Genomic DNA, 57,122 nt, shown 5'->3' with positions numbered 1-57,122 from the left:
AGCCACACCCCGTCGGGGAACCTCCGCCGCACCTGCGCGGCCACGCGCAGGCCCACGCGCGACTTGCCGACCCCCGGAGGCCCGGTGACGGTCAGCAACCTCGCCTGCGACAGCGTCCGCTTGCCCAAGGTCACCTCGTCGCCGCGCCCCACGAAGCTGCTGTCCTCTTCCGGAAGGTTCCCCGCCTGCCGCCGCGGACCTCCTGCGCTGGTCATCTCCGGCTCACCCACTCCTGTCGTCGCGGGCGTTCTGCTGCGCCATCCAGGCCGCGACCTGGATCCGGGAGTTGAGCCCGAGCTTGGTGAAGATGTGCTCCACGTGGGCGTCGACGGTGCGCTTGGCGATGACCAGCCGGGAGGCGATCTCCTTGTTGGACAGGCCCTGGGTGACCAGTTCGGCGATCTCCCGTTCCCGCCGCGTCAGCGGTGAGCTCGACCGCGCCGCGCCGGCGCGGCCGGCCCTGGGTTTCTCCTCCAGGGCGTAGGCCGTCGCCGCGGGGAGGTCAAGTCCGCGCCCGTGCCGGAAGGCGTTGTCGAACCCGCTGTCACCGAGGGCCTGCCGCGCCCGCGCCTCGGCCTGGTCGTGCCAGTCGAGGTAGTAGGCGAACCCGAAGAGGAACTCGCTGAGCGGTTCGAAGAGCCTGCGGCTGATCCCGAACAGCGTGGCGGCCCGTCTCGGCTTGCCCTCGGCCGCCGCGATCCAGCCCAGGACCTCCACGCACAGGGCGATGCTGATCGGGTCCTGGAGGACGCGTTCGATCCTCAGCGACCCGCGCACGTTGTCGTCGGCCTGCCGCGGCTCGCCCCGCGCCCACTGGGCGAGGCCGAGGATCCACAAGGTGCGCGACAGGCTCCAGCGCTCGCCGCAGGACTCGCACATCTGCCTGCACTCCTGGCACAGTGCGACGGCGCGGTCCAGGTCGCCGCGCGTGCACACGGCCAGGGCCAGGTAGAACACCGTGAGGGCGAGGTTGGCGTTGGGTTCGCCGGCGGCCCGGTGGTGGACCAGCGCTTCCTCGAGCAGCTTGACCCCGCGGGCGTGGTCACCGTGCATCAGCTCGGCCAGGCCGGTCATCTGGAGCCCGCGCACGAGCGCGGCGTCGTCGCCGAGGAGCTGGGCGAGGTCCTGGCACTCCTCCAGCATGGCCAGAGCCGCGCTGTTGTCGCCCTGCCTGGTGGCGATGTAGCCGTTGACCCACAACGCCTTGACCCGCTCGGCACCGGGCTCCTGGCCGAGGGCCAGCGCCTGGTCCAGCCAGTGCCGCCCCTCGGTGAGCAGGCCGTGCGCGATCCAGTAGAACCACAGCGCCCCCGCGAGGCGCTGCGCGGCCCGCGTGCCACCGGGCTCGGCGAGGCAGAACTCCAGCGCCGCCTGGATGTTCGGGTGCTCGGCGTGCAGGATCTCCAGCCAGTCGAGCTGTCGCGGACCGAACCAGTCGGCTTCGGCCTGTTCCGCCAGGCGCAGGTAGTAGTCGCGGTGCCGCAGCCGGAGCGCGGCTTCGTCGTCGGATTCGCGCAGCCGCTGGTGTCCGTACTGGCGCACCGTCTCGAGCAGGCGGTAGCGGACCGCGGAGCCGGTTTCCTCGCGCGCCAGCAAGGACTGGTCCACCAGCCCCGCCACGCAGCCGAGGATCTCGTGCGGCGACAGGTGCTCGTCCGCGCAGACCGCTTCGGCGGCATCCAGGCTGAAGCCTCCGGCGAACACCGACATCCGCCGCCACAGCGCCTGCTGCTGCTCGGAGCACAGGTCGTAGCTCCAGTCGAAGGTCGCGCGCAGCGTCCGGTGGTGCGGAGGCTCGATGCGGCTGCCTCCGGTGAGCAGGCGGAAGCGGTCGTCCAGGCGCGACAGGATCTGCTCCATGGACAGCGCACGCATCCGCACGGCGGCCAGCTCGATCGCCAGCGGCAGCCCTTCCAGCCGCTGGCACAGCCGGGCCGCCGTCGCGAGGTTGTCCGAGTCGACCGCGAACCCGGGGAGCACCGCGGCCGTCCGCAGCTCGAAGAGCGACAGCGCTTCGTAGCGGAGGTCGCCCGGTGCGGAACTCCCGTGGGCGTCCTCGGCGTCCAGCACCGACAGCGGGGGAACCTGCCAGACGTGTTCGCCCGCCGCGCCGAGCGGCTCCCTGCTGGTGGCGAGGATGCGCAGGCCGGGAGACACCGCCAGCAGAGCGGTCACCAGCCGGGCGCACTCGTCGACCAGGTGCTCGCAGTTGTCCAGGAGCAGCAGCAACTGCTTGTCGGCCAGGTGGTCGGCGAGCACGGTTTCGGCGTCGCGCGTGGACACCTCGCGCAGGCCCAGCGCCCCGGCGACCGCGGTGCCGAGCACCGAGGGGGCCTGGATCCGGGCCAGCTCGACCAGCCACGCCCCGTCGCGGAAGCCCCGCTGCGCGCCCCTGGCCACGCGCAACGCGAGCCGGGACTTGCCCACTCCGCCCACCCCGGTCAACGTCGTCAGCCGCGACGACGACAGCATGGCCCTGACCTCGGTCATCTCCCGCCGACGCCCCACGAAGCTGGTGGCATCGGCAGGAAGACCTCCGGACCTCCCGCGCAGCGATGGGTCCACCGCCCAACTGTACGACCGTCCGGGTCCGCGGGCCTGACCTCGACGAGAGCCCGCGGCTGTGGCCCGCGCCGGACCGTGCTCCAGTCCGGGCCCGCGTGCTGGCGTGGAGGGAGTCCGCAGGTATACGCTCCGCCAGAGCTGCCCCAGGCAGCAGGGCCGGGGTCAACAGCCGCAAGACGGGTACCAGTGGTGCCGTTGCCGACGGTCGGGAACCTTCCCCTTGATCTGACCAGCTTCGTCGGGAGACGACGGGAGCTGGCCGATGCGAGAGCGCTGCTGGCGCGTTCGCGCCTGCTCACCCTCACCGGTGTCGGCGGCGTGGGCAAGACCCGGCTGGCGCTCCAGCTCGCAGGCAGCGTCCGCAGGGCGTTCCCGGACGGGGTGTGGTGGGTCGACCTGACCCGGCTCTCCGGTCCGCGCCTGCTGGCCCGGGCCGTCGCCGAGGCGGTCGAGATCCGGGAGCACTCCCGCCGGGACCCGCTGGTCGTGCTCTGCGAGCACTTCGCCGACCGCCGCGCCCTGCTCGTGCTGGACAACTGCGAGACGATGTCGCACGAGTGCGGCAGCGTGGCCGACGCGCTGCTCAAGCAGGCTCCGGAGCTGCGCGTGCTGGCGACGAGCCGGGAGCGGCTGAACATCTCCGCCGAAGTGCTCATGGTGGTTCCGCCGCTGTCGCTGTCGGCGGAGCCCGGCGGGTCGGGCCAGGAGCACTCCGAAGGTCTCGAGCTGTTCGTCAGGCGCGCCCGGTCGGTGCAGGCCGACTTCCGGACCGACAACCACAATTGTGCGGTGGTGGAGGACATCTGCCGCCGGCTCGACGGCCTGCCGCTGGCGATCGAGCTCGCGGCCGCCCGCGTGCGGGCGCTCTCGCCGGAGCAGATCCTCGCGCGGCTCGACGACCCGTACCGGCTGCTCAGCAGCGGGCCGGCGGGCTCGGAGCCCCGGCACCGGACCCTGCGTGCGCTGATCGACTGGAGCTTCCAGCTGTGCACCGAGCCCGAGCAACTGCTGTGGATGCGCTCGTCGGTGTTCGCGGGCAACTTCGATCTGGAGGCGGCCGAGTCGGTGTGCCGGGGCGAAGGCATCCCGCCCGGGAGCGTCGTGGACTTGGTCGCCGGGCTGATCGACAAGTCCATCCTGCACCGCGAGCAGCACGGGAGCGTCTCGCGGTACCGGCAGATCGAGACGATCCGCCAGTTCGGCCGTGAGCGGCTGGCCGACAGCGGGGAAGAGCAGTTCGTGCGGCTCCGCCACCGGCAGCACTACCAGCGCATCGCCACCCGCACCTGGTCTGCCCAGTTCGGGCCGCACCAGGTCGACTGGTTCGCCCGGCTGCGGCTGGACCACGCCGACCTGCGGGTCGCGCTCGAGAACTGCGCGTCGGACCCCGGCGCCGCCTCCGACGGGCTGCGCATGGCCGCGGACCTGCTCTACCACTGGATCAGCAGCTTCTATCTCAACGAGGGCCGCGGCTGGCTGGACGACTTCCTCACGCTGGCCCCCGCACCGTCCACGGACCGGGCCGACGCGCTGTGGGTCAACGGCTGGCTGGCGCTCATCCAGTCCGATCTCAGCGCCGCGGAATCGATGCTGGCCGAGGCCCGCGCCCTGGCGACGCGCCTCGGTGCCGCGAAGGCGCTGGCCTACACCGCGCTGTTCTCCGGAATGGCGGCGAGCTTCCGCCAGGATTCCGAGACCGCTCTGCAGCTGTACCGGGAAGCCCTCGACGGGCATCGAACCGCGGACAACCCGCACGGGATCGCCTCGACGCTGATCCGGTCGGCGATGGCCTACTCCCACCTGGGTGACTCCGAGCGAGCGATCGCCCTCGCCGAGGAATGCCTCGCGGTCTGCGACGCGGCAGGCGACGTCTGGCACAAGGCCTACGCGCTGACCGCGCTCGGCATCGAGGTGTGGCGGCAGGGCGACACCCGGCGGGCGGAGGTGCTGGAGCGGGAAAGCCTCGGGCTCAACCACGAGCTGGACGACCGCCTGGGAATCGTGCTGAACCTCGAGATCCTCGCGCTCATCGCCGAGACCGACGGCCGCGGCGAACACGCGGCCCGGCTCTTCGGCGTCCTGCGGTCGTTGAGCCGCTCGCTCGGTGTGTCGCTGCGCGCGTACACCCACCTTGCCGACCACTACGACGAATGCGTGCGACGGCTTCGAAACGCACTGGGGGAGCGGGACTACCAGGCGCTCCTCGACGAGGGCGCATCCCTCACCCTCGAAGACGCGCTGCACCTCGCCGCGGAGGAGGACCTGAGACCGGACGTGCGTTCGGCCGCCGACGACGCACCGCGGCTGACCCGGCGTGAACGGGAGGTCGCCGAACTGGTCGCCCAGGGCATGAGCAACAAGGAGATCGCGGCCAAGCTCATGATCGCCTCGCGCACCGCCGAGAGCCACATCGAGCACATCCTGGTCAAGCTCGGGTTCACCACGCGCACCCAGATCGCCACCTGGGTCGCCGACCACTCGAGGCCGGTGGCCGAGTGACCGGGCGGCGGCGGTCCGCCGATGTGCCGACCACGGGATCGGCACATCGGGCGAGCTCACCGGCTGGTGGACGCGCTCAGCTCACCCGCGTCGTGGTGGGGCCAGCGGGGCGGTTCGCCGACGGGCTTGTCGCCGAGCACGGTGACGCGGCGGCCGACGCGGCGGCCGGTGTAGTCGTTGACCGCGTAGTGCTGGGTGACGCGGTTGTCCCAGACGGCGACCGCGCCGGGGACCCAGCGGTAGCGGCAGACCCGTTGCGGGCTCTCGGAAACCTCGAACAGCTGCCGCAGCAACGCGTCGCTCTCGCCGGGGGTCAGCTGCGGGATGCGGTGGGTGAACATGCGGTTGACGTACAGCGAGCGGCGGCCGGTTTCCGGGTGCGCTCGCACCACCGGATGCTCGGCCTCGCTGCGGAACGAGCCGTTGGGGTGCTTGAAGACGTGCACGGCGGTGAGCCCGTCGAGCAGCTCGCGCACCGGTGCCGACAGCGCCTCGTAGGCCAGGTACTGGTTGCTCCACATCGTGTCGCCGCCCGACGGCGGGCACTCCACGAGCTGCAGCACCGACGCGATCGGCGGTGAGGGGCTGAACGTGACGTCGGTGTGCCAGACATCGGCGCGCGCCCCCTGCTCGGAGTCCAGCACCACCAGTTCGTCGTGGCCGGGCAGCTTCGGCAGGAACGGGTGCACCTCCAGCTCGCCGAACCGGCGGCCGAACGCCTTGTGCGCACCGGGTTCGAGCCCGGCGGCGTCGGGGAAGAACAGCACGAGGTGTTCCAGCAGCAGTTCCCGCACGGCGGTGAAATCGGAGTCGGTCAGCGCGTCGAGCGGCACGCCGCGCACTTCCGCGCCCAGCGCCCCGGACACCGGGCGCACGTCGAAACGGTTCTCGTTCATTGTCTTTCCGCCTTTCTCGGACGTTTTCAGGCAGCGCGAAATGGCCCTTCGGCAACCGCCCGGAATGCTCCGGGAAATGGTTGACGGGAATTGTTCGCGACTGACACGCTGGCCGTGCCGGACCTTTCTCCGGCGGTCCCCGGACTCCCTCGTCGAAAGGACGCCCATGCCGCACGACTCCGCCGCCGAGCTCGCCCGCCTCGTCGACCTGGCGACCCCGTTCGCGATCCGCACCGCGGTCGCGCTGCGGCTGCCCGAACTGGTCGAGGCGGGCACCACCGGCCTGGCGGAGCTGGCCGCGGCGAGCGAATGCGACGAGGACTCGCTGGCGCGGCTGCTGCGGCACCTGGTGTCCGTCGGCCTGTTCGACGAAACCTCGCCGGGGACCTACGGGCTCACCGCGCTCTCGCGCGAACTGCTCGGCGAGGACCAGCGCTGGCAGCGCGGCTGGCTCGACATCGACGGCCCGGGCGCGAAGATGGACCTCGCCTACACCGGGATGCTGCATTCGGTGCGCACCGGCGAATCCGCCTACGGCCGGGTGCACGGCGTCGGCTTCTGGGAGGACTACCAGCGCGACGAACGGCTGCGGCTGTTCTTCGGCGCGATCATGGCCGCGCACGCCTGGCAGACCGGCCCGGCCGTGGCCGCGGAGTACGACTGGTCCGGGGCCCGGCGGGTGCTCGACGTCGGCGGCGGGACCGGTGCGCTGCTCTCGGAGGTGCTGCTCAAGCACTCGCACCTGACCGGCGCCGTGCTGGACCTGCCGCCGGTGCGCCCCGAGGCCGAGCAGGCGCTGGCCGACGCGGGGCTCTCCGGACGCGCGGAGTTCGTCGGCGGCAGCTTCTTCGACCCGCTGCCCACCGGCTACGACGTGGTGATGGTCTCGCGGGTGCTGACCGACTGGAACGACGAGGACGCCGCGAAGATCCTGCGCCGCTGCGGCGAGGCCGCCGGGCCGCAGGGGCGCGTGCTGGTCGTCGAGGTGCTCGCGGGCGACGAGCACGCGAAGAACAACTCCTCGTTCGACCTGCAGTCGCTCACGCTGCTGGGCGGCCGCGAGCGCACCGTCACCGGCTTCCACGCGCTCGCCGCCGCCGCGGGTCTGCAGGTGCGCACCACGCACCGCCTGCCGGGCGGGCTGGTCGTGGTGGAGTGCGCGGGCTGACACCGCGCTCACGCCCAGGCCGGGAGCCGCCGGGCCCGCGGGTCCGGCAGCACCCCGAGCTGGTGCAGCCGGTCCAGCGGCGTCAGCGGGTGCACGCCGAGCCCGGACATCGTGTGCATCACGGTGTAGCGGATCCGGTCGTTGCCGCCGGTGCCGCGCAGCGCCCGGCGGCCGGCGAACCGGCCCACCCACGACAGGTCCGTGATCATCCTCGCCGCGTTGTGGCTCGTCCGGCCGATGTGCGCCAGGTTCTCCCGGCGTGCGGCCCAATACCGGGACAGCGCGTGGTCGACGGCGGCGGGGGAGAGCGACCCGCCCTGCCGTAGCACGGTGGCGAGCTCGTGGGCGTCGGCGATGGCGCTGTTCATGCCCTGCGCGGCCATCGGGTGCACGGCGTGCCCGCTCTCGCCGACCAGTGCCAGGCCCGGTGCGGCGAGCGCCGGCGCGAGGAAGCGGGACACCGGCAGCACCTGCCGCCCGGCGAGGCTCGCGCGGATCGACGCCTCCAGCGGTGCGAGTGCGGGCGTCTCCCGGACCAGGTCGCCGACCCAGCGGTCCAGGCCGTCGGCGTCCAGACCGCGCAGCTCGTGAGCACCGGCCTGCGCGTAGAGCCGGATCCGGCCGTCCGGCAACGGGTAGCGCAGACGCAGCCCGCGCGGCGTGACGTAGGCGGAGAAGTCGGGCTCGACCTCCGGTGCGTCGTGCAACTCCAGCGCGACCAGCCGGTGCGGGTACTCGTCGCGGCGGACCTCGATGCCGGCCTCGCGGCGCAGGCGGGACGACATGCCGTCGGCGGCGACCACGAGCGCCGCCTCGACGGCGTCGTCGGCGATCCGGACGCCGGTGACCCGGCCGCCGTCGGAGACCAGGCCCGTCACCAGTTCCCCGCGGCGGAGCTCGACGGTGTCGGGCAGGGATCTCGCCAGCGCATCGAGGATCACCGGGTAGTCGTGGGCGAGCAGCCAGTTGTTCCGCGCGGGCAGCCGCGCGTAGTCGAGGACCATCCGCGCGCCGCCGTCGGCGTCGCGCGCGACCAGTTTCTCCAGCCGCAGCGCCCCGGCCGCCTCCAGCCGCGGCGCGACGCCCCACCCGTGCAGGATCGCCAGCGCCCCCGGCTGGAAGACCTCGCCCTTGGCGACCGGCCGGATCCGCTCCTGCTTGTCCAGCAGCAGCACGCGCCTGCCCAGCCGGCCCAGGGCGCACGCGGCCGCCAGCCCGGCGACGCCGGCGCCGCACACCACGACGTCGTAGGTCATCGCGCCACCGCCTTCCGGTAGCGGGCGAGGGCCCGGAGCGCCAGACCGTGCGCCAGCGCGGGATTCGGGTACCGGGAGACGTGCCGCACGTACTCGTTGACGTTGGCGGCCGGCCAGCCGCCGGTGGGCAGCCGGTGCTCCAGCAACCAGTCCACACCGGACCGAACGGCTTCCGGCTCCGCGCCGGCGGCCAGCAGCGCCGACACCGCCCAGCCGGTCTCCTCGACCGTCCCGGGCGTGCCGTCGCCGGTGCCCCACGAGCCGTCGGCCAGCCGCGTGCGTTCCAGCCACGCCCGCGCGCGACGTGCCGGCTCGCCGTCGGCGGCACCGGCCTTGGCCAGCGTCCGGAGCACCGCCGAGGTGCCCGCGGTGTGCATGCGGTACCAGACGGACTCGAAGCTGCCGTCCGGGCGCTGCGCCCGGCCCAGCCAGCGCAGCGCCCGGCGCACGCGGCGGTCGTCGGCGGGCACGCCCGAGTCGAGCAGTCCGTCGACGGCCTGCGCGGTCATGTGCGGGCACGGCCCGCTGTTGGCCACCCTGGTGTTGCGCACGCACAGGCCCCACGAGCCGCGGGTGTCCTGCTGCAGCGTCAGCCACGTGACGCCGCGGCGCATGGCGTCGGCCTGGTCCGCTCCGGGCAGGTGGCTCAGCGCGGACAGGATCTCGCCGGTCTCCAGCGTCGCGGGCCAGCCCCGGGAGCCCGACCAGCCCCAGAACCCGGGCGGGCAGCCGAACGCGGTGAACGGCCGGTCCTGTTGCAGGCGCAGGAAAAGCTCCTTGACCGGGACCAGCCGGGGGTCCTGCGCGTAACCCGCTTCGATCAGCCCGGCGGTGGCGTACATCGACCACGTCAGGTCCAGCGGCCCGCTCGACCACGAGCCGTCGGGCGCGGCCGTCCGCCGGAACCAGCCGACGGCGCCGTCGACCATGTCCTCGCCCAGGCCGGCACGCGCGAGCCCGGCGCACACCAGTCCGGTCACCCAGGCGTCCTCGCACCAGCCACCGGTGCTGCCCTCGTGCTCGTAGACCTGCCGGATGACCGCGAGCGCGTTCGGCTCCGCGAGCTTCGACAACGAGCGCTGGACCCGCGTCAGCGGCTTGTGCCGCGTCTGGGCCAGCCCGAGCGCGGAGACCATCGGCGCGCGCAGGTCGAACAGCTTCCGGTACAGCCCGGGCAGCAGCGCGAGCTCGAGCGGGAACCGCCGCATCTCGCGCGGGTCGAGCCAGCCGGCGAAGCCGTAGAACTGGCGGCACCACGCGACGACCTCCGGGTGCGGGATCGCTTCCAGGCCACCGAACCCGCGCATCCACTCCTGGCCGGCCTCGACCGCGGCGGCGCTGCCGCGCGGGTCCACCAGGTGCAGCACGGCCGACGCCACCGCCGTCGGCCCGGCCTCGGACGCCTCGCCGGGCACCATCGCCCAGCCCCCGTCGGCTCCCTGCGTGCGCTTGAGCCAGCCCACGCCGGCCTCGATCAGGTCCGCCGCCCCTCCGGGATCGGCGAAGTGCAGCGCGCACACCGCGCCGACCGTGCCGAGCGTCGAGGTCAGGCTCGCGCCGCCGTAGTCGAACACCCCGTCCTCGCGCTGCGCGGCGAACAGCGCCTCGGCGCCCTCGGCGATCGCCTCGGTGATCCGGTCCGCGCGTAGGAAGGTCATCTCCGGTCCTTTCCCCCGGCCGCCACCGCGGCGGGCGGGAACTCGTGGCGTGCGCGCATCAGCGCCTGGGTGAGCAGCGAGAACAGCAGGACCGGCAGCACGAGCGCGACCGCGAACCGGCCGCCCGCGGCGCCTGCGACGACCGCGGCGGCGAGCACCAGGCGTTCGGCCACCAGCAGTTCGTGCGCGCGCAACGCCGCCCGCGCGCTCACGACATCGCCCGCACGCACCAGCGGCGCGAACGCGACGACCCCGGTGGCGGCGGCGACGGCGATGAGCGCGAGCTGTGCGGCCGGATCGACCGTCGCCCATGCCGCGCCGAGCGCGACCAGCGCGACGCCACCGGCGTAGAGGCGCAGCGCGAGCCGCACGGCGTGCCGGACCCCGCGGTGGACCGCCACCGAGCGGTAGCCGCCCGCGCGGTCGCCGTCGACGTCGCGGACGGTGCCCACCAGGTTCGACGCGGTGTCGTGCAGGAGGAAGCCCACCGCCACCGGCAGCAGCGGCCACGGCGGCCATGGCGCGGCCACCATCGCACCGATCACGAGGGTGAGCGCGGTGAGCGAGCCGCGCGCGATGTTGCCCGCGATGCCGCGTCTCTTGAAAACCTTGCTGTAGCCCACGATCCCGGCCATCGCCACGGCGAACAGCGGCAGGATCCGCCAGTTCGCCCACACCACCAGCACGGCCGAGAGGGCCGCGCACGCCAGGCCGCCGTACAGCGCTGCCTCGGTCGACAGCCGTCCGGACGGGATCGGCCGGTGCGGTTTGCCGATCGCGTCGAGGCCGCGGTCGAAGTAGTCGCCGAGGTAGTGCCCCGACAGCCACCCCAGCGCCGGGGCCAGCGCCGCGACGAGCAGCGCGTCCGGCCGGCCCGCGCCGCCGCCCACCGCGCAACCGGCGAGTCCGAGCAGCGCCGGGTAGCACGACGTGTAGGGCCGCCAGGTCTGCACGTGCGCGAGGACCGAGCGGCCGATCCGGCGGCCCAGCGCCGCGATCGGCGGCGCCGCGGTCAGCGGTCCCTCCGCACGGCCAGCTCGGCCACCGCGCCGAGCAGACCGGCCGCCTCGGCGGACGGCAGCACGCCGAGCCCCGACTTGGCCAGCCGCACCTCCTCCTGCGCGTGCGCGAGCGCCAGATCCAGCGCGCCGGTGGCCATCACGACCTCGCGCAGGGCGGCCAGCGCCGCACCCGGCGCGAGCCCGCCGGCCAGCACCCGCTCGATCCGCCGCCGCTCGGCCGGACCGCCCTCGCGGTGCGCCAGCAGCACGGGGAAGGTCGGGCGGAGGTTCGACACGTCGCTGGTGTCCGGTTTCCCGGTGACCGCGGGATCGCCGAGGAACGGCAGCAGGTCGTCGTACATCTGGAAGGCGAGACCGGTGTGCTCGGCGAACTCCGCGACGATGCCGACCTCACCGGGCGTGCCGCCGCCGAGAACCGCACCGGCCTGGCACGCGCCGCGGAACAGCGCGCCGGTCTTCAGCGCGGCCATCCCGAGGTAGGCCGCCAGACCGCTGCCCAGTGCGCCGGGCGCGGGCGGCACCAGCAGCGCCTCCCGCATCTGGCCGCGGCACAGGTCATCGCCCGCCCGCGCGAGGATGCGCACCGCGGACAGCACGTCGGCGTCGGGCACCGGGCATTCGGCGAGCGAACCGAACAGCCTGATGATCAACGCGTCCCCGGTGATGATCGCGTCGGCCACGCCGTAGCGCGCGTGCACCGACGCCCGCCCGCGGCGCGTGTCGTCGCCGTCGATGATGTCGTCGTGCACCAGCGACGCCGCGTGCAGGTACTCCACGGCCAGCGCCGCGGGCATCACCGCCTCCCGGTCACCGCCGACGGCCTCGGCCGAGGCCACCAGCATCAGCGGGCGCAGCAGTTTTCCGGGTGACAGCAGCGCATAGCGGGAGATCTCGTCGAGCGGTTCACCGCCGCCGGACCAGCGCGCGTCGAGCGCGCGCCGGATGTCTGCCGCGACCGGGGAGGAGGTGACCTCGTGGATCAGGGCGTCGGCCGTCATCCGGCGAACTCCTTGGCCAGCCTCAACACCGCGTCGTTGGCCTCCGGTGTCCCGGTGCTCACCCGCACTCCGGCGCCGGCGATCTCGCGCACCGCGACGCCGTGCGCGGCGAGGTGTTGCACGAAGGACCAGTTGCGGTCTCCAAGGCGCAGCCACAGGTAGTTCCCGCCGCTGGGAGGGACGTCCCAGCCGAGTTCGAGCAGCCCGGCCCGCACGCGGTCGCGCTCGGCGGCGACCTCCCGGCAGCGCTCGCGCATCGCCTCCTCGGCTTCGAGCGCGGCCAGCGCCGCGGCCTGTGAGACGGTCGGCACGCGGTGGAACGGCAGCGTCGGCCGCAGCGCCGCGGCGACCGGTTCGGCCGCCACCAGGTAGCCGACGCGGAGACCGAGCAGGCCGTGGGACTTGGAGAACGTGCGCACGACGGCCACCCGGTCGTCGGCCGCGGCGAGAGCGAGCCCGTCGGCGATTCTGTCGGGTTCGGCGAACTCGCGGTAGGCCTCGTCGATCAGCACCAGCACATGCGGCGGCAGCGCGGCGAGGAAGTCGGTCAGCCGCGCGTCACCGAGCACCTCGCCGGTCGGGTTGTTCGGGTTGCACAGCAGCACGACCTTCGTCTCCGGCGTGACGGCGGCGGCCAGCGCGGCCAGGTCCTGACCGTCGCCGTCCGAGGGCACCGTGACCGGTTCGGCCCGCGCGTTGCGGATCAGCAGCGGGTAGAGCTCGAACGACGGCCAGGCGTGCACCACGGAGGTGCCGGATCCGGCGTGGGCGAACAGGAACTGCTGGAGCAGCGCGCCGGAACCGGCGCCTGCGACGACCCGTTCCGGCGGCAGCGCCAGCCGTCGCGCGATCGCGTCGGTGAGGCCGGTGGCCAGTGCGTCGAGGGTGAGGTTCATGCTCGCCAGGCTGTCCTCGGCCGCTTTCAGCACACCGGGCAATGGCGGGGAAGCGTTCTCGTTCAATGACAGCTGATGAATGATCTGAGCCACGCGAATGAAGGACCTTTCCCGTGCCGCGCGCAGGCTCCTCATCGCCTGTCGCCACATTCCGGATCAGACTCAGCCAGTGTGCTTGCGGTCATGATCGGAAGTCAAGAAGCCAAAAGTCGTCTTCCGGACAAAGCGAAGAGGCGGCAATCGGCGCTTGTTTTCCGGGGCAGATCAAGTGGAATTCCCGTGCGCATTTCTCGCCAGTTGATCGACAGCCGGCGCGCAATTCCGTACCATCGCGTGCGCGACAGACCCGCGCCGGTCACCGGGTCGGCGAAGCCGTTCTCGACGGCGATCAGGCCAGTGCGGCGAGATCCTCCGCGAGCACGTCGAATCCGGGCGCCTCCCGCGACTGCCGGGCCAGTTCCGCGGCGCGCCGCCGGAATCCGCGGTCGGTGAGCACGCGTCCGGCCGCTTCGGCCAACGCCTCCGGTGTCGCCGCGGCGGGGTCGAGGTGCAGGCCCAGGCCCAGTTCGGTGACGCGGCGTGCGTTGTCCGGCTGGTCGGCGAACAGCGGCAGGTTCACCATCGGCGTCCCGGCCTGCACGGCCTCGTGGACGCCCCCGAAACCGCCGTGCGAAAGGAAAAGTGCCGCTCTGCCTAGAAGCTCGCGCTGTGGCGCGAAGGACATCAGCCGGACATTCGCCGGTCGCGGTCCGGACCAGGTCTCCAACGCCGGTCCCAGGGACACCACGCCGTCGCAGGGCAGTTCGCCGAGCGCGGCGACCATCGCGGCGAGCAGTCGCGGGGCCTCCGGCACGACGGTGTGCGCGACGGTGCCGAGCCCGGCGAGCACCAGCGGCCGTTCAGCGTCAACCGGAAATGCTCGTGGCGCAGCAGGATTCGGCCGGTAGGACCGCAGCGACGGCACCCGCAGCCGCTCCGGGTACCACGCGGCGGGCACGACGGCGGCGAGCAGACCGGCGTTCGGCTGCCACGGATCGTCCGACGGGTCGAGCCCGAGGTCGTCCAACTGACTGTTGAGCGTGTTGCGCAGGAACGGCAGATGCGCGCACGAGTACGGCGCGATGTCGAGCACGGCGCGGGGCAGACCGAGCCGTTCCGCGGCGAGGTAGCCACCGAACTCGTTGCACTCCCGCACGATCACGTCGGGCCGCCAGTCCGCCGCCGCCGCGATCAGGTCCCGGGCGAAGGTCCCGGCCAGCGGCCCGGCGAACGCCTTGGTCAGCGGACCCGGATCCTCGCGGGCGCGCGCGGTCTCCTCGGTGTCCTCGCCTTCCGCGCCGGGCATGCCGGGGCTGGTGAGGAACGCGGGGTCGGCGAGAAGCTGTTCGAGGGTGCGGACGTTCGGCAGCGGCAGGTGCTCGATGCCGTGCCGTGCGAGTTCCGCTGCCATGGCGGGCGCGGTCGCGACGGCGGCGGTGTGCCCGGCCCGGCGCAGCGCGCGGGCCACCGGGATCACGACCGGCACCAGGTGGGAGTAGTAGGGCAGGCAGGTGAGGACGATCCGCATCGGTTAGGCGTTCACCGCCGCGCGTGGACGGTCTCGGTACCGAGTTCGGCGTACCGGAGTCCGTCCACGCCACCCGCCACCTTTCCGCCACGTCCGGCGAGCAGCTTAGAAGCGCCCGATCAAGAGGGTCAACGGCCGACGCCAGGAGGGGAGGAGACCTACATGTTCCGCGCGGGGACATCAAGTGGGGACGTCAGTGGGGACGTCAAGTGGAAACGCCATCCATTCCGCCCCATTCTCAACTTATAGCCGACCCCGGGGCTTGCGGCAAGGCCCGGGTCATGCCGCAGAATCTCCGGCCGAAGCCAGGACCTGCGGAAACCGGGGATTCGCGAAGTACCTGGGCCTGGCCCACATCCAATCTCGTTGAACGGGCGTGTTGATGATCGACGTGATCGTTGTCGGCGGCGGGCCGACCGGCTTGATGCTGGCCTGCGAGTTGCGGCTGCACGGCGTGCACGCGCTCGTGCTGGAGAAGGAGGCGGAGCCGACCGGACAGGCCCGCGCGCTCGGCCTGCACGCGCGCAGCGTCGAGGTGATGGACCAGCGCGGTCTGCTGGAGCGGTTCCTCGCGCACGGCGAGCAGGTCGTGGCGGGCGGTTTCTTCGCCGGCATCGCCAAGCAGTGGCCGGACCGGCTGGACACCGCGCATTCGTACGTCCTCGCCATCCCGCAGAGCATCACCGAGCGCCTGCTGGCCGAGCGCGCCACCGAGCTCGGCGCCGAGATCCGGCGCGGCCGCGAACTGGTCGGGCTGAACCAGGACGAACACGGGGTGACCGCCGAGCTGGCTGACGGCACGCAGCTGCGCTCGCGCTACCTGGTCGGCTGCGACGGCGGCCGCAGCGCGGTGCGCAAGCTGCTCGGCGTCGGCTTCCCCGGCGAGCCCACCAGGGTCGAGACCCTGCTGGGCGAGGTGGAGGTGGCCGTGCCGCCGGAGACGCTGGCCGCCGTGGTGGCCGAAGTCCGCAAGACCCATGTGCGGTTCGGCACCATGCCCGTCGGGGACGGTGTGTACCGCCTCATCGTGCCCGCCGAGGGAGTGGCCGAGGACCGCTCGGTCCCGCCGACCCTCGAGGAGCTCAGGCAGCGGGTGCGGTCGTTCGCCGGGACCGACTTCGGCGTGCACTCACCGCGTTGGCTGTCCCGCTTCGGCGACGGGACCCGGCTCGCGGAGCGCTACCGGACCGGCCGCGTACTGCTGGCCGGCGACGCGGCGCACGTCCACCCCCCGACCGGCGGGCAGGGGCTCAACCTCGGCATCCAGGACGCGTTCAACCTCGGCTGGAAACTGGCCGCCGAGGTCGGCGGCCGGGCCCCGGAGGGGCTGCTGGACAGCTACCACGCCGAACGGCACCCCGTGGCCGCCGCCGTGCTGGACAACACCCGCGCGCAGACCGAGCTGCTGTCCTCCGAGCCGGGAGCCCGGTCGGTGCGCCGGCTGGTGTCGGAACTGATGGACTTCGAGGACGTCAACCGGTACCTGATCGAGAAGATCACCGCGATCGGCGTCCGCTACGACTTCGGCGGCGGGCACGAACTGCTCGGCAGGCGGATGCGCGACGTGGGGCTGGAGCGGGGACGCCTCTACGAGCTGATGCACGGCGGCCGCGGGCTGCTGCTCGACCAGACCGGCCGGCTCTCGGTGGCGGGCTGGGCGGATCGGGTCGACCACGTCGTCGACGTCAGCGAGGAACTGGACGTGCCCGCGGTGCTGCTGCGGCCGGACGGCCACGTGGCGTGGGCCGGTGAAGACCAGCGGGAGCTGCTCGGCGAGCTGCCCAGGTGGTTCGGCGCGCCCGCCCGCTGACCGCGGTGTGCTGAGCCGCGCAATCCTGCCAGGAAATCGCAAGGGCGTCCCCGCGACGAAGGATCCGGGAGTCTTTCGGGCTGCCACGGCGAGCCAGAAGCACTCCCGGGCTCGCACGCCGGCGCGCCGCCGGCAACCTGATCGGTTCGCCCGGCGTCTCCTGGGAAGTTGATCCCGGCTGAGAGGCAGCGATGTCGATACGAACCGGAACGGCCCTGGCCGTGGCGCTGGCCGCGGTCGTGGGCACGGCAGGTACCGCGTCGGCGCAGGACGTCTGGACCGGGGAGGAGTTCCCGACCCGGCCCGGGATGGCGTCGTACGTGACCACCGCGGCCGGCGGTGGCGGAGCGACCTGGGCGTTCGGCAGCTACAGCCCGGCGGGCTCGCCGATGTCGATCACCGCGCAGGCGTTCCGCCGGGAGGACACCGGCGTGTGGGTGGAGGCGCCGGTGCCCGACATCGGCCAGATCGTCGGCTCCGCGGTGACCGGTCCGGACAGCGCGTGGGCGGTCAGCCAGTTCACCAAGGTCAGTGCGGGCGCGACGATCCACTGGGACGGCAGGGCGTGGACCGAGGTCCCGCTGGAGGTGCCCGACGCTCCCCGGATCTCTCCCCGCGACGTCACAGCCGTCGGCTCGGACGTCTGGACCATCGGCAAGGCCTATCGCGACGGCAACGCTCCGCTCGAACGCAGCTTCGCCATGCGTTGGCAGGATGGCGGCTGGCAGCCGGCCGCGCTGCCGCCCGCCGCCGACCAGCAGAGCTTCACCAGTGTGGGCGGCATCGCACCGGTCGACGTCTGGATGGCCGGAACCACCGTCGAGCGTCCGCAGCAGATCGTCTCGATGCACTGGGACGCCGTGCGGTGGAGCCATGTGCAGGTGCCACCGGTGGACACCGGGGACTCCGACTTCCTCACCGTCCACGATGTCGCGGCCTACAAGCCCGATGACGTCTGGATCTCGGCCACCAAGGCGTCGTACGACAACCCCGAAGGCCGCCGTCCGATCCTGATGCATTGGGACGGTGCGCGGTGGAGCCGGCAGCAGCCTCCGGTCCAGACCGGCGGTCTCGGGGAGCTCGTGCACGCCGAGGGCGCACTGTGGAACCTCGGCATCGACGCGTTGCTGCGCTATGACGGCACCTCGTGGCAGCCGGTCGACGGACCGAGGCAGGGGGCGCTCGTGACCGGCGCGGAACTTCCCGACGGACGCCTGGTCGGCACTGGTTCGCAGGGCTCCTCGTACGACCCGCAGCCCTTCGCGGCCGTGCACGGCCGCTGATCCACGGGCGGACAGCCGGCGGCGCTCAGGAGAGCGCCGCCGGCAACCCGCCCGCGAGAGGGTGGGCAAGCTTACGTCGTTTTCCCGCACCGGCACCCCGCCGCCGGCACGTAAGCTGAAGCGGCGACCTGGGGAGTGCTGCGCCGTCCGACGCTCGTCGAACAGCACGCAGCGTCGAACAGCAGGAAGAACCGTCGACGAGGCGGCCGCTGGGGGCGTCTTCCACTCGCAGTCGCGCATGCACGAAGCCGAGTCGAGTTCTGCGGGGGCGAGGGAGAAACGTGTGGCCGGTGGCGCAGGGCGACCGATCGTCGATTCCTGATTTCCTTTTGGACCACGATCATCCGCGTCGGCGGATGCCGGGTCGGCCGTCCGCTTCGTGCCGGGGAGGTGCGAAGTCATGACCGCGACCATGGGAGCCGAGTCGGAGGAAGCCGACCGCGAAGCCGGACCGCGGCGCGCGGCCGTGCTGATCGCGGTGCTGGTCGTCTCGGCGTTCGTGATGATCCTCAACGAGACGATCCTCAGCGTCGCGCTGCGCGACCTCACGGTCGACCTCGACGTGTCCACCACGACCGTGCAGTGGCTGACCAGCGGGTTCCTGGTGACCATGGCGGTGGTGATCCCCACCACCGGCTTCCTGCTGGAGCGGTTCACCCCGCGCCAGGTCTTCCTGGCCTCGTTGACGCTGTTCAGCGCGGGGACGCTGATCAGCGGGCTGGCTCCGGGCTTCGCGGTGCTGCTGGCAGGCCGCCTGGTGCAGGCGTGCGGCACCGCGGTCATGCTGCCGTTGCTGATGACCTCGGTGATGCGGCTCGTGCCCGCCGAGAGGCGCGGCGCGACGATGGGCACGATCACCATCGTCATCGCCGTCGCGCCTGCCGTGGGCCCGACGATCGGTGGCGCGGTGCTGGCTTCGCTGGGCTGGCGCTGGATGTTCTGGATCGTGCTGCCGCTGTCGGTGCTCGCGCTGGTCATCGGTGCGGTGTGGATGCGGCTGGACAGCACGACCCGCTCGGTGCCGCTGGACCTTGTCTCGGTGTTGCTGTCGGCCGTGGGCTTCGGCGGTGTCCTCTACGGCCTGTCGTCCCTCGGTGAGTCCGGAGGCGGAGGGCACCCGGTGCCGCCGTGGGGTGCGATCACCGTCGGCGTGGTCGCCCTCGGCGGGTTCGTCGTCCGCCAGCTCCGCCTGCAACGCCACGACCGGGCACTGCTCGACCTGCGGCCGCTGACCTACCGCGCCTTCAGCATCGCGTTGCTGCTCAGCGCGTTGCTGTTCATGTGCCTGCTGGGTGCCGCGGCGATCCTGCTGCCGCTGTACCTGCAGACCGTCCTGCGCACCAGCACGTTCGTCAGCGGGCTGGCGGTGCTGCCCGGCGGACTGGTCCTCGGCCTGCTGGGACGACCGGTGGGACGCCTGTTCGACCGCGTCGGCGCACGTCCGCTGGTGATCCCCGGCGCGCTGGCCATGGCGGTGTCGCTGTGGCTGTTCTCGGCGCTCGGGCCGGACTCGCCGCTGGCCGCGGTCATCGGCATCCACGTCCTGCTCATGGCCGGGCTCGGGCTGATGATGACGCCGCTGATGACCGAGTCCCTCAGCGCGCTGCCCGACCACCTGCACTCCCACGGCAGCGCCATCCTGTCCACCCTCCAGCAGGTCGCGGGCGCGTTCGGCACCGCGGTGTTCGTGACGGTCGCCTCCCTGGGCACCGCCGCCCCGTCCGGTGCTCCTGGGGCCGACGGCCTGCACGCGTCGTTCATGGTCGCCGGTGGCGTCGGTGTGCTCGCGTTCGTCGTGTCGCTTTTCGTGCGCCGGCCTCGGCAACCGGGCGAAGCGGGCGGAGCGGGTTCGGCCGAGCACGGATCGTCACAGAAGTCTGGCGGAGCGTGAGCGGCCGGCCCGGCTGATCGCCGGGCCGGCCGCCATCGCCGCGGTGCGTGTCGAGCCGCAGCCGGACAGCGGCTCGACAGGCGGTCAGTGCCGCAGGAAGCGGCGGTACTGCTGCGCGATCGTGTCCGCGCCCGCCGTGGCGTCGAGGAACATCAACGAGTCCATCCGGCAGTTGCACGGATTGCGTTCGACGTCGTTCCGCGGGAAGCTCCCTCCGATCTTGATCCCGCGCGGGTTCGTCGCGCTCGTCCCGGTCCTGTCGACCTGCCACGGGTCGCCCGGGACGGTGTAGAAGCCCGGGAGGGGCCGCCCGTTGCGGTAGAGCGCCATCTCACCGGTGGTGTAGTCGAACGTCGCGGCCAGGTGCACCCATTCGCCGGGCGGGAGCACCTCCCGCCAGTTCTGCTGTGCGGCGAAGGTCTGGGAAGCGCCGCCGTCGAGCCTCCGGCCCAGTGCGACCAGGCGGAGCTGTCCGTCCACATTGATCAGTTCCAGCAGCGCCCGTACGCCGTGACCGTCGGAGTCGCCGCTGAGGATGCCTGCCAGGCCGACGGCGTTGAACCGGTCCCCGGGTTCGGGTGTGGTGGAGTTGGGGCTCGGGTTCTCGCCGGTGATCTTGAACCAGCCCATCACCGTCGCGCCCTTGGCGCCGTTGAATGCGCCGAGCGACTCGACACCGTCGGCGTCACCGTCCCAGGTTCCGGCCTTCCAGTCGTCGTTGCCGTTCGCCTCCGGCGCGACCTGCTTCACCTGGAGCGCGTTGTTGCTGCCCGGGTACGCGCCGTCGTGCACCCGCATGTCCTCGCCGCCGTTGACCTGCGTGAGCAGGGTGCGCGACGAACCTCCGTCCAGCTCCCTGGAGTCGTCGGCCGCGAAGGGGTGCTCGAAGTCGTAGTAGGCGACGAGGTCGCGCTCGACCCTGTCGGTGACCTCGGATCCGGCGCCGGTGCGGGTGCCGACGACCTTCCAGATCTTGCCGTTGGCCTTGGCGAGCAGGTAGAGGTTGCGCTTGGAGTCGGTCCCGAAGCGCAGGTCCACGCGCCCGTCCTCGGCGAAGTCGGTCATCCGCATCCGCTTGCCGCCGGTGTCGAACAGCTGCATCTCGTGCAGGGGCGCGCGCTGCTCGCCGCGCCGCATCTCGTCGACCTCGGTGTAGAGGACGCGGCCGTCCACGAGGTCACCGAAGATGTACTTCCCGCGCAGCCGCGGGAAATCCGTCCCGCGGTAGACCTGTCCACCGGAGATGGCGTGGCCGCTGTCGGAGTTGCACGGCCAGTTCGGCGGCGGGTCGTGGTCGTAGGCCGCCACGGGGTAGACGTAGCCGTACTTCTCGTCGTCCTCGGGCAGGGGGTACAGCCAGCACTGGTTCTCCGGGCGGAACTCGAAACGTCCCTCGCGCGGGCTCCACCCGAGGTTGTCGCCCGCGCGGACCTCGTACACCGCCTCGATCGCGTGCTGGCCGATGTGGCCGAGGTACATCGCGTGCCTGCCGCCCGGGTCCCAGCTGAACCGGTGCGGGTCGCGCATCCCCAGCGCGTAGATCTCGCCTATCGCACCGGGCCTGCCGACGAACGGGTTCGACGCCGGGATGCCGTACTGGCCGTTGGGTCCGTCGGTGCCGTCGGGATCGATCCGCAGGATCTTGCCCGCCGGTGTGCTCATGTCCTGCGGGATGTCGGTGTCCAGTCCGATTCCCCCGTCACCGACCGCCATGTAGAGCAGGCCGTAGTCGGGGTCGCCGGGCCTGGCGGTCGGGTTGAAGTCGATCTGCTGGATGGCGTGGATCTGGGTGCTGAACCCGAAGCGGAAGATCTCCCGGCTGGTTCCCGAGAACTTCTCGGCGGACGGGTCGTCGGCCGTCCACTCGGTGACCACGCTCTGCACGAACGCGTCCGGTTGGTTCGGGTAGGTGGGCTCCTCGGTGGCGATCGCCTCCTCGTCCTCGGTGTGCACCGTGTAGAACCGGCCGTTCCCGGCGAACTCCGGGTGGAAGGTGACGAAGCCGAAACCGCTGCCCATGCCGCGGCCGGAGTAGAAGTGCTCGAAGCGCTCCTTGAAGTCCAGGTAGACGTGCTGTCGCCCACCGTCGAGCAGGTAGAGCGGGCCGTTGAGGTCGGGCACGTACATCCGGCCCGACCCGTCGGGGACCTCGCCGACGTAGTTGATCCGGTTGTGGCGGATCAGGCGCGGGTCGGTCGCGGGCGGCGTCGCCTGCGACGCGGGCAGTTGCGCGTACTCCTGCAGGACCAGCCCGAGGCGGGACTGCTCCGGCTGCTCGGGGATCGGATCGGTGATCGGTGCGTCGGGGTCGGTCGTGGGACCGGCACCGGCCGTTGGTGCCACCAGGGCCGCCGCGACCACCGTCGCGGTGATCGCGGAGACCCATCTTCTTCGCACGCCCATCTCTCGGACTCCATCCGTCGGCGTTGTGGGGTGGTCGGCGCCACCGGTGGCAGCCGGTGGCCGGTCGGCCCCGCCCCGGGCGGGACCGACGTGTTCGCAGGGGTTCGGGGCTGGGCTCTGCTTTACAAGCGGCGGAGCCGCTTGCGGTGTGGGTCTCCGCCAGGCGACCCGCTCCGCAAGCCACATCTGAGACACGGCACTAGGGCCGCGCGGCCGTTCCGGCCACGGTCACGTCGCGGATGCGGCCGTGGTTGTCGAACGAGCCGAAGCCGACGCGGCCGCCGGAGAAGCGCGTGTCCGTGGCGGTCATCAGCGGCAGGCCGGAGTCGTCGACGTGCACCGCGATCTCGCCCGTCGACGCGCGGTAGTCGAGGCGGACGTCGTGCCAGTCGGTGTCGTCGATCGCCGCGGGAGCGCCCGTGGTGCCGTTCCACTGGTCGTCGATGCGCTCGCGATCGGCGTCGTCGACGACGAAGATCCCGTTGTGCGGGTAGATCGTGTTGTCCTGCGAGAGGTGCACGTAGTAGAAGCGGGTGGGGGACTGGTAGTTGAAGACCAGTACGACGTCGCGGTCGTTGCGGGTGACCGGTTCGTCGATCCGGACTTCGGCGCTGTAGCGCAGAGAACCGAGCTCCGGTCCTTTGTCGACGATCGCGTACTCGAAGGGGCGGCGCGGACCTTCGGGGGCGTCCCCGCGCTCGGTCATGATCACCTGACCGTGCGCGAACGCCCACTTCGCAGGGTTCAGCGGATCCCAGAACCGGTCGGTGGCCGGTGGCCGCACGACCACGAAGGCGTGCTCGGCGGCAGGCGCAGCGGCGGCCGGCGCCGGGATCGCGACCGCGAGCAGGCAGGCTGCCAGCGCGGCGATCAGTCGTCGTTCTCCCATCGGGTTTCCTTCCCGGCGCTATAGGTACGGCTGCACGAACTCCACGTAGCGGCGGGCCATCGTGGCCAGGACGTCGGTGCCGGGCGCGGCCCAGACATCGGCGTTGAAGATCTCGACCTCGACATCGCCCCGGTAGCCGGTGGCGGCGACCGCCCGGGTGAGGGCGGGGAAGTCGATGTGGCCGTCGCCCACCATCCCGCGGCTGAGCAGCGTGTCGGCCGGCAGCGGAGTGATCCAGTCGCACACCTGGTAGCTGACGATGCGCTCGCCCGCGCGGTCGATCTGCTCCAGAATCCCCGGTTCCCACCACACGTGGAAGGTGTCGACCACGACTCCGGCCACGTCGCTCGGGTGCTGCTCGGCGATGTCGAGCGCTTGGGCGAGGGTGGAGATCACCCCGCGATCGGCGGCGAAGACCGGGTGCATCGGCTCGATGCCGAGCCGGACCCCGCGCTCGCGAGCGTGGGGCACCAGCGCGGCGACGGCCTCGGCGACGCGCGAGCGTGCCCCCGCGATGCCGCGGTCGCCCTCCGGCAGCCCGCCGGGCACGAGCACGAGCGTCCGGCATCCCAGCGCCGCGGTCTCGTCGATGGCCGCGAGGTTGTCACGGTGGGCGGCGGCTCGCGCCGCCGGGTCCGACGGGGTGAAGAAGCCTCCTCGGCACACCGACGACACGCGCAGCCCCGCGTCGCCGATCATCCGCGCGGCGGTGGCGAGGCCGGCCTCGGCGACCGGTTCCCGCCAGACGCCGATGGAGCCGATCCCGGCCGCGGTGCAGCCGTCCACCGCCTCGCGCAGCGACCAGTTCGCCGTGGTGCGCTGGTTCAGCGAAAGCCGGGCCAGCCGCGGGTCACCGGGTTCCGGAGTGGACACCCGCGCCGCGGCACCGGAGGGGACGTCGCGATCCCTGACCGCGTCGGGGAAAGCGCTCATCGCAGAGCTCCCGCGGTTTCCAGGTGCAGCCGCATCCGGTGGGCGGCGAGTTCGGGGTCGGGCAGCAACCGGACCTCGTTGGCGAGCGCGAAGATCCGCGCCAGGTGCGTGGTGCCGCGCGCCGACTGGAGCCCGCCGACCATCGTGAAACCGGGCTGGTGGCCGCACAACCAGGCCATGAACGCGATTCCCGTCTTGTAGTAGGAGGTCGGCGCGCTGAACACGTGCCGCGACAGCGGCAACGTGGCCGCCATCTCCGCGTCGTAGGTCGCGACGTCGCCCTCGTCGAGCGCGGCGAGCGCGGCCGACGCGGCCGGGGCGATGGCGGAGAAAGCACCGAGCAGGGCATCCGAATGGTGCTGCGAGTCGCCCCGGACCAGGTCCGGGTAGTTGAAGTCGTCGCCCGTGTAGAGGCGCACCCCTTCCGGAAGGGCGGCGCGCAGGGCGCGTTCGTGGTCGGCCGACAGCAGTGAGACCTTGACCCCGTCGACCTTTCCGGCGTGCTCGCGCAGCAGGTCCAGGAACGTCGCGGTGGCGGTGGGCACGTCAGCCGAACCCCAGTACCCGGCGAGGTGCGGGTCGAAGACCTCGCCGAGCCAGTGCACGATCACCGGCTCCGAGACCTGGCGCAGCACGGTGCCGTAGACCTGCTGGTAGTCCTCGGCGGACCGGGCGATCCGGGCGAGCTGGCGGGAGGCCATCACGATCACCTGCGAGCCGGTCGACTCCACGAAGCCGACCTGCTCGGCATACGCATCGGCGACCTCGTCGAGGGTGGTGATCCCGTCGCGGTGGTCGGTGCCCGCCCCGGAGGCGATCCGGGCACCGAACGCGCGGGCCTGCTCGGCGCTGCGGCGGATCAGCTCCCGCACCGCGTCCCAGTCCAGGCCCATGTTGCGCTGGGCGGTGTCCATCGCCTCGGCCACACCGAGGCCGTAGCGGAAAAGCTCGCGGCGGAAGGCCAATGTGGACTCCCAGTCCACCGCGGCCGGTGCGCCCGGGGTGTTGTCCCCGAGCGGATCGGCGACCACGTGCGCGGCGGCGAAGGCGACCCGCGAGGAGTGGGGCTTCGGGTGCTCGGTCCACTCCCGCGGCTCGTGCAGCCGCACCTCGGTCCAGGTGCCGTCGGCGTTGGGCAGGTCGATGCGCGCGGACGTGCTCATGCGGCGCCACCGGGCAGCTCGATGCGGCGTCCCTGCGCGGACGAGGCGAGTCCGGCCTCGGCGAGCCGGAGGCCGCGCACCCCGGCGGCGAGGTCGTAGGGGTGCGGCCTGCCGTGGTGCACGTCGAGCAGGAATTGTTCCCACTGGGCGCGGAACCCGTTGCCGAACACCACGTTGTCGGGGACCTCGTCCCACTGGGCGCGGAAGTCCTCCGTGGTGGGCTCGTCGGGGTTCCACGTCGGCCGCGGGGTCCGCACCCGCGGCTGCACCCGGCAGCCGAACAGGCCCGCGACGGCCGAGCCGTGCGTGCCGTCGACCTGGAACTCCACCAGCTCCTTGCGTTCGACCCGTACCGCCCACGAGGAGTTGATCTGGGCGATCACGTCGCCTTCGAGCTCGAAGATCGCATACGCCGCGTCGTCGGCGGTGGCGTCGTAGCGGCGGCCCTGCTCGTCCCAGCGCTCGGGGATGTGGGTGACGGCCTTCGCGGTCACCGCCCGGACCGGGCCGAAGAGGTTCTCCAGCACGTAGTTCCAGTGGCAGAACATGTCCAGGACCACCCCGCCGCCGTCCTCGGCGCGGTAGTTCCAGCTCGGCCGCTGCGCGGGCAGCAGGTCGCCCTCGAAGACCCAGTAGCCGAACTCGCCGCGCACGGACAGGATGCGGCCGAAGAAGCCGGCCTCCACCAGGCGCTTGAGCTTGCGCAGTCCCGGCAGGAAGATCTTGTCGTGCACGACGCCGTGGGTGATCCCGCTCGACTCGGCGGCCCTGACCAGCTCCTCCCCCTCGGCGACCGAGGAGGCCACGGGCTTCTCGGTGTAGACGTGCTTTCCCGCGGCCACGGCCTTCAGGATCGCCTTCTTGCGCTCGGAGGTGGCCTGGGTGTCGAAGTAGATCCGGGCGTCGTCCTCGGCGAGCAGGGCGTCGAGGTCGGTGCTCCACTCCGAGACCCCGTGCTGGTCGGCGATGCGCGCGAGCTTGTCGGCGTTGCGGCCCACCAGGACCGGCTCGACCTGGATCCGGCCGCCATCGTCGAGGGCCACCCCGCCGTCGTCGCGGATCGCGAGCACCGAGCGCAGCAGGTGCTGGTGGTAGCCCATCCGGCCGGTGACGCCGTTCATCAGGATTCGGTACGTGTGATCGCTCATGCTGGCTCCCGAGGCGATGTCGTAGTGGTCGGGTGGGGCGCCGAGCCGGAGGCGCGGCGCTGTCCGAGGTAGAGCTCGCCCAGTTGCGGGTCGGCGAGCAGGTCGGCGGCCGGGCCGGAGACGTGCACCCGGCCGAGGTCGAGGACGCAACCCAGGTCGGCGGTCTCCAGCGCGTGGCGGGCGTTCTGCTCGACGAGCAGGACCGCCGTGCCCGCGTCGCGCATCCGCAGCACCTGCTCGAAAACGGTGTTGGTCGCCCGGGGGTCCAGGCCCATCGACGGTTCGTCCAGCAGCACCACGCGCGGACTGACCATCAGCGAGCGGGCGAACTCGACCTGCTTCTGCTGCCCGCCGGAGAGTACGCCGGCCAGCGAGTCCCACCGCTGGGCCACGACGGGGAAGAGGTCCCTGACGAACGCGGCGCGCTCGGCGACCTCGGACCTGTCCTTGACGGTGTAGGCGCCGAGCAGCACGTTCTCGGCCACCGACATCTCCTTGAACACGCTGTGGCCCTGGAGCACGTGCGACAGACCAGCCTGGAGCATCTGCTGCGGTCGCCGGCCGGTGACGTCGCGACCACCGACCACGATCCGCCCCGAACGCGGCGCGAGCATTCCGCTCGCCACCTTGAGCACCGTGGACTTGCCCGCGCCGTTGGGTCCCACGAGGCAGACCACGCTCGCGGGCGGGACCCGCACCGTGAGCCCGCGCAGCACGAGCGCCGCGCGGCCGTAGCCCGCCTCGATGTCGACGAGCTCGAGCAGGTGCTCGCCCGCCCCCTGCTGCCCAGGTCCCTGCTGCTCAGATCCCAAGGTAGGCCTCCAGGACTCGCGGGTCGTCGCGGACTTCGTCCGGGCTTCCGGCGGCGATCGGCCTGCCGCGGTCGAAGACGACGACGTGGTCGGACAGGCTCATGACCAGGTCCATGTTGTGCTCGACGATGAGGAAGGTCCTGCCCTCGGCGTTGAGCGCTCGCACCAGAGCCGAGATCCGGTCGATCAGCGCGGGGTTCACCCCGCCCGCGGGCTCGTCGAGCATGATCGTCTCGGGGTCGGCCATAAGCACGCCCGCGAGCTCCAGCAGCTTCTGCTGTCCGTAGGAGAGATCGCGTGCCTCGGCATCCTCCAGGTGCTCGATGCCGACGCGGGCGAGCAGTTCGCGCGCCCGGTCCACGTCGTCGCGCTGGCGCGCCGACCGCAGCCGTCCGAGCAGCGACCGCGAGCGCGCCGGGACCAGCATGTTCTCCAGGACCGTCATGCGCGGGAAGATCCGGCAGAGCTGGAAGCTGCGCCCGATCCCCGCGCGGGCGATCCGGTGCGGCGGCCTGCCGGTGATGTCCTCGCCGCGGTAGCTCGCGATGCCGGAATCCGGTTTGACCAGCCCGGTGACGCAGTTGAAGAAGGTGGTCTTGCCCGACCCGTTGGGGCCGATCAGCGCGTTCACCGCGCCGTGGTGGAAAACCACGCTCGCGTCGTCCACGGCGCGCACACCGCCGAAGGACTTGGTCAGCCCCGTCGTTTCCAGTCCCCGCGCGCCCGGGGCTCCAGCCGTGCTCATCGGCCCACCTCCTGCTTCGACGTGGGCGGCTCGGCCTCGCGGCGCCGTTCGGCGAGCTCGCCCTGGGTGACCTCGCGGATCGACGCCGCACGCGGGCGGAACCGGTTCACCAGCCCGTTGAGCGCGGGGATGATCCCGTCGGGCATGAACAGCACCACCACCGCGAGCAGCACGCCCATCGCGACCAGGTGCAGCTGGGTGTCGCCGTACTGGGCCTTGAAGTACTCCATGGCGTAGCCGACGACCACCGCGCCCAGAACCGGCCCGAACAGGCTTCGGATGCCGCCGAGCAGGCTCATCAGCACCAGGTACGAACCAGCCAGGATGGAGAACTGGAAGACGGGGTCCAGGAAGCCGAACCACAGCGCGTAGAGGCCGCCCGCCAGCGCGGTGAAGAACGCCGAGACGACGAACGCCACCAGTTTGTAGGCGAAGGTCGGCACGCCGAGCGACTGGGCCTTGTCCTCGTCCTCGCGGATCGCCTTGAGCCCCGCGCCGAAGCGGGAGCGGTCGATGACCCACCAGCACAGCAGCGCGACGGCCAGGAGCGCGGCGTGCAGGTAGAAGAACCGCTCGTGCTGTTCGGGGCGCATGACGTCCGGCCCGAATGGACGGGGAACCCGCAGTCCGTCGGAGCCGCCGGTGAAATCGCCCCAGCTCTGGAAGACCAGCAGCGTGATCAGCACGAGCGCGATCGAGACGATGACGAACGACGCGCCGCGGACCCGCAGGCTGGCGATGCCGATCGGGACCGCCAGCAGCGCGACCAGCACGCCGCCGGCGAACAGCGCCACCCACGGGTCGAACCCGGCGCGGACGATCAGCAGCCCCGTGGCGTAGGCGCCGAGTCCGGAGTAGGCGGCGTGGCCCAGCGAGATGTAGCCGGTGAACCCGCCGACGAAGTTCCACGACGTGGCGAGCACGGCGTAGCTGGTGATCACCACGCCGACGGACAGGATGAACGGGTCCGGCGCCAGGCTGGGGAACGCGATCACCAGCGCGGCCAGCGCGAGCAACCCGATCACCCTGCCGGCGCGGAGCGCGACGCCCACGGCGTCAGAATCGCTGCGCAAGGCGGCCTCCGAAGAATCCCTGGGGGTGCAGCATCAAGGTGGCGAACAGCGCTACGTAGAACAGCGTTTGCGCCCAGGTGGTCCCGAGCGGGATCTGCAGCAGGCTCTGGCCCAGGCCGAGCACCATCGCGGCGATCGCCGCACCGGGGATGCTGCCGAGCCCGCCGACGACGATGATCGCCATCAGCGGTCCGATCCAGTGCCAGTGCAGCGACGGGTAGATCGTCGAGTCCAGCGCCAGCGCCGTGCCGCCGATCGCGGCCGTGGCCAGCCCGAGCCCGAACCCGTAGCCCGCGATCCGGTCGGTGTTGATGCCGACCAGCTGGGCGGCTTCCCCGTGCTGGATCGTCGCGCGCAGCGCCTGGCCGAACCGGGTGGCCTTCAGCAGCACGTACAGCCCAGCCAGCGACAGCGCGGCGAGGCCGAAGGCGATCAGCTTGACCACGGGGATGCTGGCGCCGAAGACCGCGATGTCGGCTCCGGAGTAGGGCAGGCTGATCCGGCGGTGGGTCCCGGTGAAGGCGAAACCGAGCATTCCCTCGATCAGCAGCGCGATCGAGAACGTCAGCAGCACCGACATCATCGTCAGCGTCGCCGGGCGCAGCCGGGAGATCAGCAGCCGCTGCATGCCCACTCCGATGCCGAAGAACAGCGGGACGGTGAACACCAGCGACAGCAGCGGGTCCAGGCCGGTCTGCACGGTGAAGAACCACGCCAGGTACGCCGCGAGGATGAGGAACGCCGAGTGCGCGAGCATCACCACGCGCATCACGCCGAAGTACAGCGTCAGACCTGCCGCCAGGAGGGCGTAGAGACCGCCGAGCAGCACGCCGAGCAGGAGGCTCTGCAGGAGGAGGGATCCGCTCACGTCGACCTCACCACGTCGGTTTCGGGTGGACCAGGTCCGCTTCCCTGGTGTCGGCGGGCAGGACGATCCGGATCTGCCCGCCGACGTACTGCTGGATCAGGTGCGCGCCCTGCGGCTTTCCGGTGGCATCCCAGCTGAGCTTGCCGACGACGGTGTCGACCGAGTTGGCGTGCAGCCAGTCGATGAGCCTGCGCTGGCAGCCGAGGTCCGGGTCGGCGCAGCCGACCGCCTGCACGGCGGCGGCCACGACCTGCCCGGTGGTCCAGGCGTTGGCCTCGTCCTCGGTGGGTGTGGACCCGTGCATCGCGGTGTAGTGGGCCACGAACTCCTTGTTGGACGGGTAGTCCGCTTCCGGCGTGTAGCCGGTGGGGGAGAGGATGCCCTCGGTCTGCGCGCCGATCGCCTTGGGGAACTCGGGATTGGTCGGCGCGGTGGAGAACGCGGCCATCGCGGGCTGGTAGCCGAGTTGGCGCAGCGTCACGATGAGGTTCACCGCGTCCTGGTACTGCGTGCCGCCGACCACCAGGTCGGCCCGCGAGTCGGCGATCTTCGCGGCGATGGAGCCGAAGTCGGTGGTGTTGGGCGGGTAGACCTCGTCGACCACCGTGCGGATGCCCGCCCGCTCGAGCTTCTCCTTGAGCCCGTACGCGGTGCCCTGCGCGAACGGGTCGTCCATCGCCGCGTACGCCGCGGTCTTCGGCCGCCGCTCCGGGGGCATCGCCAGGATCGCCGCCGCCAGGTGGTTGTAGTGGTCCTCGGCGACCGCGGGCGCGGCGTAGAAGAGGTTGTCGAAGCCCTGGGCGAAGACCTCCTCGGCGGCGCCCGCCGGTTCGACGAACAGGAAGCCGTAGTCCTTGGCGACCTGGGCGGCCGGGATGACCAGGCGGGTGGAGAACGGCCCGAACACCAGGTCCGCGCCGTTCTGGTTGATCAGCTTCTCGTAGTCGGCGGCGACCCGGTCGGCGCTGGACTGGTCGTCGAGGATCATCAGCTCGACCCGGCGGCCGAGGAGCCCGCCGCGGGCGTTGACGTAGTCGGCCCACGCCTCGTAACCGCGGCGCACGCCCTTGCCCGGCTCGGAGAAGTCGCCGGTGAGCGGCAGGGAGATGCCGATCCTGATCGTGTCATCACCGCCCTGGCCGGCGCTCGAGCTGAGGCAACCGGTCAGCACGAGGGCCGCGCTGGTCACGAGGGCTCCGAGCCGGAGACCGTTTTTAGTTTTCATGGTCCACCCGTCGTTGGGGGCATCCGTAAGCGCTTTCGAAAGCGCTTACGGCAGAATAGGGACCGCGGGCGGCTGCGGCAAGGGGCACCGGGGATCATGTGCGGGGTCCGGAGGACCTACCGGCGGTGTCACGGGCACGACGCGCCGGGTGGTGGTGCCCGGCGGGCCGCGCGACGGAGGGAGAGGCGCAGATGGCACAGGAGCGCGCGAGGCTCCGGCTCGTCGACGTCGCCGAGGAGGCCGGGGTCTCGATCGCGGCGGCCTCCCGCGCGCTGTCGGGGTCGGCGGGCGTCAGCGACGTCATCGCCCAGCGGGTGCGCGAGGTGGCCGAGCGGATGGGCTACGTCGCCAACGTGCACGCCCGCACCCTGGCCGGCGGGGCCAGCACGAGCGTCGGGCTGCTCGTGCACGAGATCGGCGACCCCTACTTCACCGAGATCGCCAGCGGTGTGCTGCGGGTCGGTGCCCGGCAGGGGCTGACCGTGCAGATCTGCCACACCGGCCGCGACCCGGACAACGAGCTGGCCCAGGTCCGCACGCTCATCGCCAACCGCGTGCGCGCGATCCTCATCGCCGGTTCGGGTTTCGTGGACGCGCGGGCGCAGGCGGCGGTCAAGAAGGAGTTGCAGGCGTTCCAGGCGTCCGGTGGCCGGGTCGCGGTCATCGGCCGCCACCACCTCGGCACGGACGCGGTGCTGCCGGACAACACCGCGGGCGGCCGGACCATCACCGAGCACGTGCTTTCGCTGGGGCATCGGCGGATCGCCTTCGCCGCCGGGCCGCCTGCGCTGACCACGGTCGCCGACCGGCTCGCCGGCGCGGGGCAGGCCCTCGGCGAGGCCGGGCTCACCCTCGACGACGTCCCGGTGGTCGAAGCCGCCTTCACACGCGAGGGCGGCTTCCATGCCACGTGGCGGATCCTCGAGGAACATCCGGACGTGACAGCGGTGATCGCGCTCAACGACGACATGGCCATCGGTGTGCTGTCGGCACTGCGGGCGCGCGGGATCGCGGTGCCGGGGGAGATGTCGGTCGCGGGCTTCGACGACGTGGCCGTCGCCGAGCACCTGTCGCCCGCGCTGACCACGGTGCGGCTGCCCATGACAGAGATGGGGGAGCAGGCGCTCCTGCTGGCGTTGAAGCCGCAGTCGTCCCGGCCGCGCCGCCGTTCCACGGCGCACACCCTGGTCGTCCGCGAGTCCACGGCCCCGCCTCGCGAGTAGGGAGCGGCCGCGTCGCGGCGGGGAAGGTGGGTGGGCTTGTGGCGTCTGGATCCTGACGGGGAACGCGGCGAGCCCGCCGATGAGCGCGGCTGGTCCGATGCCCGGTTCTACAAGGGCCGCGTCTTCAGCCCGGACTACGAGTGAGCGCTGCGGCGACGCGTGGCCACCGCGGCGCAAGAGCGGACGGTCGCGGTCGCCGCTCTACTCCTCCGGCGGGGTGCCGGTTTCCGCAAGCCACGACTTGGGGTCCGTGGCCTCGCGCAGCTTGTCCTCGATGACGCGCTTCTCCTGGGCGTCCAGGGGGATGCTTCGCAGCTCGGCGATCCACTCGTCGATCCCGTCGCGGTCGTCGCGGGCGATGGCGAGCTCGACGAGGGTCGCCAACGCGACGGCCCGATCGACCGGCGCAGCCTTGTCCCCGTGCCTGCGCAGGGCGGACTTCAGTGCTCTGAACGCCGCGAGGTCGTCGTTCTTGAAGTCGCGGAGGATCCGCGCGTTGTCGAGCGCCCTGGCCAGGCCCTGCAGTTCCTTGGAACCGCCGTACTCCAGTTCCGCCGGTTCGTCGCGCCGGATGAAGACGAGCGAGTTGCCCGAGGGGTCGACGAGCGTGAAGCGGCTCGCCCCGGGCCGCAGGCGCGTGATCCGCGGCCGTCCGGACACCAGCACCTTGCCGTGGGCCCGCCGCATGGACTGGGTGAACTCGGCGTGGTACGGCGCGACTTCGTCCACCATGACCAGGCAGCCTCCGGCGTTCTCGAGGCTGGGGTCCATGCCTTCGGGGCCGGCACCGAAGTGGACTTCGAATCCGCTGCACCTCAGCGCGAGGTACAGGTACGGCTTCTTCTGCTTGTAGGTGACCTCGAAACCGAGCATCTCGTAGAAGTCGAGCGTGTCCTCCAGTGACGCACAGGGAAGAACCGGGATCGTCGTTTCGTTCTTCGGCATCGCCGTGTCGGTCAAGGGTTCCGCCCTCGCGGTCATCGAGCACTGGTCCCGTCCCGGTCAGTTCTACTCGGCTGGGCGAATCGCCGCACATGGCTCCAGGGCACGTGCCCGGCGTTGACGCGCCGTTCTCACCGCGGGACACCGGATAGACGGAACAGCCGACGAAGGCGCCACGGTGCTCACGTGCAAGCGCCGGCGGGGAGACGGCTTCGCCTCCCCGCCCGTGGGGACTTGGGCGCCTGATCCGTGGGGCGTCAGCCCTGGCGTCCCTTCCACCGGGGGTTGCGCTTGTTGACGACGTAGAGCTTGCCCCGGCGGCGGACCACCTGGGAGCCGTCCTTGTCCTTCAGGGACTTGAGCGACGCTCTCACCTTCATGTGCTTCCTTCCCGTGTGCCGGCGTGCTGGCGGCCGCAAGCATAGACGATAATGATTATCGTTACCAACTAGGTGTCTCGATAGATGCTGCCGGCGCCTGGAGGGTTGACAATCAGGAGTGGCCGTTTTCGCGCCCGCTGGTCGGCGGCGGATCGGCTCCTTCGCCGGGGCCGTCGTGCTGCTCGCCTGCGTGCTCACGCCGCAGGCCGGGGCGGAGCCGGTGCCGCGCGTCGCCGAGGTGAGCGCGGTCGGCTGGGTGACCGGTGCGGAGTCGCCGAATCGCACCGATCTCCGGTTCCGGGTCCACGGAACGGACCTGGGGATCATGTGGACCGACGGTCGCGGCGGTGTGCTGATGGCCTTCGGGGACACGTTCGGGCCCGGCGGCAGCGGCCACGGGGCGCGGGGCGACCTGGACTGGCGGGCGAACGCGCTGGGCCGCACCACGTTGGGTCCGCCGTCCGTCGGCCTGGTCATCGCGGACATGGTCCAGGACTCGCCGGGCCGGGCGGGCGAGGTGATACCCCGGGATACCGCCGTGCAGGAGTACACGGTCAACCCCACGGCGGGAATCTCGGTCCGCGGTCGGCAGTACCTGCACTACATGTCGGTCCGCTCGTGGGGCGCTCCCGGCCACTGGCGCACCAACTACGCCGGCATCGCCTACTCCGATGACGGTGGCGCGCGCTGGACCAAGGCCGCAACACCGCGCTGGGACAACTCGGATGGCGGCAACGGGTTCCAGCTGGCGGCGCTGGTCCGCGACGACCGGTACGTGTACCTGTTCGGGAAGCCCAACGGCCGGTTCGGGTCTGCCTCGCTGGCGCGGGTGCGCGACGACGAGGTCCTCGACAAGGCCGCGTACGAGTACTGGGACGGCTTGGCGTGGCGGCCCGACGAAGCACGCGCCAGGCCGGTGTTCGGGGACGCCGTCGGTGAGCTTTCCGTCGGATACCGCAAGTATTGCCGGTGCTGGATGGCGATGTACCTCGACGAACGGCGCGCGGCGATCGTGCTGCGGACCTCGCCGACTCCCATCGGGCCGTGGAGCCCGGCCCGGGAAGTCGTCAGCAGCCGCGACTATCCCGGCCTCTACGCGCCGTTCATCCACCCGGAGATGGGATCTCGCGGCGAGGTGTATTTCGTGATGTCGCAGTGGGAGCAGTACAACGTCCGCCTCATGCGCATGCGGCTGGGGTAGTCGCCGGCCGGAATCGTCAGGCGCGGCGATCTCACCGGTGGCTGATCACCGCGAGGATGTGGCCATGTCCTCGCTGTCGCTACCCGAAGATTTCGTGCTGCTGCTCCACGAGGACAACGGCGGCTACCACAAGATGGCCGACCACACGAGCATCACGAGCCGGTCGTCGAGCTCGCACTCGCCGCGGCCGGCTACGCGGAGCCTTTCGACCAGTGACTCCTTCGTGGCGATGTCCGGGAAGTACGCGTCGTACGCCACGAGCAGCGCGGACTTCTGCTCGTGGCGCATCAGCTCCCGCTCGCTCAATGGCCTGCGGATCCGGCCACCGCGCCACGGCGCCGAGGTCCTCCCCCTTGCTGATCGCCTTCAGCCGGGCGCGTTCGGTCCGGTCGAATCCCAGCGAGTCGACCAGCCTGCTCGCGTGCACCACCGCCCCGCGGCGACCACTCTCCAGACGATGGTGACCACTGCGAACTGGCTGAACGTAGCGACCATGGCCTGATCCGCTCCCCGAGGCAGCGGTGCGCATGCCTTCCGCGCGTCGGCGGTCGACTTCGACCGCTGTCCGGACAGCGTCCCGGACAAGGCTCTGACCAGCCAAGACGAATGCGTGCTGTCCCGGACCGTCCGGGACGGCGCCTTCTTGTTGCCCAGCTCCTCGAGACGGGAGAAAGCTCCTCACCGCCTCACCCGAGGTGACGGCCTCGCACCGTTCCACAGCGCACAGGCCGGAATCCGGAGTCCCACTTCTGATCGAAGGAGCAAGCGATCCATGGTTTATTCCATTGGCAAGGCCGCGACCACGGCAGCGGTCGCGATGGTGCTGGCGACCACCGCCCCGGCGCTGACCGCCGCCGCGGAGTCCGGTGCTGACGCCAAGCCGTCGGCGAAGGCCTGCACGAACCTCTACATGGGCAGCGGGCACGTGCACCTGTGCAAGACGTGGAGCTGGGACGGCAACGACTACGACGGCCGGTGGTGGAACGAGGGCCCGTCGGACCTGCCGGGAGGCAGCTACCTCCAGCGTCGCGAGGACGGCGGACGCCCGATCGACTCCCCGTGGCGCGGCAGCTACCAGGATCGGGACGAAGTCGTGTTCAGGGTCTGCAACGACCTGCTCGGTTGCGGCGGCTGGTGGTGATCCCGCCTCGCGGGGGTGGTGGCGCACCGCTCGGTGCGCCACCACCCCCGTGTCCGGGGCGACGCAGACGGGCCCGGCGGACACACGCGGCAGCGGGTCTAGAAGTCGCAGAGGCGGCTGATGAGTCCCGCCAGCATGGCGAGCTGGCCCGGCGACTCGCTCGGGACCACGTGTTCGCCGCGGGAGTGCGGGCCGGCGCCGACCGCGCCCAGACCGTCGAGCACCGGCTTCCCCAGCGCGGAGACGAAGTTCGCGTCGCTCACCCCGCCGACCGAGGTGCCCTCCAGCGTGCGGCCGATGTCCTCGGCCGCGCCGCGGGCGTGGTCGAACAGCCGCTCCGATGGCGGGTTCGGGTTCATCGGCGGCCGGTTCCAGCCGCCGGTCACCTCGACCTCGATCCGGTCGTCGGCGACCGCCAGCGAGGCGAAACCGGCGTCGATGCGCGGCATTTCGGCCGGGTCCTGGATCCTGATGTCGATCTCGCAACCGGCGCGTCCCGCCACCACGTTGCGGCCGGTGCCGCCGGTGATCAGCCCGACGTTGATGGTGGTGCCGCGGCCGGGGTCGGCGAGCGCGGTGACGGCCGGGATGAGCTCGGCCAGCGCGTGGATGGCGCTGGCCCCGGCCGCGGGGTCGAGCCCGGCGTGCGACTCCACGCCGCGCACCGCGAGGTCGAACAGGCCCAGGCCCTTGCGGCGGATCTTGGCCTTGCCCGCGCGGCTGGGTTCGAGCACGAGCGTCGCTGTGCTCTCGGTGCACGCCCGCTCGATGTGCGGGCGGGAGGCGTGGCTGCCGATCTCCTCGTCGCCGTTGAGCAGGAACCGCACCGACGGGTGCGGGATCTCCAGCTCGCGCAGGAGCCGCAGGGCCCACACGCCGTGCACGATGCCGAGCTTCATGTCCAGGCAACCAGGAGCGGTGATCCGGTCGCCCTCGGTGGTGAACGGCCACTCCGCGAGCGTGCCCACCGGCCACACCGTGTCGTAGTGGCACAGCAGCAGGACGGTGCCGGCCGCGGTGCCGGGGAAGGTGACGTCGAGGATGTCGCCGTAGCGGCCGCCGTCGTGGCGCTCCCGGGCCGCCGGTTCGCCGAGCCGTTCGGTGAGCCAGTTCCCGATGTCGGCGAGCCCGGCGTCCAGCGCCTGCTTGTCGTTGCTGGGGGTCTCGCTCTCGACCAGCCGGCGCAGGTCGGCCAGCACGTCGGGAAGCGCTGCCCCGGCCCGGTCCACCAACGCTGTCGCGTCGTTCAACTCTCGTCACCTCTCCTGTCGCGTTTCGGGTGCGCCTCAGCGCACCGGGGCGCCGGGTCCCAGCGGAACGCCGAGCGCCCACCACGCCATGAAGAACAGCATCCAGCCGGTCAGCACGGCGAAGGAGATCGGGATGGTCAGCGACATCAGAGAACCGATCCCGGCGTCCTTGCGGTAGCGCTGCAGCAGCCCGAGCGCCATCGCGAAGTACGGGCTCATCGGGCTGATCAGGTTCGTCGCGGAGTCGCCGATCCGGTACACCGCCTGCGTGGTCTCCGGTGACACGCCCAGCAGCATGAACATCGGCACCACGACCGGGCCGACCAGCGCCCACTGCGCGGAGCCGCTGGTGATCAGCAGGTTGATGCAGGTGACCAGCGCGGTCAGGCCGAGCATCAGCACCAGCGGGTGCACGTCGGCCGACTTCAGCAGCGCCGCGCCGTGGATGGCGAGGATCTCGCCGATCCGGGTCCACTTGAAGTAGGCGAGGAACTGGGAGGCTGCGAAGAACAGCACCACCACCGGTGCGAGGTCGACCACGCCCTTGGCCATCGCACCGGGGATCTCCCGGGCGCGAGCGAGGCTGCCGGTGGTGCGGCCGAAGACGGCGCCGGTCAGCAGGAACACCAGGCCGAGCAGGTAGGCGACGCCGGTGATCACCGGAGAGTTGAGGATGCCGCCGCCCTCGCCGCGGAACGGTGAGCCGGCCGGGACGAGGACCGCCACCAGCACCGCCACGACGGCCAGCAGGGTCAGGCCCGCGTTGCGCAGGCCGCGCCGCTCCGCCGCGTTGAGCCGCATCTCGCCGAGCTGCTGGTCCAGGCCTTCGCCGTCGGCGGTCATGCCCTCGGTCCGCCTGGTGAGAACGAACTCGGTGACCAGGGTGATGACCACGGCCAGGAAAAGCGCCGAACCGAACGAGAAGTAGAAGTTGGACAGGGGCGTCACCGAGTAGTTCGGGTCGATGAAGTGCGCCGCGCTGGTGGTCAGCCCGGCGAGGATCGCATCGGTCGGGGTGAGCAGCAGCGATGCGTTGTAGCCCGCCGAGATCGATCCGAACGCGACCACCAGTCCGAGGATCGGGCTGCGTCCGGCGGCCTTGAACACCAGCGCGCCCAACGGGATCAGCACCACGTACGCGGCGTCGGAGGCGACGCTGCCGGTGATCCCCACCAGCGCGACGACGAACGTCAGGTACTTCGCCGGGACGCGGGTGACGCTGCCCCGCAGCATCGCGTTGAGCAGCCCGCTCCGCTCGGCCACCGACACCCCGAGCATCACCACGATGATCAGCGCCAGCGGCGGGAACTTCGCGAAGTTCTCCACCGCGTCGCCGATGATGGTCGACACGCCCTCGGCCGACAGCAGGCTCCGGACGCGGATGGTCTTGCCGTCCACTGGGGACACGGCGGAGACGCCGAGCGCGCCGAGCACGCCGCTGAGGACCATCACCAGCCCCGCCATGATGGTGAACAGCCAGAACGGGTGCGGCAGCTTGTTCCCGAGGCGTTCGACCCATTGCAGGAAGCCCAGCAGCAGTGCCATCGAGCGCTTGCGGCGTGCTCCGTCCGTCGTGGTCACCTGAGCTCCTCCCGCTCCGGCCGGCAGTCCCGCTGCTGCGTTCGCAGCATTCAACGATCACGTGGCGCAATCTGTCAATGCTTCACGAAGCGGTGGTGTTTCTATTCGGTTGCGGCCGTTGCGGTGGGGATACTGCCTTCTGCGTGGTCGAAGGTGCAGCACTCGACTCGAGTCCGGATCACCTACACTTGCCACTGAAATAGATCGCATTCATTACTTCAGAGCGAACTGAAATCAACTGGTCTGGCCGTGTGGCGGTCGGAGGGAGCAACTGTGCGGGTCAGTCCGCCGTGCGCATGCCGCGCCACAGCAGATCGGTGAGGTTGGCGGTCTGGTTCTGCCAGTCGCCGCCGGGGTCCAGGAACAGCAGGCCGCCCAGTCCGCGCAGGACCGTCTCCGGGTCCAGGTCGGCGCGGACGGTGCCTGCCTCGACGTTGGCCTCCAGCAGGGTGGCGACCGCGCCCACCATGGCCTCGTGGGCGCTGGCGGGCAGCTCGCCGCAGGACGCCGTCGCGGCGCTGAGGGCCTTCGCCAGCCCGCGCTTGGTCATCATGTAGTGCGCCAGGTGGTCGCTGGTCCACACCCGGAACGCCTGTTCCGGCGGGTGCGCCTCGAGCAGGCTGGGCACGACCTCGACGAGGTGGCGCACCTCGCGCCGGTAGACCGCCAGGATGAGCTCTTCCGGGGTGGGGAAGTGCCGGTACACGGTGCCGACGCCGACCCCGGCCTGCTTGGCGATGGCGTTGAAGGACACCGCGCCGCACCTGGTCAGCGACTCGGCCGCCGCGGTGAGGATGCGTTCGTGGTTGCGCCGGGTGTCCGCGCGCCGCGGGCTGACCGATCCCGTCGACATCATCCCTCCCCGGTCGTCGCCTCGTCCCCCTGGAATGTAATGCACGGCGGTGCTGGAGCCGGGACAGCGCCGCGACCGACGCACTTTGCGAAGCGGATAATAATCCACTAGCCTCGGGACCGAAACGGATGACTATCCGTTCGACTCGGCGGTGGGCCGGACGGAGCCGCTCCCACCACTTTGACACCGCCAGGTTTCCTACGCGGACGATCCGCGGAAAAGAGATCCAGTGGACATCTCACTCGAAATCAACGGCAGGACGGAACAGCTGAGCGTCGATCCCGGTGTGACGCTGCTGGACGCGTTGCGCGAACGCCTCGGCATCACCGGTCCGAAGAAGGGCTGCGACCGCGGCCAGTGCGGTGCCTGCACGGTGCACGTCGACGGCAGGCCCGTGCTGTCGTGCCTCACCCTGGCCGCGACCGTGAAGCAGCCGGTGACCACGGTGGAAGGGCTGTCCTCGGAGGAGGGGTTGCACCCGGTCCAGCAGGCGTTCGTCGACCAGGACGCCCTGCAGTGCGGGTTCTGCACCTCCGGGCAGGTCATGTCGGCGGTCGCCGCGGTCCGCCAGGACGTCGAGGACGTCCGGGAGTTCATGTCGGGCAACCTCTGCCGCTGCGCGGCCTACCCGAACATCGTCGCGGCAGTCGAACAAGCGAGGCAGGCCGATGCGACCCTTTGACCTCACCGAACCCGCCACCGTCGAGGCCGCTCTCGCCTCGCCCGGCACGTTCCTGGCCGGCGGCACCACGCTCGTCGACCTGATGAAGCTCAACGTCCTGACACCGCAACACGTCCTGGACATCAACGCGTTGCCGTTGCGCGGCATCGACACCGCTGACGGCCTGCGCATCGGCGCGCTGGAGCGGATGAGCGACGTCGCCGGGCATCCCGGTGTGTACCCGGCGATCTCCCGGGCCCTTCTGCTGAGCGCCTCGCAGCAACTGCGCAACATGGCCAGCATCGGCGGGAACCTGTTGCAGCGCACTCGCTGCACGTACTTCCGCGATGTCGCGACGCCGTGCAACAAGCGGGAACCGGGCAGCGGTTGCCCCGCGATCTCCGGGGCCAACCGGATGCACGCCGTGCTGGGCACCAGCGACGCGTGCGTGGCGACGCACGCCAGCGACCTGGCGGTGGCTCTGGTCGCGCTCGACGCCGAGGTCCGGCTGGTCGGCGCAGCCGGGGAGCGCACCGTCAAGCTGGCCGACTTCTACCGGCAGCCGGGCGGCACCCCCGAGGTGGAGAACGACCTGCGCGACGGGGAGCTGATCAGCGAGGTCGTGGTCCCCCGGCTGGACTGGGCGTCGCGTTCCACCTACGTCAAGGTTCGGGACCGGCAGTCCTACGAGTTCGCGCTGTGTTCGGCCGCGGTCGCGCTGGACGTCCGGGACTCGCGCATCGCCGACGCCCGGGTGGCGGTCGGTGGCGTGGCGACCGTGCCGTGGCGGCTGCCCGCGGTGGAGGAGGCCCTGCGCGGCGCGCCCGCGACCCAGGAGTCCTTCGAGGCCGCCGCGTCCGAGGCGGCCGACGGTGCCAGGCCGTTGTCCGCGAACGGTTTCAAGGTGCCTCTGCTGAAGCGGACCGTCGTCCGCGCGCTGCTGGAACTGACCGAGGGGAGCCGCTGATGACCAGCAGGCTGGACGGCCCGGCGAAAGTCACCGGGCAGGCCAGGTACGGGGTGGACCACAACCTCCCCGGCATGGTCCACGGATACGTCCTGCTCAGCACGATCGCCCACGGCGAGATCGCGGCCATGGACGTCGCGGAGGCCGAGCGCGCTCCCGGCGTGCTTGGCGTGTTCACGCCGTTCAACCCGCTGGAGCTGCGCACACCGAGCTCCCCGCTGTTCGGCGAGACGTGGGTTCCCCTGCAGGACAAGGAAGTCGCCTACTACGGCCAGCCGATCGGCTTCGTGGTGGCGGAGACCTACGAGCAGGCCCGGGACGCGGCGATGCTCGTCGAGGTCTCCTACCACCAGCGGCCGGCCCTGACCTCGCTGGAGGACGGCCTCGACTCGGCCGAGGACGCGCCGGCGGACCGGGGCGGTTCGCCGCCGTCGCTCACGGTGCTCGCCGACGGCGTCGAGTCCATCGAGGACGCGCTGGCCTCGAGTCCCGTCGTGTTCGAGGCGACCTACAGCACCGCGACCCAGAACCACGCCGCGATGGAACCGCATTCCGCGGTCGCGGTGTGGGACTCCGGAGGCCTGACGGTCTACAGCGGCAACCAGGGGGCCCACCTCCAGGCGGCCGAGCTGGCCGGTGCGTTCGACGTCGACCCGTCGTCGGTGCACGCGGTGAACCCCTACGTGGGCGGGGCGTTCGGCGGCAAGGCCCGCACCTCCGCGCCCGCGTTCCTGGCGGCGGCCGCGGCCAAGGCGCTGGACCGGCCGGTCAAGGCGGCGTTGAGCAGGGAGCAGGTCTTCACCGCGACCGCGACGCGCCCCGCGACGGTCCAGAAGATCGCCCTGGGCGCCCGCACCGACGGCACGCTGGTCGCGTTGCGCCACGACTCGTGGTGCAGCACCCCGATGGACCGGTCCTTCGTCGAACCGACCTCGCACGGCACCTCGCGCGAGTGGTACGCCACCGAGAACCTGGCCATCAGCCAGAAGATGGTGCCGCTGAACATCCCGCCGACCACGTTCATGCGCGCGCCAGGCGAGGCGCCCGGGTCCTTCGCGCTGGAGAGCGCGATCGACGAGCTCGCGGTCGAACTCGGCATGGACCCGATCGAGCTGCGCATGCGGAACAACTCGACCGCGCCGCCCGGCAAGGACCTGCAGTGGTCGAGCAAGCACCTCGACGAGTGCTTCCGCCTCGGCGCGGAGCGGTTCGGCTGGGCGAGCCGCTCGCCGCGCGGTCGCACCGACGGCGACTGGCTCGTGGGTCTGGGCACGGCCACCGCGATGTTCCCGGCGCTGCGGTTCCCGGCCACGGTCGAGGTCACCCTGCGGGCCGACGACACCGCCGTGGTCGCGACCAGCGGGTCGGACCCGGGAACGGGCCTGCTCACCGTGCTCTCCCTGGTGGGCGGCGAGTCGCTGGACATCGCCCCGGAGCGGGTTGCGCCGAGGCTGGGCGACTCGGCGTTGCCGCCCGGGGGCTTGTCCGGTGGCTCGACCGCCACCGCGAGCGTGGGCTCGGCCATCATGATCGCAGCGACCGAGGTGATCGACGAGCTGGTGGCCCTGGCGTCGTCCCCGGGCGCGCCGTTCGAGGGCATGGAGGTCACCTACGAGGACGGTCGCGTGCTGGCCGGGGACCGGTCGATGACCTTCGGTGAGCTGCTGCGGGCGGTGGACCGCTCCTCGCTGGCCGCGACGGGTTCGTCCGCGCCCGGGGAGGAGCTGACCAAGCACTCGTTCAGCTCTTTCGGCGCCCAGTTCTGCGAGGTCCGGGTGCACCGGTGGACGCGCGAGGCGCGGGTCTCCCGCATGCTCGGCGTGTTCGACGCGGGCCGGATCATCAACGAGAAGGCGGCTCGCAGCCAGCTCATGGGCGGCATGATCTGGGGCGTGTCGGCGGCGTTGCACGAGGGGCTGGAGATCGAGGAGAACGGCCGGCTGGCCAACGGTGACTTCGCGGGCTACCTGGTGCCGGTGAACGCCGACATATCCGATGTGGACGTCCACTTCGTCCAGTACCCGGACACGCTGCACAACTCCGTGGGTGCGAAGGGAGTGGGCGAGATCGGCACCGTCGGCATGGCTGCGGCCGTCGCCAACGCCATCCACAACGCCACCGGCGTTCGCGTCCGCCACATCCCCATCGTGCTCGAGGACCTGCTGGAGCAGTGACGGCCGCCAGTACCACCGTGGGCCCGGGCCCACGGTGGTACTGGCTACGTCGCAGGCGGACGCAGGGCGTCGGCCCGTGACAGCAGTTCCTCCAGATGCTCCGGCCGGTTCGCTCCACCCTGCGCCAGCACGATGCCGCGGCCGTCGGTGACGACGGCGTAGGGCGGCCCGGGAACGTCGTTGGCGTCGAAGACGTCGGTACCGGTCACCAGCGGCAGGTCGACGTCGTGGGCGGCGAGGTGTGCCCGCGCCTCTTGCGGATCGGCCGCACTGACCAGCACGACCCGGATCCGTGCGGAGAAGCGGACGAACTCCGCCAGCATGATCCGGCAGTGGCCGCACTGCGGTGAGATGAACCCGAACAGCACCTTGTCGGCTCCCGCGCTCAACGACTCCACGGGAACACCGACGTCCAGGCTTGTTCCCGGTGTTGGACCGTAGGCCGCGGAAGCGGGCTGCTCGGCGAAGATCCGCTGCCGAATCAGGGCGATGGCCGCGACGGAGTTCAGCACGGCTAGCAGCGAGAGCAGCAGGAGCACCGCCCACTCCGCGGTCATGCCGACCTCGCGGTGAACGAGACCAGGGTCGCGGAGAGGAAGACGGTGACCAGCATCAGCACCGCGAGCAGGAGGTGCACGAGGCGGAACGCCGGCTCCCCGGGCAACGCCGCGAGCACGGCCAGCACGAGGAGCAATCCCGTTCGCACCACCGTGCCGGGACCGACGATCTCCTCCGGGCCGGTCGTCCGGAAGCAGCCGCAGTCCACGCGGAGCCCCCGGCGGAGAACGCCGAGCATGCCGACGAGGAAGGCGGCGAGGAGCCCGAGCGACAGCAGCGCTCCCCAGAACCGGGTGTGCGGCCACACCAGCAGGATCGCGCTCAGCAGTTCGCCACCGACGACCACTCCGGCGACCGTGCTGGTCCACGACTGCGGCAGCATCCGGTAACCGGCGATCGCACCGGCGAACCCGCCGATGTCGGAGACCTTGCCCAGCGCAGCGAAACCGAGCACGGCGGCCAGCGCGTAGGCCGCGGGGGAGGAGAGGATCATCGTGCCCCCGCGGGGTGCGGTGTTCGCGGGCGAGGTCTCATGCCGGGCGCGCCTCGCGTTCCCGGTAGGCCGCGGCCTGCAACTCGTAGAGGCGGGCGTACTCCCCGTCGGCCAGCACCAGGTCGGCGTGCGTGCCCTGTTCGCTGACCCGTCCCCGGTTCAGCACGTAGATGCGGTCGGCGTAGCGCACGCTGGAGAGCCGGTGGGTGATGAGCAGGACCGTGCGCCCGTCGGCGTGCCGCCGGATCCGCTCGAACAGCGCGTGCTCGGCCTTCGGGTCCAGCGCCGAGGTCGGCTCGTCGAAGATCATCAGCTCCGCGTCCCGGTAGAACGCGCGCGCGATGGCGATCCGCTGCCACTGCCCGCCGGACAGCTCGTGCCCGCCCTCGAACCTGCGGTCGAGCAGCGTTTCGTAGCCCCGGCCGAGCCGCGCGACCACCTCGTCGGCGCCGGAAGCCGCCGCCGCGCCCGCGAGCCGCTCGCCGTCCAGGGGGCGGCCCATGGTGATGTTCTGCAACGCGGTCAGCGGCCACCGGGTGTGGTCCTGCGCGATCACCGATATCCGGTCGTGCAGCGCCTTTCCCGAGATCCCGGCGATGTCGGTGTCGTCCCAGCGGACCACCCCCGAGTCCGGCGCGTAGAGGCCCGCGAGCAGCTTGGCCAGCGTGGTCTTGCCGGATCCGTTCTCCCCGACCAGCGCGACGACCTCACCGCGGTCGACCGCGATGCTCACCTCCGACAGCGACGGCGCGTCGGCTCCCGGGTAGGTGAAGCTGACCGACTCCGCGGTGATTCGCCGGAATCCCGCAGGGGCCGTGGTGCCGCGGTCCGCCGGGACCCGCCGTTGTGCGAGTTCGCAGAAGTCCAGGTAGTCACCGAAGTAGAGGCCCGCTTCGTAGAGCTTGTTCACCGCCTGCACGAGCGCGGCCAGCGAGGTCTGGCTCGCGCGGATCGTCAGGACCGCGGTGCCGACCACGGCGAGTGGAACCATGCCGGCCGCGAGCATGCCGCCGAGCGCCGTGTAGACGGCGCCGAGCGCGACACCGCCCATGAGATCGCCCGCCACCCTGGTCTTGGTGCGCTGCCGGGCGACGTCGAGCTCCACCCGCTGTTCGACGTCGGCGATCCGGTCGTACTCGGCCAGCAGGAACCCGCGCAGCGTGAAGGCGCGCACCTCGGCGGCGGGCGGCCGCTCGGCCATCAGGTCCGAGAGCATGAACTTGCGGCGCCGCGCCGTGGAGACCCGTCGGAAGGCCGCGTAGCGCATCCGGGCGGAGCGCAACGCCGCCCACCCGTCCGGCACCGCGGTGACCAGCAGCAGCGGCATCAGCAGCGGGTGCAGCACGCCCAGCGTGACAGCGGCCGACAGGACGCCGATGACGCCGGTGAGCACGTTGACGGTCATCTCGACCACGGTCGCCGAGTCGGGCACGCCGTTGTCGCGTGCCCGCTGCATGGAGTTGTGGAACTCCTCGTCGTCGAACGCGGTCAGCTCCACCTCGGTGGTGAGCCGGAAGAGCCTGGTCTCGGCGAGCCGCTCCACCTGCGGTTTCAGGCGTTCCTGGGCCCATCCCGCGCCGGCGAGCAGCGCGGCGCGCAACCCGGCCGCGGCGGCCACCACCAGCAGCGCGGGCAGCGCCGCGAGCACCCTGTCGGTTGTGGGGCCCGCGGCGAACAGCGACTCCAGCACTCCGGTCGTGGCCAGCAGGCCGAAGGCGGTGAAGAAGCCGGCGACCGCGTTGAGGCCCAGCGTGGCGGCCGTGTCCCGCCTGCTGGCCTGCCACGCGACCCGCAGCGCGCCGGCGACCAGCGCGGGCAGCCGCCGCGCCATCGTCAGCAGGCCCGCCGACAACAGCTCCTCGTCGTGCCACTGCCAGTACGGCACGACCAGATCGGAGGGCTCGGCCGCCTGTTTTCTCCGGCGGAGCAACGACTTCATCGAGAAAGCCCGGTTTCGCGCGACCAGTGCGCACCGGACGGATCACACCCCATCACAGGCGAGAAACTAGACGACCAATGCAGATGTGTAAACGTCCTTTATTCGTCCATTTGGCTCTAGGTGAACCAGGCCCGTTGTGCCAACAATTCCAAAGGTTCGCCGACGGCAGCTTCCGGGCCCTGGATGCCCGCCAATGGCCGTTCGCCGTGCAGAACTGGGGGTGCACGCCGACGAATCCGCACGCACCTCCGTCGTGCCCGCATGGATTGCCCACGAGGCAACCCGGAAAGGAGATCGCCATGTCCGCGCTCACGCTGGAGCCCCGCGACGCGGGAGTTCTCGAACTCGACGACGTCGCCGTCGACTTCGAGACCGAGCTGAAGGAAGTCCTGCACGGCCCGCAGGCGTGCGTGAACACCTGCAAGCGGACCGTCTGCAGCAGCTGGCCCTGCTGCCCGTCCATCGTCTGATTCCGACGCGAACGGCAGAAAGGCCGCATTTCGCCATGGCGGCCTTTCTGCCTCGCGTGCTCGCGATTTCCGAGCTGCTGCGAATGCGGGAGGGCGTTCAATGGACACGGCCGTGGCCGTTTCGGATTCACCGGATCACGTGATCGACCGGATCACCGCGGCCGCGACCGCCGCCTGCCGCGAGGTGGCGGTCGACGGAACCTGGATCAGCGTGCGCAAAACCGGGTTGGACATTCCCGCGCAGGGCTGGAAGCTGCACGTGTCCGCGCGGCCCGGCACGCTGGCCGAGACGCTGGATCGGGTGTTGCCGCTGCTGCTGTCCCGCGACTGCGACTTCAAGGTGGCCAAGTCGGTTTCGACGCTGCGCGAGCTCAACTCCGGTGACCTGGACCCCGGCGCCGTCGGCAAAGCCCTGACGGTCTACCCGCCGCAGAACTCCGTCGTGCGGCTCGGAAACGAGCTCGCCGAGGCGCTGGCGGGCATGTCGGCGCCGCGGATCGCCAGCGACCGCCGCGTGCGGCGCGACGCACCGGTGTACTACCGCTATGCGCCCTTCCGCCCGCAGTTCCGGGTGGACGACAACGGCGACTTCGAACTCGTGGTGATCGGGCCCGACGGCCAGACCGAGGCCGGTGCGGCGGGGCCCGAGTACAGCTGCCCGCACTGGGCCACCGACCCCTTCCGCCCGGAGCCCGCGCCCGAGGCCGGCCGGACCGCAGAACCGGCGCACACCACGCTGGGCGGTCGCTACCGGCTCACCTCCGGTGTCATGCGCGGTCCCCGCGGCAACGTCTACCGCGCCGTGGACCCCGACGGCCGCCAGGTCGTGGTCAAGGAGGCCCGGGCCTACGTCAGCGAGAACGTCAACGGCATGGACCTGCGCGGGCAGATGCGCAACGAGCGCCGCATCCTGCACGCGCTGGACGGGGTCGAAGGCGTCCCCGGCCTGATCGACCACTTCCGCCACGGCGAGGACGAGTACCTGGTCACCACCGACGCGGGGACGCGCGATCTGAACCGGTTCGTCGGCGAGCACGGCCTGTTCTTCGACGAACCCGGCGACACCGGCCGCGACCTGGGTCTCCTGGCGGAACGGCTGCTCGCGGTCCTGGACGCGGTGCACGAACGCGGCGTGGTCGTCCGGGACCTCTCGCCGAAGAACATCGTGCTCGACGACGACGGGCGCTGCACGCTCATCGACTTCGGCAACAGCCGCTACGACGGCCTCCAGATCCCCGGCTGGACCCGCGGCTACAGCGTGCCCGACCAGCACACCGAGCGGCCCGCCGAACCCGAGGACGACTACTTCTCGCTGGGCGCGACGCTGTTCTTCGCCGCGTCGGGGATGAACCCGGTCGCCATCGACCCAGACCCGGTCCGCAACCTCGAACGCACCCTGATGTGCCTGGCCCGGCTGTACCCGGACGCCAGGACCGGGGTCCGCGCGCTGCTGCCCGGACTCCTGAGCCTCGATCCCGCGGAGCGCAGCGCCGCAGTCGCCGACATCCGCGCGGGCCGGTACCGCGGCGGCGCCGTCGCCGTGCGCGGCTCCCGGCCCGCGCCGCCGAAGTTCTCGCCCGACCTGCTGGAATCGGCGTTGCGGCACACGCTGCGGGAATGCAGCGGGTTCGCGACGAAGCTCATGGCCGACTCACCCGACCCGGACCGCGCCGACCCGCCGGTGACCAACGTCTACAGCGGTTCGGCCGGGCTCGGCATGGAACTGCTGCACCACGCGGAGTCGGAGGCGGTCGCGGCCGACCTCGCCCGGTGGACCGTCCGGATGACACCGCCCGCGCGGTTGCCCTCCGCGCTGTACTTCGGCCGCACCGGCACCGCGCTCTACCTGGCCACCGCCCGCCGCATGCTCGCACCCGACCTCGCGCCGCCGGAGCGCATCGAGCTCGGCGACCGGGAGCGCGGCGACTACATCCACGGCGTGGCCGGGATCGGCGCCGGACATCTCGTGCTGCACGACCTCGCGCCGGGCGAGGGGCACCTCGACATCGCCTCGGAGTGCGCGCGGCGCCTGCTCAGCGGCGACGTCACCGACGCCGAGGACGCGGCTCCGCCGGCGCAGCCCGGTTCCGGTGTCGCGCTGGAAGCCGGTTTCGCGCACGGCACCGCGGGAATCGCGTATTTCCTGCTGGCACACCACCTCAGGACGGGTGACCCCGCCGCCGGTGAGGAGGCCGGGAAGCGGTTCGGCGCCCTGGCCGCCGAGGCTGAGGAGCTGGTCGCGGTCATGCGGCGCCCGGCTGCCCGCCCGATGGCTGCGTCGTGGTGCCAGGGCATGTCGGGCATCGCCTCCGCCCTCGTCTTCGCGGGGCGGGCTCTCGACGACGACCGGTTGCTTGCGCTCGCCAAGGAAGGCGCCCGCGCGTGCATGGTGCTGGCACCCCAGGCGTGGGTCGTCTCGCAGTGCTGCGGGCTCGCCGGGATCGGCGAGGCTCTGGTCGACGTGGCGACGGCCACCGGGGACGAGGAGTTCTGGCGCGGTGCCGAGGAGGTCGCCGAGCTCATGCTGTGCCGCAGCGGTGGCACACCCGAGCAGCCGTCCTTCGCCGGCAACTCGCTCGACACCGCCAGCGGCCACTGGGCCACGGGTTCTTCCGGGGTGCTGTCGTTCCTGCGCAGGTTGCACCGGCGTGGCGGTGCCCGGTTGTGGAGCGTCGACTGGACCCCGCCGCGATGAGCGGCATTTCCCGGTCCGCGGACCACAACCGTCCACAGTGGTCCGCGACCGGGGCGGGGCGTCACCCGCCCGGTGGCCGGTACTCGAACTCCTTCGCCACCGCCTCGTCGACCTCACCGGGAGTCAGCAGCACCACGGTGTCGGACCGGACGGCACCGCTGCCGGTGATGGTCAGCCCGACGGACGCGGCCGAGACGTTGTCCGGCAGGTCGACGACGACGTAGACGTCGTAGTCGCCGAAGGCGAAGTAGAACGACTCCACCTCGCCGCCGAGCCTGGTGATCATGTTGCGCACGGCGTCCACCCGAGCCGTGCCGCCTTCTCTGAGCACACCTTTGACACCGTCGGCGGTGTAAGTCGCTCGCACCAGGTACTTGGGCACTTCGATCACCTCACAGCTCGTGCACTCCAGGCGTGCTGCATGGCTACGAAAAGCGTCGGACTCCGGGCTGCGAAGGCGGAAGAGTCCAAAGGACCCCCCGAGCTGTGTCGAACCGGAATTCGAGCCGGGACCGGCCGCCTGCGGTCGAGAGCTCGTGCGCCGGTCGCTACGAGCGGCGGCGCGGCTTCCCCCGGTTGCCACCCTTGGGGCCACCGCGGGCCGGTTGGTGCTTCCTGCCTGCCGGTTTGCGGGCGGCGGGCTTCTTGCTCTCACCTTCGGGCCGCCTGGGCTTCGCCGCCGCCTGGGCCGGCGGGCGCCCCCGGGTGCTGTTGACGGTCCGCCCGCGCACGATGCCGATGAACTGCTCCATGAGGTCGGTCGTCTCGTCCTCCAGCCACGACAGCGCGACGCGGGACTGCGGGGTGCCGGTGACCGGCCGGTAGGTGAGGTCCCTGCGGTGGTGCAGCCGCGCGAGCGACTGCGGGACCACGAGCAGCCCCACTCCGGCCGCGACCAGTTCGATCGCGTCCCCGGTCGTGGCGGGGCGCTCGACCGCGGGTCGTCCGGGCGGCTGCTCCCAGTCGAGGGTGTCGTCGAGGGGGTGCAGCACGACGTCGTCGGCCAGGTCGTCGGGGGACACCTCGTCGGCCGCGGCGACGAAGTGGTCCTTCGGGACCACCACGACGGTCGTCTCGGTGTAGAGGGGGATCGCGTGCAGGCCCGTCCGGTCGACCGGGAAGCGCAGGAGCACCGCGTCGGCCTTGCGCTCCCGCACCACGTCGGCGGCTTCGGCGGCCGACACCTGGACGAGGTTCAGCGGGACCTCGGGCAGCCGCTCGTTCCACTTCCGGACCCACTTGCCGGGTGTCACCCCCGCGACGTAGGCGAGGGTGAAGGTGGGGGATTCGTCCGAGCCTGCCACGGGGCCAGGTTACCGGGCGTCACCGCAGGTAGCGCGCACCCCGGTCGATACCCTCTACGGCATGACGTCGCAGAAGACCTCCCAGACGATGAAGCCGGCGACCGCGGCGAAGAAGCTCAACGTGTACCTGGAAGCCACCCCGGCGGAGTTCCAGGAGGGCGTGGTCTCCCGCGACGAGCTGAACGCCCTGCAGGCCGACCCGCCGGAGTGGCTGCGGGAGCTGCGCCGCAACGGACCCCACCCGAGGCAGGTCGTCGCGGCCAGGCTGGGCATCTCCATCGGCGGCCTCGCGCGCGGCGGGATCACCGACCCCCTCACCACGGACCAGATCAACGAGCTGAAGGCGGACGGCCCCGAGTGGCTGGAGCGGGAACGCGCCACCCAGGCCGACCACCGCAGGGAAGTGGCCCGCGTCAAGGCGAAGAAGGCGGAACCGCGCGGTTCGCGCGCCTGAGACAGGGGCCGCGCGGGTCGTGGCCGACGGCGTCGACGGTTCACGACCACCCCACCTCCGAGTCGGCCCCGACCCGCCGAACGTGGACCCGACAGTGACCTCGGTCCCGTTCCGAACAGGGAAGCGTGCTGCGCGACTGATAGGTTCGCCGTATGAATGGGTGATTACCTGGGGTGATCCACACCTGCTCGTACCGGAGGCGGACCGACGATGGACGCGCGCCAGCTCGAGTACTTCCTCGCGATCGTCGACCACGACGGCTTCGGGCGTGCCGCGCAGGAGCTGCACATCGCCCAGCCCTCGCTGTCGCAGGCCATCGCCGGCCTCGAACGCGAGCTCGGTGTCCGGCTCTTCCACCGCGTCGGCCGCGGTGCGGTGCTCAGCGACGCGGGCAAGGAGCTGATCGCGCCCGCTCGCCAGGTCCTGCGCGACCTGCGCACGGCCCGCGCGACGATGGACTCCCTGAAGGGCGTGCGGCGCGGACGGGTCGAGCTGGTGACGATGCCCTCGCCGGGCATCGAGCCCCTCGGCACGCTGACCCGCCTGTTCACCCGGCGTCACCCCGGCGTGACGGTCGGCGCCGACGCCGCCTTCACCACAGAAGAGGTGGTGCGCAAGGTTCGCCAGGGCGTGTGCGAGCTCGGCCTGGTCGGCGCACCCGGCAGTGTGCAGGCCCCGGGCGTCGACGTCCTGCCGCTGGAGTCGCAGGACTTCGTCCTGGTCGGCGCGAGCGACGTGGACTTCCCCGCCGGGAACCCCGTGCCGCGCACGGCGCTGGCGGGGAGCCGGTTGATCGTCTCGCCTCCCGGCAGCCTGATGCGCCGGATCGTCGACGAGGTGCTCGCCTCCGGTGCGGACCTGGAGATCGTGGCGGAGGTCGCGCACCGCACGTCGATCCTCCCGCTGGTGTTGCAGGGGGTCGGTCTCGCGGTCCTGCCCGCTGCCTGGGCGCCGTTGGCCCGCCGGGCCGGGGCCCGCGCGGTCCGCATCGACCCTCCCGCCCAGCTCCACGTCGCGTTGGTCAGCCGGTCCGCCCCGCTGACACCGGCCGCCCGCGCCTTCCTCGAGGTGGCCCGCTCCTACACGCCGGTCGACCACCTCGAACAGCCGGGATAGCCAGAACCTATGGACCGGATCGGAAGCGCGTGTTGGACGCCGGGTCCCCGCGGGTCTTCACTCGGAGTGAGGACAGCCGTACGCACCAGGGAGTGACCTGATGTCAGCACCGCGCACGTTCCGGATCGCCGCCATTCCGGCAGACGGAGTGGGGGCCGAGGTCGTCGCCGCCGGACGTGCCGTGCTCGACGCGCTGGCGCAGTCCTCGGGTGGGGCGTGGACCTTCGACTGGACGGAGTTCCCGTGGGGCTGCGGCTACTACGAGAAGACCGGCCGCATGATGGACGAGGACGGCCTGAAGATCCTCGAGGGGTTCGACGCCATCTACTTCGGCGCCGTCGGCTGGCCCTCCGTCCCCGACCACGTCAGCCTGTGGGGGCTGCGGCTGCGGATCTGCCAGAACTTCGACCAGTGGGCCAACGTCCGGCCGGTCCACTTCCACCCGGGCGTCACCTCGCCGTTGCGCAAGGCCGACGACACCGCGCTGGACTGGGTCGTGGTCCGAGAGAACAGCGAGGGCGAGTACGCCGGCCTGGGCGGGCGCAACCTCTCCGGCCGCGGGCCCGGCAACGAGGTCGCCCTGCAGACCTCGCTGTTCACCGAGCGGGGCTGCGAACGGATCATCCGCTTCGCCTTCGACCTGGCCCGCACCAGGCCGCGCAGGAAGGTCTCGTCGGTGACCAAGAGCAACGCCCAGCAGTACGGGATGGTGCTGTGGGACGAGGTCTTCGCCCGCGTCGCCGAGGACTACCCCGACGTGGAGACCGAGAGCGTGCTCGTGGACGCGATGTCGGCGAAGTTCGTGCTGCACCCCGAAGAGCTCTCGGTCGTCGTGGCCTCCAACCTCAACGCCGACATCCTCTCCGACCTCGGCTCCGCGCTCGCCGGCAGCCTCGGGCTCGCCGCCAGCGCGAACCTCAACCCGCAGCGCCGGTTCCCGTCGATGTTCGAGCCCGTCCACGGCTCGGCCCCTGACATCGCGGGGCTGGGCCTGGCCAACCCGATCGGCGCCATCGGCAGCGCCGCGCTGATGCTCGACCACTTCGGGCTGGCCGACGAGGCGGCCCGGGTGCGCAAGGCCATCGAGCGCACCACGGCGTCGGGTGTCCTGACCCGGGACGTCGGCGGCACCGCCGGCACCGACGAGGTCGTCGCGGCGGTCATCGAACACCTCGCCTGACGCGGAACCACAACGGGCCCTCGAGTGCGTTCAACACGCGCTCGAGGGCTTTTCGCATGTGCCGCACTCCGGTTCCGAAAGCAGCGGAGGTGCGACTGCGACTTCCGCTTCGCACCGGCTCCACACACGCCGTGCGCTTCTCAGACGGGCGGTGCCGTATCCGAACGCGCACGTGCCGCGGTGACCTCCGCGACGGCAGGGCCCCACGGGCGCGTCGTCGTGATCTGGCCAAGGGTACGATCCGGGGCCGCGTACTCCGCGGCCGAGACGGGCCGCACGCAGCACGACCCGATGCCCGTCGTCGGCATCCTGCGTGACCTCGGGGTTCGTCGCGATCCGGTCGGCGAGCGCCGACCCGGTTCCCGGAACCCCGTCAGGAGCAGAATCCAGTCACCCCGCCGACCGTGCCCGTGTCACGGCATGACCTCGGCTCCCCGATCCCGGTTCCCGCCAGGCGGCGCAACGCGTCCTGCCCGGCCACGCACCGGGAACCCACCACGTCCGAACCTGGAGTCGAAACATGGCACGAGCCACCGCCACCACCCGGCGACATACCACCTCACCGCCGCTGGGCAGCGTCTTCTACGCATCGGTCACGCTCTGCGGCCTGTTCGTGCTGTGGGCGACGCTGTTCACCGAGAACCTCAACGCGGTCACCTCCACCGCGCTGAACCGGGTCACCGGTGAGTTCGGCTGGGTGTACCTGGTGTCGAGCCTGGGCGTGCTGGTCTTCCTGATCGTGCTGGCGGCCGGCAGGTTCGGCCGGATCCGCCTCGGCGCCGACACCGACCGCCCGGAGTTCGGCACGGTCAGCTGGCTGGCGATGATCCTGGCGGCCGTGATGGGCATCGGCCTGGTGTCCTACGGGGTGTCCGAGCCGATCAGCCACTTCGCCGAGCCGCCGCACGGCCTGGCGCAGCCGGGCAGCAGGCACGCGGCGGTGGTCGCCTTGCAGCACTCGTTCTTCGACTGGGGCCTGCACGCGTGGGCGATCTTCGCGGTGTTCGGCATCGCGCTCGGCTACTCCACTCACCGCAAGGGCCGCAAGGGACTGGTCAGCCCGATGCTGCGTCCCGTTCTGGGCAGGCGGGTCGACGGCCCGGTCGGCAAGGCCGTCGACGTGCTGGCGATCTTCGCGACGCTGTTCGGGACCACGACGTCGCTGGGACTCGGTGCGCTGCAGATCAACGGCGGGCTCAGCCGGGTGTTCGGGATGCCGGCGGGAACCGGAACCCAGGTGCTCATCATCGCCGTGGTCACGATCCTGTTCACCATCTCGGCGATCACCGGTCTGCACAGGGGAGTCCGCTTCCTCAGCGAGAGCAGCATGGGGCTGGCCGGGTTGTTGTTCGCCTTCGTGCTGATCGCCGGACCGTCGGCCTTCGTGCTCAACCTGTTCGTCGAGTCCATCGGCCAGTACGTCGGTGACTTCGTGCCGATGAGCCTGCGAACCGGGAGCTCGGGCGAGCTGGCGTGGATGCAGAACTGGACCTACTTCATGCTGGCGTGGTGGATCTCGTGGGGCGCTTTCGTCGGGGTGTTCCTGGCCCGCATCTCGCGCGGGCGCACGATCCGCGAGTTCGTCGTCGCCGTCATCGGCGTGCCCAGTGCGGTTTTCTTCCTGTGGTTCAGCGTCTTCGGCGGCTCCGCGATCTTCCAGGACGCTTTCCGCGGTGGGCACGTGGCCGGAGCCGCTGCCCAGGACTCGAACAACGCCATCTTCGCGATGCTCGAAGCCTTCCCCTGGCCGACCGCGACTTCCGCGGTCGCCATGGTCCTGGTCCTGCTGTTCTTCGTCTCCGGCGCCGATGCGAACACCTTCGTGCTGAGCATGTTGTCCTCGGACGGCGAGACGAAGCCCCGGGCAGCGGTGCTGGCCCTGTGGGGTGGGCTCACCGGCGTGACCGCCATCGTGCTCCTGGTCGCCGGTGGCCTGGAAGCGCTCCAGCAGACGGTGATCATCACGGCGGCGCCGTTCGTCGTTCTGATGGTCGGCCTCGCCTACTCGCTGTGGCGCGAAGTGCGCGAGGACCCGTTGTTCAGGCCGGAGCCCGAACCGGCCCGAGCGGAGCGGGAAGCCGAGAAGCCGGTTCCCACGGCGTGATCCGGTAGGTGTTCACCGCCGTGCGCCTGCGCAGCGGCCCGCGACCCCGGGTGGGGGCGCGGGCCGCCGGCGCATCACCCCACGCGCAACCGGCGCACCGGTGGCAGCACGAACGCGTAGACAGCCGCGCCGGTCAGGGCCACACCGCCCGCGATCAGCAGGGGCAGGACGAACGAGCTGGTCAGGCCGGTGAGCACGCCGATGAGGATCGGCGAGATGATCCCGGCGATGTTCGCCGCGGTGTTCTGGATGCCCGCCAGCGAACCGACGTGGCCCGGCGTCGGGGCGAAGTCGGCGGGCAGCGCCCACACGCTGGCCGCGGCGAAGGTGCTGCAGAAGTACGACGCCGACAGCGCCGTCAGCGCCATCTCCACCGACGGCGAGAAAACCGCCAGTGCGATCACCGAGGTGCCCAGGAGCCCGCCGACCAGCGGGATCTTGCGGGCCACCGTGAGCGAGGTACCGCGCCGCACCAGGTAGTCGGAGAACAGGCCGCCGCACCAGCCGCCGACCATCGAGGCGATGCCGGGGATCATGCCGTAGAAGCCGAACTTCAGCAGGCTGAGCCCGTAGGTCTTGACCAGGTAGGTCGGGAACCAGGTGATGAAGAAGTAGGCGACGAAGTTGACGCAGAAGAAGCCGATCATCATCGCCCACACCGCGCGGAACCGGAACAGCTGCGCCCAGCGCACCGACGCGTCGGCCTCGGACTCCTCCTGACCCTCCTCGATGTGGGCCAGCTCGGCCGCGGTGATCTTCGGGTGCTCGCGCGGCTCGCGGTAGACCTTCCACCACACCAGCGCCCACACCACGCCGAGTGCACCGGCGAGCACGAAGGCCCACCGCCACCCGAGCGTCGCGATCGCCAACGCCACCAGCGGCACCGAAAGAGTCGCCCCGACGGGATTGCCGTTGTTGAACGTGGCGGCGGCGAAGCTGCGTTCGGAGCGGGGGAACCAGCGCGACACCACCTGGGCGCTGGCCGGGAAGGCGGGCGACTCGCCGATGCCCAGCACCAGCCGCAGCACCACCAGGGACACCACGCCCCACGCCAGGCCCATCGCCATCGTCGACAGACCCCAGCACAGGCTGGCGAGCAGGAGCATCTTGCGGGCACCGAGCTTGTCGGCGAGGAAGCCGCCGGGCATCTGCCCCGCGGCGTAGGTCCAGAAGAACGCCGAGAGGATCACGCCGCCGAGCGCGTCGGAGATGCCCATCTCCTCGCTCATGAACGGCATCGCGACGCTGATCGTGGCGCGGTCGACGTAGTTGATCGCGATGCCGGCGAACAGCACGCCCAGCATCGCGTACCGCAGCTTGCCGATCCCGCGACGCGGGGCCGGGGTACCGGTCGGCTCTGACCGGGACAGGGTGGCCATGAGGTTGTTCCTTTCGGGGATCAGCGCGGTCGGACGCCGTTGACGACGTCCACGGGGGACTTCCCGGCCAGCACCGCCGCGAGCTTGTCGAACAGGCGGTTCCGCAGGTTGTGGTAGGCCTCCCAGGTCACCCCGGCGGTGTGCGGGGTGAGCAGCACGTCGTCGCGGCCGCGCAGCGGCGAGTCCGCGGGCAGCGGTTCTTCGGCGAAGACGTCGAGCGCGGCACCGGCGAGGTGGCCGGAGTCCAGCGCGCGGGCGAGTGCGGGCTCGTCGATCACGCCGCCGCGCC

Annotated in this window: 49 protein-coding genes (2 of these 49 running past the window's edge); 17 read left to right on the top strand and 32 right to left on the bottom strand. The window is 71.4% G+C overall.

The window, feature by feature from the left end; genetic code table 11:
* Both SACE_RS22570 and SACE_RS22565 read right to left on the bottom strand, forming a co-directional pair.
* Window positions 1-215: the 5' end (the start) of an ATP-binding protein gene (locus SACE_RS22570; RefSeq protein ID WP_044547963.1), read on the bottom strand. Its footprint begins 1,900 nt before the window's first position; 215 of the gene's 2,115 nt are visible here — the first part of the coding sequence; the start codon lies at window positions 213-215; its stop codon lies off the left edge, out of view.
* A 7-nt stretch (window positions 216-222) separates the two neighbouring features.
* Window positions 223-2,565, bottom strand: a complete 2,343-nt coding sequence (locus tag SACE_RS22565) for an ATP-binding protein (RefSeq protein WP_021341477.1) — start codon at window positions 2,563-2,565, stop codon at window positions 223-225.
* A 189-nt stretch (window positions 2,566-2,754) separates the two neighbouring features.
* Here SACE_RS22565 and SACE_RS22560 point away from each other — a divergent pair, with 189 nt between their 5' ends.
* On the top strand, window positions 2,755-5,064 hold the full coding sequence (locus SACE_RS22560; RefSeq protein WP_197537704.1) for an ATP-binding protein: 2,310 nt from the start codon (window positions 2,755-2,757) through the stop codon (window positions 5,062-5,064).
* A 56-nt stretch (window positions 5,065-5,120) separates the two neighbouring features.
* Here the strand turns inward: SACE_RS22560 and SACE_RS22555 are convergent, their stop codons facing one another.
* On the bottom strand, window positions 5,121-5,960 hold the full coding sequence (locus SACE_RS22555; RefSeq protein WP_011874409.1) for a TauD/TfdA dioxygenase family protein: 840 nt from the start codon (window positions 5,958-5,960) through the stop codon (window positions 5,121-5,123).
* Window positions 5,961-6,126: 166 nt separating this feature from the next.
* On the opposite strand from SACE_RS22555, the gene SACE_RS22550 reads away from it, so the two are divergent.
* Window positions 6,127-7,128 (top strand): methyltransferase, encoded by a 1,002-nt coding sequence (locus SACE_RS22550; protein WP_009943460.1) that lies wholly within the window; start codon window positions 6,127-6,129, stop codon window positions 7,126-7,128.
* Between the two features lie 8 nt (window positions 7,129-7,136).
* Here the strand turns inward: SACE_RS22550 and SACE_RS22545 are convergent, their stop codons facing one another.
* The 6 genes from SACE_RS22545 to SACE_RS22520 all read right to left on the bottom strand — a co-directional run bounded on the left by SACE_RS22545 (window position 7,137) and on the right by SACE_RS22520 (window position 14,525).
* Complete coding sequence (locus SACE_RS22545) at window positions 7,137-8,384, bottom strand: FAD-dependent oxidoreductase (RefSeq protein WP_009943461.1); 1,248 nt, start codon at window positions 8,382-8,384, stop codon at window positions 7,137-7,139.
* Window positions 8,381-10,042, bottom strand: a complete 1,662-nt coding sequence (locus tag SACE_RS22540; protein ID WP_009943462.1) for a prenyltransferase/squalene oxidase repeat-containing protein — start codon at window positions 10,040-10,042, stop codon at window positions 8,381-8,383. Before SACE_RS22540 ends, SACE_RS22545 begins: the two co-directional genes overlap by 4 nt.
* Window positions 10,039-10,995 carry a UbiA family prenyltransferase gene (locus SACE_RS22535; protein WP_009943463.1) on the bottom strand — a complete coding sequence of 319 codons (957 nt, stop codon included), beginning with the start codon at window positions 10,993-10,995 and terminating at the stop codon, window positions 10,039-10,041. The genes SACE_RS22540 and SACE_RS22535 overlap by 4 nt, the downstream gene beginning before the upstream one ends.
* Window positions 10,996-11,054: 59 nt before the next feature.
* Window positions 11,055-12,062 carry a polyprenyl synthetase family protein gene (locus SACE_RS22530; RefSeq protein ID WP_009943464.1) on the bottom strand — a complete coding sequence of 336 codons (1,008 nt, stop codon included), beginning with the start codon at window positions 12,060-12,062 and terminating at the stop codon, window positions 11,055-11,057.
* On the bottom strand, window positions 12,059-13,024 hold the full coding sequence (locus tag SACE_RS22525; RefSeq protein ID WP_081468246.1) for an aminotransferase class I/II-fold pyridoxal phosphate-dependent enzyme: 966 nt from the start codon (window positions 13,022-13,024) through the stop codon (window positions 12,059-12,061). Before SACE_RS22525 ends, SACE_RS22530 begins: the two co-directional genes overlap by 4 nt.
* Before the next feature lie 322 nt (window positions 13,025-13,346).
* Window positions 13,347-14,525 carry a glycosyltransferase gene (locus SACE_RS22520; RefSeq protein WP_009943467.1) on the bottom strand — a complete coding sequence of 393 codons (1,179 nt, stop codon included), beginning with the start codon at window positions 14,523-14,525 and terminating at the stop codon, window positions 13,347-13,349.
* A gap of 382 nt (window positions 14,526-14,907) precedes the next feature.
* On the opposite strand from SACE_RS22520, the gene rox reads away from it, so the two are divergent.
* From rox to SACE_RS22505, 3 genes are all read left to right on the top strand, one after another.
* Window positions 14,908-16,335: a rifampin monooxygenase gene (rox, locus tag SACE_RS22515; protein WP_009943468.1), complete on the top strand. Its 1,428-nt coding sequence runs from the start codon at window positions 14,908-14,910 to the stop codon at window positions 16,333-16,335.
* 191 nt (window positions 16,336-16,526) lie between these two features.
* A complete protein-coding gene (locus SACE_RS22510) occupies window positions 16,527-17,618 on the top strand; it encodes a hypothetical protein (RefSeq protein ID WP_009943469.1) in 1,092 nt (363 codons plus the stop codon).
* 400 nt (window positions 17,619-18,018) lie between these two features.
* Window positions 18,019-19,509, top strand: coding sequence for a DHA2 family efflux MFS transporter permease subunit (locus tag SACE_RS22505; protein WP_009943470.1), 1,491 nt, complete (start codon window positions 18,019-18,021; stop codon window positions 19,507-19,509).
* An 84-nt stretch (window positions 19,510-19,593) separates the two neighbouring features.
* On the opposite strand, the gene SACE_RS22500 is transcribed toward SACE_RS22505, so the two are convergent.
* From SACE_RS22500 to SACE_RS22455, 10 genes are all read right to left on the bottom strand, one after another.
* A complete protein-coding gene (locus SACE_RS22500) occupies window positions 19,594-21,912 on the bottom strand; it encodes a PQQ-dependent sugar dehydrogenase (RefSeq protein WP_011874407.1) in 2,319 nt (772 codons plus the stop codon).
* Window positions 21,913-22,111: 199 nt separating this feature from the next.
* Window positions 22,112-22,801 carry a hypothetical protein gene (locus tag SACE_RS22495; protein ID WP_009943472.1) on the bottom strand — a complete coding sequence of 230 codons (690 nt, stop codon included), beginning with the start codon at window positions 22,799-22,801 and terminating at the stop codon, window positions 22,112-22,114.
* 18 nt (window positions 22,802-22,819) lie between these two features.
* Window positions 22,820-23,734, bottom strand: coding sequence for a sugar phosphate isomerase/epimerase family protein (locus SACE_RS22490; protein ID WP_009943474.1), 915 nt, complete (start codon window positions 23,732-23,734; stop codon window positions 22,820-22,822).
* On the bottom strand, window positions 23,731-24,897 hold the full coding sequence (locus SACE_RS22485; protein ID WP_009943475.1) for a dihydrodipicolinate synthase family protein: 1,167 nt from the start codon (window positions 24,895-24,897) through the stop codon (window positions 23,731-23,733). The genes SACE_RS22490 and SACE_RS22485 overlap by 4 nt, the downstream gene beginning before the upstream one ends.
* Window positions 24,894-26,045, bottom strand: a complete 1,152-nt coding sequence (locus SACE_RS22480; protein ID WP_021341480.1) for a Gfo/Idh/MocA family protein — start codon at window positions 26,043-26,045, stop codon at window positions 24,894-24,896. The genes SACE_RS22485 and SACE_RS22480 overlap by 4 nt, the downstream gene beginning before the upstream one ends.
* Entirely contained in the window at window positions 26,042-26,857 is an 816-nt protein-coding gene (locus tag SACE_RS22475; RefSeq protein WP_009943477.1) for an ABC transporter ATP-binding protein, read from the bottom strand. Before SACE_RS22475 ends, SACE_RS22480 begins: the two co-directional genes overlap by 4 nt.
* The gene (locus SACE_RS22470) at window positions 26,847-27,602 is read right to left on the bottom strand and encodes an ABC transporter ATP-binding protein (protein WP_009943478.1); all 756 of its coding nucleotides are present in this window, start codon (window positions 27,600-27,602) and stop codon (window positions 26,847-26,849) included. The genes SACE_RS22475 and SACE_RS22470 overlap by 11 nt, the downstream gene beginning before the upstream one ends.
* Entirely contained in the window at window positions 27,599-28,675 is a 1,077-nt protein-coding gene (locus tag SACE_RS22465) for a branched-chain amino acid ABC transporter permease (protein WP_231849730.1), read from the bottom strand. The genes SACE_RS22470 and SACE_RS22465 overlap by 4 nt, the downstream gene beginning before the upstream one ends.
* The gene (locus SACE_RS22460; RefSeq protein WP_009943480.1) at window positions 28,659-29,543 is read right to left on the bottom strand and encodes a branched-chain amino acid ABC transporter permease; all 885 of its coding nucleotides are present in this window, start codon (window positions 29,541-29,543) and stop codon (window positions 28,659-28,661) included. Before SACE_RS22460 ends, SACE_RS22465 begins: the two co-directional genes overlap by 17 nt.
* A gap of 7 nt (window positions 29,544-29,550) precedes the next feature.
* On the bottom strand, window positions 29,551-30,732 hold the full coding sequence (locus tag SACE_RS22455) for an amino acid ABC transporter substrate-binding protein (RefSeq protein ID WP_009943482.1): 1,182 nt from the start codon (window positions 30,730-30,732) through the stop codon (window positions 29,551-29,553).
* A gap of 227 nt (window positions 30,733-30,959) precedes the next feature.
* Between SACE_RS22455 and SACE_RS22450 the strand changes: the two genes are divergently transcribed.
* Entirely contained in the window at window positions 30,960-31,991 is a 1,032-nt protein-coding gene (locus SACE_RS22450) for a LacI family DNA-binding transcriptional regulator (RefSeq protein WP_009943483.1), read from the top strand.
* 201 nt (window positions 31,992-32,192) lie between these two features.
* Here SACE_RS22450 and SACE_RS22445 read toward each other — a convergent pair whose 3' ends face one another.
* Together SACE_RS22445 and ykgO are read right to left on the bottom strand one after the other, a co-directional pair.
* Complete coding sequence (locus tag SACE_RS22445) at window positions 32,193-32,936, bottom strand: VOC family protein (protein ID WP_081468247.1); 744 nt, start codon at window positions 32,934-32,936, stop codon at window positions 32,193-32,195.
* 254 nt (window positions 32,937-33,190) lie between these two features.
* The gene (gene ykgO / locus SACE_RS22440; protein ID WP_009943488.1) at window positions 33,191-33,313 is read right to left on the bottom strand and encodes a type B 50S ribosomal protein L36; all 123 of its coding nucleotides are present in this window, start codon (window positions 33,311-33,313) and stop codon (window positions 33,191-33,193) included.
* Window positions 33,314-33,431: 118 nt separating this feature from the next.
* Here ykgO and SACE_RS22435 point away from each other — a divergent pair, with 118 nt between their 5' ends.
* Window positions 33,432-34,514: a DUF4185 domain-containing protein gene (locus tag SACE_RS22435; protein ID WP_009943490.1), complete on the top strand. Its 1,083-nt coding sequence runs from the start codon at window positions 33,432-33,434 to the stop codon at window positions 34,512-34,514.
* A 123-nt stretch (window positions 34,515-34,637) separates the two neighbouring features.
* Here SACE_RS22435 and SACE_RS22430 read toward each other — a convergent pair whose 3' ends face one another.
* On the bottom strand, window positions 34,638-34,820 hold the full coding sequence (locus SACE_RS22430; protein WP_021341257.1) for a hypothetical protein: 183 nt from the start codon (window positions 34,818-34,820) through the stop codon (window positions 34,638-34,640).
* A 466-nt stretch (window positions 34,821-35,286) separates the two neighbouring features.
* Between SACE_RS22430 and SACE_RS22425 the strand changes: the two genes are divergently transcribed.
* A complete protein-coding gene (locus SACE_RS22425) occupies window positions 35,287-35,655 on the top strand; it encodes a hypothetical protein (protein WP_011874403.1) in 369 nt (122 codons plus the stop codon).
* Between the two features lie 98 nt (window positions 35,656-35,753).
* Here the strand turns inward: SACE_RS22425 and SACE_RS22420 are convergent, their stop codons facing one another.
* The 3 genes from SACE_RS22420 to SACE_RS22410 all read right to left on the bottom strand — a co-directional run bounded on the left by SACE_RS22420 (window position 35,754) and on the right by SACE_RS22410 (window position 39,339).
* Window positions 35,754-36,905, bottom strand: coding sequence for a M20 family metallopeptidase (locus tag SACE_RS22420; RefSeq protein ID WP_009943494.1), 1,152 nt, complete (start codon window positions 36,903-36,905; stop codon window positions 35,754-35,756).
* Between the two features lie 36 nt (window positions 36,906-36,941).
* Window positions 36,942-38,486: an AbgT family transporter gene (locus SACE_RS22415; RefSeq protein WP_009943495.1), complete on the bottom strand. Its 1,545-nt coding sequence runs from the start codon at window positions 38,484-38,486 to the stop codon at window positions 36,942-36,944.
* 280 nt (window positions 38,487-38,766) lie between these two features.
* Window positions 38,767-39,339 (bottom strand): TetR/AcrR family transcriptional regulator, encoded by a 573-nt coding sequence (locus SACE_RS22410; RefSeq protein ID WP_011874401.1) that lies wholly within the window; start codon window positions 39,337-39,339, stop codon window positions 38,767-38,769.
* 229 nt (window positions 39,340-39,568) lie between these two features.
* Between SACE_RS22410 and SACE_RS22405 the strand changes: the two genes are divergently transcribed.
* Genes SACE_RS22405 through SACE_RS22395 form a run of 3 tightly spaced genes read left to right on the top strand, consistent with a single transcriptional unit; the run spans window position 39,569 to window position 43,141 of the window.
* Window positions 39,569-40,021: a (2Fe-2S)-binding protein gene (locus tag SACE_RS22405; protein WP_009943498.1), complete on the top strand. Its 453-nt coding sequence runs from the start codon at window positions 39,569-39,571 to the stop codon at window positions 40,019-40,021.
* The gene (locus SACE_RS22400) at window positions 40,008-40,967 is read left to right on the top strand and encodes an FAD binding domain-containing protein (RefSeq protein ID WP_009943499.1); all 960 of its coding nucleotides are present in this window, start codon (window positions 40,008-40,010) and stop codon (window positions 40,965-40,967) included. The genes SACE_RS22405 and SACE_RS22400 overlap by 14 nt, the downstream gene beginning before the upstream one ends.
* A complete protein-coding gene (locus SACE_RS22395; protein ID WP_009943500.1) occupies window positions 40,967-43,141 on the top strand; it encodes a xanthine dehydrogenase family protein molybdopterin-binding subunit in 2,175 nt (724 codons plus the stop codon). Before SACE_RS22400 ends, SACE_RS22395 begins: the two co-directional genes overlap by 1 nt.
* 44 nt (window positions 43,142-43,185) lie before the next feature.
* On the opposite strand, the gene SACE_RS22390 is transcribed toward SACE_RS22395, so the two are convergent.
* From SACE_RS22390 to SACE_RS22380, 3 genes are read right to left on the bottom strand one after another with little or no spacing between them, the layout of a single operon-like run.
* Window positions 43,186-43,698, bottom strand: a complete 513-nt coding sequence (locus SACE_RS22390; protein ID WP_009943502.1) for a peroxiredoxin family protein — start codon at window positions 43,696-43,698, stop codon at window positions 43,186-43,188.
* Window positions 43,695-44,192, bottom strand: coding sequence for a MauE/DoxX family redox-associated membrane protein (locus SACE_RS22385; protein WP_009943503.1), 498 nt, complete (start codon window positions 44,190-44,192; stop codon window positions 43,695-43,697). Before SACE_RS22385 ends, SACE_RS22390 begins: the two co-directional genes overlap by 4 nt.
* Before the next feature lie 37 nt (window positions 44,193-44,229).
* A complete protein-coding gene (locus SACE_RS22380) occupies window positions 44,230-46,131 on the bottom strand; it encodes an ABC transporter ATP-binding protein (protein WP_011874399.1) in 1,902 nt (633 codons plus the stop codon).
* 299 nt (window positions 46,132-46,430) lie between these two features.
* Between SACE_RS22380 and SACE_RS38400 the strand changes: the two genes are divergently transcribed.
* Together SACE_RS38400 and lanL are read left to right on the top strand one after the other, a co-directional pair.
* A complete protein-coding gene (locus SACE_RS38400) occupies window positions 46,431-46,601 on the top strand; it encodes an SflA family class IV lanthipeptide (RefSeq protein ID WP_009943505.1) in 171 nt (56 codons plus the stop codon).
* Window positions 46,602-46,713: 112 nt separating this feature from the next.
* Window positions 46,714-49,296 carry a class IV lanthionine synthetase LanL gene (gene lanL / locus SACE_RS22375; protein ID WP_231849729.1) on the top strand — a complete coding sequence of 861 codons (2,583 nt, stop codon included), beginning with the start codon at window positions 46,714-46,716 and terminating at the stop codon, window positions 49,294-49,296.
* 61 nt (window positions 49,297-49,357) lie between these two features.
* Here the strand turns inward: lanL and SACE_RS22370 are convergent, their stop codons facing one another.
* Window positions 49,358-49,687, bottom strand: coding sequence for a GYD domain-containing protein (locus SACE_RS22370; protein WP_009943509.1), 330 nt, complete (start codon window positions 49,685-49,687; stop codon window positions 49,358-49,360).
* Between the two features lie 157 nt (window positions 49,688-49,844).
* Window positions 49,845-50,600, bottom strand: coding sequence for a LysR family substrate-binding domain-containing protein (locus SACE_RS22365; protein WP_009943510.1), 756 nt, complete (start codon window positions 50,598-50,600; stop codon window positions 49,845-49,847).
* A 61-nt stretch (window positions 50,601-50,661) separates the two neighbouring features.
* Between SACE_RS22365 and SACE_RS22360 the strand changes: the two genes are divergently transcribed.
* The 4 genes from SACE_RS22360 (at window position 50,662) to SACE_RS22345 (ending at window position 55,454) form a co-directional block, all read left to right on the top strand.
* Window positions 50,662-51,054, top strand: coding sequence for a DUF5997 family protein (locus SACE_RS22360; RefSeq protein WP_009943513.1), 393 nt, complete (start codon window positions 50,662-50,664; stop codon window positions 51,052-51,054).
* Window positions 51,055-51,264: 210 nt separating this feature from the next.
* Window positions 51,265-52,170, top strand: coding sequence for a LysR family transcriptional regulator (locus SACE_RS22355; protein WP_009943514.1), 906 nt, complete (start codon window positions 51,265-51,267; stop codon window positions 52,168-52,170).
* Between the two features lie 100 nt (window positions 52,171-52,270).
* Entirely contained in the window at window positions 52,271-53,350 is a 1,080-nt protein-coding gene (locus tag SACE_RS22350; RefSeq protein WP_009943516.1) for a tartrate dehydrogenase, read from the top strand.
* Window positions 53,351-53,870: 520 nt separating this feature from the next.
* Window positions 53,871-55,454 carry a BCCT family transporter gene (locus SACE_RS22345; RefSeq protein ID WP_009943517.1) on the top strand — a complete coding sequence of 528 codons (1,584 nt, stop codon included), beginning with the start codon at window positions 53,871-53,873 and terminating at the stop codon, window positions 55,452-55,454.
* A gap of 74 nt (window positions 55,455-55,528) precedes the next feature.
* Here SACE_RS22345 and SACE_RS22340 read toward each other — a convergent pair whose 3' ends face one another.
* Both SACE_RS22340 and SACE_RS22335 read right to left on the bottom strand, forming a co-directional pair.
* A complete protein-coding gene (locus tag SACE_RS22340; RefSeq protein ID WP_009943518.1) occupies window positions 55,529-56,833 on the bottom strand; it encodes an MFS transporter in 1,305 nt (434 codons plus the stop codon).
* Between the two features lie 20 nt (window positions 56,834-56,853).
* A protein-coding gene (locus tag SACE_RS22335; RefSeq protein ID WP_009943519.1) for a 2-hydroxyacid dehydrogenase crosses the window boundary here: on the bottom strand, window positions 56,854-57,122 show its 3' portion. It continues 742 nt past the right edge of the window; the window shows 269 of its 1,011 coding nt (coding positions 743-1,011); its start codon lies beyond the right edge, outside the window; it ends in the stop codon at window positions 56,854-56,856.

Source organism: Saccharopolyspora erythraea NRRL 2338, assembly GCF_000062885.1.
GTDB lineage: Bacteria > Actinomycetota > Actinomycetes > Mycobacteriales > Pseudonocardiaceae > Saccharopolyspora_D > Saccharopolyspora_D erythraea.
This window is presented reverse-complemented; position numbering and strand designations above follow the sequence as displayed.

What these genes read in the sequence shown, in the direction of transcription:
- SACE_RS22500 (WP_011874407.1), bottom strand. Translation starts at nt 21,912, where the DNA reads ATGGGCGTGCGAAGAAGATGGGTCTCCGCGATCACCGCGACGGTGGTC.
- SACE_RS22425 (WP_011874403.1), top strand. Translation starts at nt 35,287, where the DNA reads ATGGTTTATTCCATTGGCAAGGCCGCGACCACGGCAGCGGTCGCGATG.
- SACE_RS22550 (WP_009943460.1), top strand. Translation starts at nt 6,127, where the DNA reads ATGCCGCACGACTCCGCCGCCGAGCTCGCCCGCCTCGTCGACCTGGCG.
- rox (WP_009943468.1), top strand. Translation starts at nt 14,908, where the DNA reads ATGATCGACGTGATCGTTGTCGGCGGCGGGCCGACCGGCTTGATGCTG.
- SACE_RS22395 (WP_009943500.1), top strand. Translation starts at nt 40,967, where the DNA reads ATGACCAGCAGGCTGGACGGCCCGGCGAAAGTCACCGGGCAGGCCAGG.
- SACE_RS22410 (WP_011874401.1), bottom strand. Translation starts at nt 39,339, where the DNA reads ATGTCGACGGGATCGGTCAGCCCGCGGCGCGCGGACACCCGGCGCAAC.
- SACE_RS22355 (WP_009943514.1), top strand. Translation starts at nt 51,265, where the DNA reads ATGGACGCGCGCCAGCTCGAGTACTTCCTCGCGATCGTCGACCACGAC.
- SACE_RS22540 (WP_009943462.1), bottom strand. Translation starts at nt 10,042, where the DNA reads ATGACCTTCCTACGCGCGGACCGGATCACCGAGGCGATCGCCGAGGGC.
- SACE_RS22380 (WP_011874399.1), bottom strand. Translation starts at nt 46,131, where the DNA reads ATGAAGTCGTTGCTCCGCCGGAGAAAACAGGCGGCCGAGCCCTCCGAT.
- SACE_RS22485 (WP_009943475.1), bottom strand. Translation starts at nt 24,897, where the DNA reads ATGAGCACGTCCGCGCGCATCGACCTGCCCAACGCCGACGGCACCTGG.
- SACE_RS22450 (WP_009943483.1), top strand. Translation starts at nt 30,960, where the DNA reads ATGGCACAGGAGCGCGCGAGGCTCCGGCTCGTCGACGTCGCCGAGGAG.
- SACE_RS22520 (WP_009943467.1), bottom strand. Translation starts at nt 14,525, where the DNA reads ATGCGGATCGTCCTCACCTGCCTGCCCTACTACTCCCACCTGGTGCCG.
- SACE_RS22445 (WP_081468247.1), bottom strand. Translation starts at nt 32,936, where the DNA reads ATGCCGAAGAACGAAACGACGATCCCGGTTCTTCCCTGTGCGTCACTG.
- SACE_RS22385 (WP_009943503.1), bottom strand. Translation starts at nt 44,192, where the DNA reads ATGATCCTCTCCTCCCCCGCGGCCTACGCGCTGGCCGCCGTGCTCGGT.
- SACE_RS22510 (WP_009943469.1), top strand. Translation starts at nt 16,527, where the DNA reads ATGTCGATACGAACCGGAACGGCCCTGGCCGTGGCGCTGGCCGCGGTC.
- SACE_RS22555 (WP_011874409.1), bottom strand. Translation starts at nt 5,960, where the DNA reads ATGAACGAGAACCGTTTCGACGTGCGCCCGGTGTCCGGGGCGCTGGGC.
- SACE_RS22400 (WP_009943499.1), top strand. Translation starts at nt 40,008, where the DNA reads ATGCGACCCTTTGACCTCACCGAACCCGCCACCGTCGAGGCCGCTCTC.
- ykgO (WP_009943488.1), bottom strand. Translation starts at nt 33,313, where the DNA reads ATGAAGGTGAGAGCGTCGCTCAAGTCCCTGAAGGACAAGGACGGCTCC.
- SACE_RS22530 (WP_009943464.1), bottom strand. Translation starts at nt 12,062, where the DNA reads ATGACGGCCGACGCCCTGATCCACGAGGTCACCTCCTCCCCGGTCGCG.
- SACE_RS22345 (WP_009943517.1), top strand. Translation starts at nt 53,871, where the DNA reads ATGGCACGAGCCACCGCCACCACCCGGCGACATACCACCTCACCGCCG.
- SACE_RS22480 (WP_021341480.1), bottom strand. Translation starts at nt 26,045, where the DNA reads ATGAGCGATCACACGTACCGAATCCTGATGAACGGCGTCACCGGCCGG.
- SACE_RS38400 (WP_009943505.1), top strand. Translation starts at nt 46,431, where the DNA reads ATGTCCGCGCTCACGCTGGAGCCCCGCGACGCGGGAGTTCTCGAACTC.
- SACE_RS22470 (WP_009943478.1), bottom strand. Translation starts at nt 27,602, where the DNA reads ATGAGCACGGCTGGAGCCCCGGGCGCGCGGGGACTGGAAACGACGGGG.
- SACE_RS22490 (WP_009943474.1), bottom strand. Translation starts at nt 23,734, where the DNA reads ATGAGCGCTTTCCCCGACGCGGTCAGGGATCGCGACGTCCCCTCCGGT.
- SACE_RS22340 (WP_009943518.1), bottom strand. Translation starts at nt 56,833, where the DNA reads ATGGCCACCCTGTCCCGGTCAGAGCCGACCGGTACCCCGGCCCCGCGT.
- SACE_RS22360 (WP_009943513.1), top strand. Translation starts at nt 50,662, where the DNA reads ATGACGTCGCAGAAGACCTCCCAGACGATGAAGCCGGCGACCGCGGCG.
- SACE_RS22390 (WP_009943502.1), bottom strand. Translation starts at nt 43,698, where the DNA reads ATGACCGCGGAGTGGGCGGTGCTCCTGCTGCTCTCGCTGCTAGCCGTG.
- SACE_RS22495 (WP_009943472.1), bottom strand. Translation starts at nt 22,801, where the DNA reads ATGGGAGAACGACGACTGATCGCCGCGCTGGCAGCCTGCCTGCTCGCG.
- SACE_RS22545 (WP_009943461.1), bottom strand. Translation starts at nt 8,384, where the DNA reads ATGACCTACGACGTCGTGGTGTGCGGCGCCGGCGTCGCCGGGCTGGCG.
- SACE_RS22350 (WP_009943516.1), top strand. Translation starts at nt 52,271, where the DNA reads ATGTCAGCACCGCGCACGTTCCGGATCGCCGCCATTCCGGCAGACGGA.
- SACE_RS22505 (WP_009943470.1), top strand. Translation starts at nt 18,019, where the DNA reads ATGACCGCGACCATGGGAGCCGAGTCGGAGGAAGCCGACCGCGAAGCC.